48 protein-coding genes and 1 pseudogene (2 of these 49 running past the window's edge) are annotated in these 57,671 nt (G+C 60.1%); 18 read left to right on the forward strand and 31 right to left on the reverse strand.

The window, feature by feature from the left end:
- Positions 1-424: the 3' portion of a redoxin domain-containing protein gene (locus NMG46_RS17485; RefSeq protein ID WP_254818884.1), read on the forward strand. 257 nt of this gene lie to the left of the window's left edge; 424 of the gene's 681 nt are visible here — the last part of the coding sequence; its start codon lies off the left edge, out of view; the stop codon is at positions 422-424.
- An 87-nt stretch (positions 425-511) separates the two neighbouring features.
- Here the strand turns inward: NMG46_RS17485 and NMG46_RS17490 are convergent, their stop codons facing one another.
- A complete protein-coding gene (locus tag NMG46_RS17490; protein ID WP_254818885.1) occupies positions 512-3,367 on the reverse strand; it encodes a trifunctional glycosyltransferase/class I SAM-dependent methyltransferase/polysaccharide deacetylase in 2,856 nt (951 codons plus the stop codon).
- Between the two features lie 280 nt (positions 3,368-3,647).
- On the opposite strand from NMG46_RS17490, the gene NMG46_RS17495 reads away from it, so the two are divergent.
- The 6 genes from NMG46_RS17495 to NMG46_RS17520 all read left to right on the forward strand — a co-directional run bounded on the left by NMG46_RS17495 (position 3,648) and on the right by NMG46_RS17520 (position 11,478).
- Positions 3,648-3,866, forward strand: coding sequence for a hypothetical protein (locus NMG46_RS17495; RefSeq protein WP_254818886.1), 219 nt, complete (start codon positions 3,648-3,650; stop codon positions 3,864-3,866).
- A gap of 37 nt (positions 3,867-3,903) precedes the next feature.
- Complete coding sequence (locus NMG46_RS17500; protein WP_254818887.1) at positions 3,904-4,569, forward strand: hypothetical protein; 666 nt, start codon at positions 3,904-3,906, stop codon at positions 4,567-4,569.
- 94 nt (positions 4,570-4,663) lie between these two features.
- Entirely contained in the window at positions 4,664-7,234 is a 2,571-nt protein-coding gene (locus tag NMG46_RS17505; RefSeq protein WP_254818888.1) for an OmpA family protein, read from the forward strand.
- A gap of 15 nt (positions 7,235-7,249) precedes the next feature.
- The gene (locus NMG46_RS17510; protein WP_254818889.1) at positions 7,250-7,741 is read left to right on the forward strand and encodes a Rab family GTPase; all 492 of its coding nucleotides are present in this window, start codon (positions 7,250-7,252) and stop codon (positions 7,739-7,741) included.
- A gap of 3 nt (positions 7,742-7,744) precedes the next feature.
- On the forward strand, positions 7,745-8,815 hold the full coding sequence (locus NMG46_RS17515) for an adenylate/guanylate cyclase domain-containing protein (protein WP_254818890.1): 1,071 nt from the start codon (positions 7,745-7,747) through the stop codon (positions 8,813-8,815).
- Positions 8,816-9,252: 437 nt separating this feature from the next.
- Positions 9,253-11,478 carry a mechanosensitive ion channel family protein gene (locus NMG46_RS17520; protein ID WP_254818891.1) on the forward strand — a complete coding sequence of 742 codons (2,226 nt, stop codon included), beginning with the start codon at positions 9,253-9,255 and terminating at the stop codon, positions 11,476-11,478.
- A 264-nt stretch (positions 11,479-11,742) separates the two neighbouring features.
- On the opposite strand, the gene NMG46_RS17525 is transcribed toward NMG46_RS17520, so the two are convergent.
- On the reverse strand, positions 11,743-12,639 hold the full coding sequence (locus NMG46_RS17525; protein WP_254818892.1) for a LysR family transcriptional regulator: 897 nt from the start codon (positions 12,637-12,639) through the stop codon (positions 11,743-11,745).
- A gap of 261 nt (positions 12,640-12,900) precedes the next feature.
- On the opposite strand from NMG46_RS17525, the gene NMG46_RS17530 reads away from it, so the two are divergent.
- Together NMG46_RS17530 and NMG46_RS17535 are read left to right on the forward strand one after the other, a co-directional pair.
- Positions 12,901-13,635: an SDR family NAD(P)-dependent oxidoreductase gene (locus tag NMG46_RS17530; RefSeq protein ID WP_254818893.1), complete on the forward strand. Its 735-nt coding sequence runs from the start codon at positions 12,901-12,903 to the stop codon at positions 13,633-13,635.
- 41 nt (positions 13,636-13,676) lie between these two features.
- A complete protein-coding gene (locus NMG46_RS17535) occupies positions 13,677-14,273 on the forward strand; it encodes an NADPH-dependent F420 reductase (RefSeq protein WP_254818894.1) in 597 nt (198 codons plus the stop codon).
- A gap of 196 nt (positions 14,274-14,469) precedes the next feature.
- On the opposite strand, the gene NMG46_RS17540 is transcribed toward NMG46_RS17535, so the two are convergent.
- Positions 14,470-15,681 carry a carboxymuconolactone decarboxylase family protein gene (locus tag NMG46_RS17540; RefSeq protein ID WP_254818895.1) on the reverse strand — a complete coding sequence of 404 codons (1,212 nt, stop codon included), beginning with the start codon at positions 15,679-15,681 and terminating at the stop codon, positions 14,470-14,472.
- A 570-nt stretch (positions 15,682-16,251) separates the two neighbouring features.
- Here NMG46_RS17540 and NMG46_RS17545 point away from each other — a divergent pair.
- Together NMG46_RS17545 and NMG46_RS17550 are read left to right on the forward strand one after the other, a co-directional pair.
- Positions 16,252-16,611: a helix-turn-helix transcriptional regulator gene (locus tag NMG46_RS17545; RefSeq protein WP_254818913.1), complete on the forward strand. Its 360-nt coding sequence runs from the start codon at positions 16,252-16,254 to the stop codon at positions 16,609-16,611.
- A gap of 16 nt (positions 16,612-16,627) precedes the next feature.
- Complete coding sequence (locus NMG46_RS17550) at positions 16,628-17,107, forward strand: SRPBCC domain-containing protein (protein WP_254818896.1); 480 nt, start codon at positions 16,628-16,630, stop codon at positions 17,105-17,107.
- 601 nt (positions 17,108-17,708) lie between these two features.
- On the opposite strand, the gene NMG46_RS17555 is transcribed toward NMG46_RS17550, so the two are convergent.
- Positions 17,709-18,602 (reverse strand): NAD(P)/FAD-dependent oxidoreductase, encoded by an 894-nt coding sequence (locus NMG46_RS17555; protein WP_254818897.1) that lies wholly within the window; start codon positions 18,600-18,602, stop codon positions 17,709-17,711.
- 286 nt (positions 18,603-18,888) lie between these two features.
- On the opposite strand from NMG46_RS17555, the gene NMG46_RS17560 reads away from it, so the two are divergent.
- Together NMG46_RS17560 and NMG46_RS17565 are read left to right on the forward strand one after the other, a co-directional pair.
- Positions 18,889-19,536: a TetR/AcrR family transcriptional regulator gene (locus NMG46_RS17560; protein ID WP_254818898.1), complete on the forward strand. Its 648-nt coding sequence runs from the start codon at positions 18,889-18,891 to the stop codon at positions 19,534-19,536.
- Positions 19,535-19,760, forward strand: a pseudogene (locus NMG46_RS17565) (hypothetical protein); the annotation flags it as partial. The gene NMG46_RS17560 and the pseudogene NMG46_RS17565, both read left to right, overlap by 2 nt.
- A gap of 136 nt (positions 19,761-19,896) precedes the next feature.
- Here NMG46_RS17565 and NMG46_RS17570 read toward each other — a convergent pair.
- The 14 genes from NMG46_RS17570 to NMG46_RS17635 all read right to left on the reverse strand — a co-directional run bounded on the left by NMG46_RS17570 (position 19,897) and on the right by NMG46_RS17635 (position 36,625).
- On the reverse strand, positions 19,897-20,844 hold the full coding sequence (locus tag NMG46_RS17570; RefSeq protein ID WP_254818899.1) for a sigma-70 family RNA polymerase sigma factor: 948 nt from the start codon (positions 20,842-20,844) through the stop codon (positions 19,897-19,899).
- 7 nt (positions 20,845-20,851) lie between these two features.
- Positions 20,852-21,796 (reverse strand): alpha/beta hydrolase, encoded by a 945-nt coding sequence (locus NMG46_RS17575; RefSeq protein ID WP_254818900.1) that lies wholly within the window; start codon positions 21,794-21,796, stop codon positions 20,852-20,854.
- Positions 21,797-22,738: 942 nt separating this feature from the next.
- A complete protein-coding gene (locus NMG46_RS17580) occupies positions 22,739-23,221 on the reverse strand; it encodes a transposase (RefSeq protein ID WP_329609615.1) in 483 nt (160 codons plus the stop codon).
- On the reverse strand, positions 23,127-24,947 hold the full coding sequence (locus tag NMG46_RS17585; RefSeq protein WP_236387765.1) for a bifunctional diguanylate cyclase/phosphodiesterase: 1,821 nt from the start codon (positions 24,945-24,947) through the stop codon (positions 23,127-23,129). The genes NMG46_RS17580 and NMG46_RS17585 overlap by 95 nt, the downstream gene beginning before the upstream one ends.
- Positions 24,948-25,203: 256 nt before the next feature.
- Complete coding sequence (gene ubiM / locus NMG46_RS17590; RefSeq protein ID WP_189350574.1) at positions 25,204-26,385, reverse strand: 5-demethoxyubiquinol-8 5-hydroxylase UbiM; 1,182 nt, start codon at positions 26,383-26,385, stop codon at positions 25,204-25,206.
- Between the two features lie 962 nt (positions 26,386-27,347).
- Positions 27,348-27,503, reverse strand: coding sequence for a cbb3-type cytochrome oxidase assembly protein CcoS (ccoS, locus tag NMG46_RS17595; protein ID WP_084831491.1), 156 nt, complete (start codon positions 27,501-27,503; stop codon positions 27,348-27,350).
- Positions 27,500-29,788 carry a cation-translocating P-type ATPase gene (locus NMG46_RS17600; protein WP_091595777.1) on the reverse strand — a complete coding sequence of 763 codons (2,289 nt, stop codon included), beginning with the start codon at positions 29,786-29,788 and terminating at the stop codon, positions 27,500-27,502. Before NMG46_RS17600 ends, ccoS begins: the two co-directional genes overlap by 4 nt.
- A complete protein-coding gene (locus NMG46_RS17605) occupies positions 29,785-30,282 on the reverse strand; it encodes a FixH family protein (RefSeq protein WP_091595779.1) in 498 nt (165 codons plus the stop codon). The genes NMG46_RS17600 and NMG46_RS17605 overlap by 4 nt, the downstream gene beginning before the upstream one ends.
- Entirely contained in the window at positions 30,279-31,838 is a 1,560-nt protein-coding gene (gene ccoG, locus NMG46_RS17610; protein ID WP_029354962.1) for a cytochrome c oxidase accessory protein CcoG, read from the reverse strand. Before ccoG ends, NMG46_RS17605 begins: the two co-directional genes overlap by 4 nt.
- A 166-nt stretch (positions 31,839-32,004) precedes the next feature.
- Entirely contained in the window at positions 32,005-32,868 is an 864-nt protein-coding gene (ccoP, locus tag NMG46_RS17615; protein ID WP_029354960.1) for a cytochrome-c oxidase, cbb3-type subunit III, read from the reverse strand.
- A 2-nt stretch (positions 32,869-32,870) separates the two neighbouring features.
- Positions 32,871-33,020, reverse strand: a complete 150-nt coding sequence (locus NMG46_RS17620; RefSeq protein ID WP_024502864.1) for a cbb3-type cytochrome c oxidase subunit 3 — start codon at positions 33,018-33,020, stop codon at positions 32,871-32,873.
- An 11-nt stretch (positions 33,021-33,031) separates the two neighbouring features.
- Positions 33,032-33,763 (reverse strand): cytochrome-c oxidase, cbb3-type subunit II, encoded by a 732-nt coding sequence (gene ccoO / locus NMG46_RS17625; protein WP_091595781.1) that lies wholly within the window; start codon positions 33,761-33,763, stop codon positions 33,032-33,034.
- Positions 33,763-35,382 carry a cytochrome-c oxidase, cbb3-type subunit I gene (gene ccoN / locus NMG46_RS17630; RefSeq protein ID WP_091595783.1) on the reverse strand — a complete coding sequence of 540 codons (1,620 nt, stop codon included), beginning with the start codon at positions 35,380-35,382 and terminating at the stop codon, positions 33,763-33,765. The genes ccoO and ccoN overlap by 1 nt, the downstream gene beginning before the upstream one ends.
- Before the next feature lie 499 nt (positions 35,383-35,881).
- Entirely contained in the window at positions 35,882-36,625 is a 744-nt protein-coding gene (locus tag NMG46_RS17635; RefSeq protein ID WP_091595785.1) for a Crp/Fnr family transcriptional regulator, read from the reverse strand.
- Positions 36,626-36,776: 151 nt separating this feature from the next.
- On the opposite strand from NMG46_RS17635, the gene hemN reads away from it, so the two are divergent.
- Complete coding sequence (gene hemN, locus NMG46_RS17640) at positions 36,777-38,126, forward strand: oxygen-independent coproporphyrinogen III oxidase (RefSeq protein ID WP_091595897.1); 1,350 nt, start codon at positions 36,777-36,779, stop codon at positions 38,124-38,126.
- Positions 38,127-38,362: 236 nt separating this feature from the next.
- Here the strand turns inward: hemN and NMG46_RS17645 are convergent, their stop codons facing one another.
- The 13 genes from NMG46_RS17645 to NMG46_RS17705 form a co-directional block, all read right to left on the reverse strand.
- On the reverse strand, positions 38,363-38,605 hold the full coding sequence (locus tag NMG46_RS17645; RefSeq protein ID WP_029354949.1) for a DUF2274 domain-containing protein: 243 nt from the start codon (positions 38,603-38,605) through the stop codon (positions 38,363-38,365).
- Between the two features lie 12 nt (positions 38,606-38,617).
- The gene (locus NMG46_RS17650; RefSeq protein WP_091595787.1) at positions 38,618-39,832 is read right to left on the reverse strand and encodes a TrbI/VirB10 family protein; all 1,215 of its coding nucleotides are present in this window, start codon (positions 39,830-39,832) and stop codon (positions 38,618-38,620) included.
- A gap of 11 nt (positions 39,833-39,843) precedes the next feature.
- Positions 39,844-40,869, reverse strand: coding sequence for a P-type conjugative transfer protein TrbG (gene trbG / locus NMG46_RS17655; RefSeq protein WP_254818901.1), 1,026 nt, complete (start codon positions 40,867-40,869; stop codon positions 39,844-39,846).
- Positions 40,859-41,590, reverse strand: coding sequence for a conjugal transfer protein TrbF (gene trbF / locus NMG46_RS17660; protein ID WP_095520370.1), 732 nt, complete (start codon positions 41,588-41,590; stop codon positions 40,859-40,861). The genes trbG and trbF overlap by 11 nt, the downstream gene beginning before the upstream one ends.
- A complete protein-coding gene (gene trbL, locus NMG46_RS17665; protein ID WP_091595791.1) occupies positions 41,591-42,913 on the reverse strand; it encodes a P-type conjugative transfer protein TrbL in 1,323 nt (440 codons plus the stop codon).
- Between the two features lie 33 nt (positions 42,914-42,946).
- Positions 42,947-43,672, reverse strand: a complete 726-nt coding sequence (gene trbJ / locus NMG46_RS17670) for a P-type conjugative transfer protein TrbJ (protein ID WP_091595793.1) — start codon at positions 43,670-43,672, stop codon at positions 42,947-42,949.
- Positions 43,669-46,119, reverse strand: a complete 2,451-nt coding sequence (gene trbE, locus NMG46_RS17675) for a conjugal transfer protein TrbE (protein WP_029354937.1) — start codon at positions 46,117-46,119, stop codon at positions 43,669-43,671. Before trbE ends, trbJ begins: the two co-directional genes overlap by 4 nt.
- A complete protein-coding gene (locus NMG46_RS17680) occupies positions 46,113-46,385 on the reverse strand; it encodes a VirB3 family type IV secretion system protein (RefSeq protein ID WP_024502852.1) in 273 nt (90 codons plus the stop codon). The genes trbE and NMG46_RS17680 overlap by 7 nt, the downstream gene beginning before the upstream one ends.
- Positions 46,385-46,693 (reverse strand): TrbC/VirB2 family protein, encoded by a 309-nt coding sequence (locus tag NMG46_RS17685; protein WP_024502851.1) that lies wholly within the window; start codon positions 46,691-46,693, stop codon positions 46,385-46,387. The genes NMG46_RS17680 and NMG46_RS17685 overlap by 1 nt, the downstream gene beginning before the upstream one ends.
- 12 nt (positions 46,694-46,705) lie before the next feature.
- Positions 46,706-47,674 carry a P-type conjugative transfer ATPase TrbB gene (gene trbB, locus NMG46_RS17690; RefSeq protein ID WP_091595797.1) on the reverse strand — a complete coding sequence of 323 codons (969 nt, stop codon included), beginning with the start codon at positions 47,672-47,674 and terminating at the stop codon, positions 46,706-46,708.
- Positions 47,671-48,084: a CopG family transcriptional regulator gene (locus NMG46_RS17695; RefSeq protein ID WP_029354930.1), complete on the reverse strand. Its 414-nt coding sequence runs from the start codon at positions 48,082-48,084 to the stop codon at positions 47,671-47,673. Before NMG46_RS17695 ends, trbB begins: the two co-directional genes overlap by 4 nt.
- Before the next feature lie 116 nt (positions 48,085-48,200).
- Complete coding sequence (locus NMG46_RS17700; protein ID WP_254818902.1) at positions 48,201-50,231, reverse strand: conjugal transfer protein TraG; 2,031 nt, start codon at positions 50,229-50,231, stop codon at positions 48,201-48,203.
- A 218-nt stretch (positions 50,232-50,449) separates the two neighbouring features.
- Entirely contained in the window at positions 50,450-53,914 is a 3,465-nt protein-coding gene (locus NMG46_RS17705; protein WP_236370632.1) for a Ulp1 family isopeptidase, read from the reverse strand.
- Positions 53,915-54,836: 922 nt separating this feature from the next.
- Here NMG46_RS17705 and NMG46_RS17710 point away from each other — a divergent pair.
- The 4 genes in view from NMG46_RS17710 to NMG46_RS17725 are tightly spaced (at most 3 nt apart) and all read left to right on the forward strand, a layout consistent with a single transcriptional unit that may run on beyond the window.
- Positions 54,837-55,133: a DUF2604 domain-containing protein gene (locus NMG46_RS17710; protein ID WP_024505654.1), complete on the forward strand. Its 297-nt coding sequence runs from the start codon at positions 54,837-54,839 to the stop codon at positions 55,131-55,133.
- Entirely contained in the window at positions 55,126-55,743 is a 618-nt protein-coding gene (locus NMG46_RS17715) for a putative metal-binding protein (RefSeq protein ID WP_091595799.1), read from the forward strand. The genes NMG46_RS17710 and NMG46_RS17715 overlap by 8 nt, the downstream gene beginning before the upstream one ends.
- A complete protein-coding gene (locus NMG46_RS17720) occupies positions 55,740-56,228 on the forward strand; it encodes a Mov34/MPN/PAD-1 family protein (protein ID WP_091595801.1) in 489 nt (162 codons plus the stop codon). Before NMG46_RS17715 ends, NMG46_RS17720 begins: the two co-directional genes overlap by 4 nt.
- 3 nt (positions 56,229-56,231) lie before the next feature.
- Positions 56,232-57,671, forward strand: the 5' portion of a protein-coding gene (locus tag NMG46_RS17725) for an E2 ligase fold family C protein (protein ID WP_091595803.1). The gene runs 120 nt beyond the window's last position; 1,440 of the gene's 1,560 nt are visible here — the first part of the coding sequence; its start codon is at positions 56,232-56,234; the stop codon falls past the right edge of the window.

Below are 57,671 nucleotides of genomic sequence, written 5' to 3' on the forward strand. Positions count from 1 at the left end.
GCGTCTCTATTTCCGCTACCATCCGATGCCGAATCTGCTTGCGGCCTCCGACCCTGAACGCGCTTCACATCGTGCTTTTGGACTGCCCAATCTCGAATTCACCCAAAACGAGACGAACTGGCCGTACAAGGTCTCGATGGCAGCGGCAAAGGATATGCGGGTCGACATACCAGGCGAGTTGCCCGGTCCTATGGATCCTCTTGAGGCCAGCGAAATCCTCAACAAGAAGGACCATTACGAACTGACCGAAGCCGACGAGCAGATGATAGCAACGGGACACGGACAATTGATCGGTCAGTTCCTGCTGGACCGGCAGGGGATCGTCCGCTGGAGCTTCACGGAGGTTCCAGAGGGCGGGCGATACATGTTTGGGGCGCCAAGCCCGCAGGAGCTGATGTCAGCCGTGTCCCAAGTCGCCCAATAGACTTGCGAACGAGGTAAGCGGAACGGGACGTTGAACAAAAACGCGGAACCAACTTGTTACAAATCTAGACACTGACAAGTTCACGGTTCATGCGAGCACGGCCTCGACAACCGCAACAAAGTCATCGAGCGAACGATCCCCACGAATTTCGATGCGCGGAAGGTCGATGGGATCGCAATCGAGGTCCGCCGGCCCGTGTCTGCCGCCGAAGCCGATTCGATAGCCGCACTCCTTGGCCAGCCTGCCAAGCCGTCGGTCGGTGACTGAGAAGGGTGCCGCGAACGCCGCGGTTGGCCGACCGGTCCAGCGTTCGATGAACATACGAGAGCGCAGAAGCTCGGCGGCCAAGTCAGAGCTCGACAGACCATCGATCGCGCGATGCGTCGCCAGATGGCTTCCGAAGAAGGCGCCTTCGCCGGCGAGGCGTCGCACCGTCCCGGCGTCCATAAGCGGCGTCGGCGGGCCGCTGTAGGCGTCCCACTGTGCACTTTCACCCACCAAGTCCGTCACCAGGAACACTTCCGCGGTCAGGTCGTTCGCGCGCAGGGTCGGCCAGGCATGGTCGGCAAAGTTCTGGAAGCCGTCATCGAAGGTGATGAGCACCGGGCGGCCAACGAAAGGCTGACGGTTGGCGATGAACCATTCCAGCTGCTCGGAGCTAATCGCGTGAAAGCCATTGGCGCGCAGCCATGTCATTTGGCTGGCGAATGCGGCGGGCGTGAGCCGAAAACGGGCGAGCGCGGCCGGACCTTCATCGGAGACGCTGTGATACATGAGGACAGGGATACGCTGCCGCCGCTCGCTACGTGCGACGTCGCGGCGCAAGGCCCGCGCCCCGCCCCAGACGATTTTTCGCGCGACCCCCATATCGATGCGCGCGCGGATTGGCACATGATCAATGACTGGTTCCGTCGCCACGTCACCTGGTGACAGGCGGCGGAAGCGGTCTATGCGATAGAGCTCGGTCTGGATCGATTGCTCGAGGACAAGACCTTCGGTCCCTGCCAGCGTCTCCGAGATCGCTTGTGCACCGAATGTGTTCCAGTCGAAGCCCGTCCTCTCAGGATTGTCACGTAGCACGAATGCGTGTGCGCTGATGAAGCTGCCGCCAGGCGCCAATGCCTCAACGACTTTCTTGGCGAAGCGTTGCAACTCGGCGAGATCATCCAGGTAGTAGAGCACTTCCGAACAGAAGATCAGATCCATCTCACCCGGCAGCGTATCCGCCGTGAAATCCAGTACGCCGAACTCAACATTCGGCTGATCGCCGCATCGCGCGCGCGCCCGCTCGATGGCTGTGGCGGAGATGTCAGTTGCGGTCAAATGGCTCACGCGCGGCGCCAGTTGCCGCGTGAAGTGGCCTTCCGCACAGGCCAGCTCAAGCGCCCGTCCAATGGGACCGGCAGGCAGAATTTCGAGCTGCCGCTCATATTTCTCCTGCTCATAGGACGAACCGTAATTCCAGGGATCCTCGGTCGCGAAATAGCCATTCCAGAACGACGTGCGATCCTTGTCGTGCCTGGCCCGTGCGCGGCGCAGCGCCGGGGGAGGCTCCGCAGGTTCGGTGCTCGACCGAACCAGCTCCCGCGCTTCCTCGGCCAATTGGGCGAGTTTGCCGAAGTGACTGTCCGGATCGGACCGGCCTTCAAGCCGCTCAGGGGGCACGACATTCAGGATCAATTCGATCCAATAATCCCTTGTCACTGTCCCAAGTACGCCGAATTGCACGACAGCCTCGATCTGGCCATCCATCATCAGATAGGCATAGATTTGATCGATTCCTTCCGGCATTTCGATCGAGGTCGGATTTCGCGCGTCGACACGAATTCCAAGTGTCCGCGCCAGCCTGCGTGGCGCGGCGAGATCGTCGACGTCGAGCAGCATTTGCTCAAGATGATACTGGACGCGGCGAGCCGCGTCGGGATTGTTCCAGACCTTACCGAGTTCGATGATCAACTCGGTGAGGGAGCCGCCGAACCTGTCCCACCTGGCAGCCAATTGCGCTGGCACCGACAGGCTTCCGACCGCCAGGCCATCGAAGATCACCTTGGCGATCTCTCGCGCCCATTTGCGTCCTGGCGGCAGCGCGCGCAGGGACTGCGGGTTGATCGAGCGCGAGCCGCTGCCGCAATCCGACGCGGCGTTCCACAACGCGAACCACGCGAGTGCCTCGGAGGCGGTGCCGCCGTTCGCCTCGATCGCTCCATTGGCGTGAGCCGACGCCGGGTGTTTGACCCTGGGATCGGCGGAAAAGCCGCGGGCGATCACGATTTCAGCATCTGCCAGCATCTGCGCCGAATTGCGGCCGAGCGCGTTGGGGCTGGTCCGATAGAAAGCGAGCGGCTCATCGACCATCACCCAATTTTTGCCCAGACGTGCGAGGCGCTGCCACAGGTCCCAGTCCTCGCAGGTGCGCAGCGACACATCGAAACCGCCCAACTCGACAATTGTCTCCCGGTCGACCAGCAGCGCGTGAATGGCGATGGCACGTCTGCGGGCGAATGTCTCGAAGGGCTGAATCGCAACCTCCGTTGCGATGCTCGACGGGGTGAGTTCGCCATCGGGCATCTCGCGCCGGGAACCGCAATAGGCGGCCACTGCATCGGGAACGGATTTCAGTGCGGCCAGCATTTTTGCGAGGAAGCTGGCATCCACCCAATCGTCGGCATCCAGAAACATGAGCCAGCGGCCGCGCGCTGTCGAAATCCCGCTATTGCGCGCGCCGGCGGGGCTATGCGCGCAAGAGCTCAACATCCGAAAACGGGCATCGTGCTCTACATAACCGGCGATGATTGCGGGGGTGCGGTCCATGGAGGCGTCGTCGACGATGATCGCCTCCCAATCCACTATTTCCTGATCGAGAAGGCAATCGAGTGCGCGCGCCAGCGTTACCTCCGCGTTGTGCGCAGCAACCACGATTGAAACCAAGGGATCATGCGCCACGCCGTCCTACCCGCGCCCGGTTCGAAGGCAGAACAAGATGCGTTGATCTTTCTTGGCCTGCCGGCAAGCGTTGCGCCGACGGTTTGCTCGGCATTGAAAATCGGTACCATACCGCCTTGCGGTAGCATTGTCCTGGATCATCGAGCTTTCGTTTTCTTCGGCAAGAGTCGGCGAATGTCAAAACCGGATGGCGGCATCGGATGGCAGCACTGCCCTGTCAAGATCGGGGCGAATTAGAGACAGGCAAAAGACTTGAAGACAGGCTGAATAGCAAGCGCGCATGCCTGACGGCTTGGAGCTGAGGTCGATGCGCCGGGGCATTTCCTTTCGCGCATTTCGTCTGCAAAAAGATGATCGCGGGCGAAGACACGAGCGCAAGCTGATCCGGATCGAGCCGCATGTCGAAATCTATCCGAATGGGGACGCACGAACCGACTTGAGCCGAGAAAATTCCGGCTTGCGGGCCGGCTATTTTGCTGACATGTTTATCAGTTTCTAAATTAGCGCTGTGGCAATGTCAAAAGAAGGGGCATGGGATGGCCAAGGAATCTTCGAGTACCGCTTCTTCGGCAAATAAAGCGGACGCAAATCTGACAAGTAATGCAGACGGAAGCGGGCTGAACTTCATGGCGGGCCAGGCTCGCGAGAGCGGGCCTCCCGGCGACGCCGTAGGTGTCGACAAGATACGTGATCTGCTGTTCGGCAACCAGATGCAGGACTATGACCGCCGCTTCTCCAAGCTTGAAGAACGGGTCTTGCAGCGCTTCAAGGATGTCGAATCCGAGGCCAAGCGCAATCTTGAAATGTACGAGTCAAATGCAAAGAAGCAGGTCGACTCGCTTGCGGCGCAATTGCGGAACGAAAAAGACGCGCGAGCCGACGCCGATAAGGAGATTGATCGGAATCTTCGCGAGCAAAATCAGGCGCTCGAAAAGCAGGTGCGCGCGTTGTCGGATCAGTTGAGCGAGCTTGAGCGGGAAGTCGCGGACCGGATAAATCGAAACGATCATTTGCTGCGTGAGGAAATCAAGCAAAAGAATGAAAGCATTCAGATGCTGATGGAGAAAATGTTTTCCGATCTTGGCAATGTCAAGACCGACCGAAATCTTTTGGCTGGCCTGTTTGTCGAGGTTGCAAAATGTCTAAATCAGGATCCCGCCGGCAGCAAGAACAACTCGGAGCGTACCTGGAAAGTGAGTTGATGGGACCTTGACGTCGACTGTCGACCCAATCAGCCTCCCTAAAAGAGCAGCTTCGAACGATACAGAGATTGATCGCGAGGCTCTGGCTCGCCTTTTGATCGAAATTGCCCGGAACGTTGATCCGGACTATCGTGCGCGTCTCGACGGAATCCCAACCGCCGATCCTCGCATGGAAACGCTTCGCCAGTTGCTGGTCGGCCGCGAAATTTCGGAGCTTTCACGAGTTACCCACCTGCTCGACGAACCTGAGCAGCTTGCGGCGGCAGTGGGGGGCGTCCTCTCCAGTGCAGCCGCACGGGCGTCTCACGCGCAACTCGGCGAGGCCCTTGCGCCAGTTGTCGAGAGGGCTGTGCAACGGTCCATCCAGAAAAGCCCGCGCACGCTGACGGATATATTATACCCGGTGTTTCTGCCGGCTATTCGCAAGTCGATCGGCGAAAAGATCGACCAAACCTTTCAGTCGCTGAATGAAACCTTAAGACACATATTTACTTGGCATGGGCTCAAGTGGAGATTTGAAGCTTGGAGAACGGGGGCAAGCTTCTCAGAAGTTGTTCTTAGGCATTCTCTTGTCTATCGTGTAGAACATGTCTTTCTCATTCACCGCAATTCCGGGCTTTTGATCAAGCATGTAACTGCCGAAAACGCAACCAGCGAAGATCCTCAACTGATTTCCTCGATGCTTAGTGCAATTCAGGATTTTGTAAAAGACTCATTTAACGAGAAAGAACAGAGCGGCCTGGACACTATCCGTTTCGGGGAGCTTCGTCTCTGGTCGGAAGTTGGGCCGTTTGCGACCTTGGTTGCGGTGATCCGGGGAAATCCGCCGGAGGAATTACATGAAATAATTCGCGATGTATTGCTTCGCATCCATGATGAATGCTCACAGGCCCTGGAGCAGTTTGACGGCGACAGTTCGCAGTTGGCCGGCGTCGAGACGCAGTTGCAGACCTGCGTTGATCTGAAGCAGGAGGAATCAAACCAGGGATTTCCGTGGCTGGTCCTGGCTGCAGTCCTGCTGGTTTTGATTCCCGCAGGCGGTTGGTTCTTTCTTTCTTGGCAATCCGGGCAGCGCTGGCAGGCGTATGTGTCGCGACTGGGGATCCAGCCGGGCATCATCGTTGCCGAACAAAAGGTGCACGATGGCCAATTCTATATTACCGGCCTGAGAGACCCGCTTGCCGCCGACCCGCAGTCGCTGTTGGCCGGAACGCAGGTCGATCCCGCCCGCGTTCATTCACACTGGCAATTCTATCAGAGTCTTGATCCGGAGTTCGTGTTGAAGCGGCTAGCGGCGTCGCTGGTTCCGCCGGATTCAGTACGACTTTCGATCGTCAATGATCGCATCGTTGCCGAGGGGGAGGCTCCCGACACCTGGATAGATCGGGCGCGCGCAGCAGCCCAACAACTTTCGGCAGGCGGACCGGAATTCGATATCTCCAGGGTTCGTGATGTGAGCCCCGAAGCACGCGCGGCGGAGCGCTGGCAGACTTATGTGTCGCGACTGGAGGCCCAGCCGGGTATTATCGTTGCCGAACAAAAGGTGCGCGATGGCCAATTCTATATTGCCGGCCTGAGAGACCCTCTTGCCGCCGACCCGCAGTCGCTGTTGGCCGGTACGCAGGTCGATCCCGCCCGCGTTCATTCACACTGGCAATTCTATCAGAGCTTTGAGCCGGAGTTCGTGCTGAAGCGGCTGACAGCGTCGCTCACCCCGCCGAAATCGGTTCGGCTTTCGATCGTCGATGATCGCATCGTTGCCGAGGGTGAGGCTCCCGACACCTGGATAGATCGGGCGCGCGCAGCGGCTCGACAGCTTTCGGCAGGCGGACCGGAATTCGACATCTCCAAAGTTCGTGATGTGAGCCCCGAAGCACGCGCGGCGGAGCACTGGCAGACCTATGTGTCACGACTGGAGGCCCAAGCGGGAATCATCGTCGCCCAGCAAACGGCGAGGGGCGGACATTTCTATATTTCCGGCCTGAGAGACCCGCAGGCCGCCGACCCGCAGGTTCTGCTGTCCGGAACAGGGGTCGATCCTGCCCGCGTTCATTCGCAGTGGCAATTCTATCAAAGCCTTCATCCGAAGTTCGTGGTGAAGCGGCTGATGGCGTCGCTGACTCCGCCGGATTCAGTACGGCTTTCGATCATCAAGGATCGCATCGTTGCCCAGGGTGAGGCTCCTGCCGCCTGGATAGATCGGGCGCGGGTCGCCGCCCAACAGCTGTCCGCGGACGGACTCTCTCTAGAACTCTCCGAGCTGCGTGAGTTGACCCCTCCGGAACTGACTCATTTGAGGGAGGCTATTCAAGCGGTCAACATTTTCTTCGATTCTGGCAAGGCTGTACCGGGACCAGAGCAACTGCCGGTTCTCGACAAATTGGCGAATCAGTTGAAGGAATTGGCCACGGACGCCCGCAAGGCAGGGGTAACAGCACAGTTCATGTTGACCGGCCATTCGGACGAGACGGGCCGTGAAACGGCCAAGTTGTCGATCAGCGCCGCGCGCGCGGAAACAGTTCGTGCGCTTCTCAAGAAGCGCGGCGTCGATCCGGAATTGCTCTTGGTTCGCGGCGCGGGCACCTTTGAGCCAGCGGAGACTGAAAATAGCCGAACCGGGAGCTCCGCGAACCGCAGAGTTTCGGTTACGGTAAACTTCCACTAGGCGGAGCCCAGGATATTGCAAAAGAAGATCTGCATGTTGGGCGGGTTCGCTGTCGGAAAGACGAGTCTGGTTCGCAGGTTTGTGCAAAGCATCTTTTCAGAAACCTACTTGACCACGGTGGGAGTGAAAATCGACAAGAAGAGTGTCGCATTCCCGGACAAAACCGTGGATCTGATTTTGTGGGACTTGGCCGGCGAAGACGATATCGGCTCATTCCGCGTCAGCTATGTGCGAGGTGCGAGTGGGCTCGTGCTTGTCGTCGATGGAACACGCGCTGCTACTCTTGCCGTGGCGCTCACGTTGCGCGAGCGGGCCGAGGCTGAATTCGGCGCTATGCCGTTTGTATTGCTGTTCAACAAATCCGATCTGGCCGATCGGTGGGCAATATCGGATAGTGAAATTGACGAACTGAGGCAACTTGGATGGCAAATCTATCTAACAAGTGCGCTTTCGGGTGAACATGTTGATGATGCGTTTCGTCAACTTGCTTCGATGGTCAGCAAATAAACCATGCATGTCTTGCCAAGAGAAGTTAGAAGCTGGATTTACGATTTCTTCTACAACGAGCGCTCGGTCGCATATCTAAAAATCGACGCCCAGCTTTGCGTAGCTGCGAAGGGCGGTAACGTTAAACATTACGGACTCTCGTCAGTTCGCATAGGTAAGCCTGTTGCCGAGCAGCTTGAATTCATGGAAGGTTTGTTGCCCTGCCCGGAGCTTCCATTTGATATGGACATGGTCGAACTGCCCGGCGGGCGTGTCGCGGACCTCCATCTTTTTGCTGACAATGCCTGCGTGTGGCTGCTCTTTCTTGACGCCGCTGCCGAACGCGACAATAGGCAGCGGCTTCAACAGAAGGCTTATGAAATGACGCTTCTGCAAGAGAGGGAGCGTCAACTCAACGAGAAATTACAATCGATGAACGAGGCGTTGAGGGCGAGCCAAGAGGGATTGTCGCGTGAATACCAACGCGCCGAAGCCCTACTCCTCAACATTCTTCCGGCGTCGATCGCGGAGCGCTTAAAAGCGGACGAACAAATTGCAGACAACCATGCTGACGTGAGTGTGCTTTTTGCCGACATCGTCGGTTTTACGGAAAGAGCGCGGAGCGTCGGAGCCGTAACGACGCTCGCTATTTTAAATTACTTCTTCAAGGCGGCGGATCTGCTCTCGGAGCAATACGGCTGCGAAAAGATCAAGACAATCGGCGATTGTGTGATGGTGGTCGCTGGCCTGCCCGCCGCGCGATCCGATCATGCGGAAGCCCTTGCGCACTATGCACTTGAACTGCGCAACGAGGTCAAGCGCGAACGCTTCGCAGGAGAACCGATAAGACTCAGAATTGGAATTCACTCGGGACCAATCGTGGCGGGCGTCATAGGCAAAAGGCGGTTTGCCTATGACCTATGGGGCGACACCGTTAATCTCGCCGCACGTATCCAAACGTCCGCGGAGCCCGATGAAATCCGTATTTCGGATGCAACTCATCAACTGCTTGGACCAAATTTTGCTTGCGACCCACTCGAGGAAACGGAATTGCGTGGTACAGGTCGTGTGCGAATGTGGCGGCTCCCGGCCTGATTTGCCGCATGGCAGCCCCGACTCGGAAGCGCATTGCATCTCAAGCAACATCATGGTTTCCAATGTCCGCAGCGGTGCGCGAAGCAGTTGACCACCGAGCGACCGCCAAAGGTCTGTCCTGGTCAGCTCAGGAAATCAGTTCCTGAGGTTTAACGTCGATGCCCAGTTCATAGAACGGCCGGAGACCTGGGCCGAGGTCGGAATGCCCTGCCCCCGCGGCTAAATAAACACCGCCAAGTACCCGGCGCAAGGTCCGGCTCGGAACGATGACGTCTTGCACCGCAACATCGGTTTCTTCAAGGTAGGGCAACAACCGACATAGATGTCGTTGCTTGCCGATTTGACCGGAAGGTTACAGCACGATGCCACGCATCACTCGACGATTGGGGGCCAGGAATCTGGCGCGCCCGGCACGGCGTCTCGGAGACCTGACTGCGATGCTTGCCTTGATTGCCAGGCCGCTCGTCTTTGGGATCGCCCTTTTGTTGGCTGGTCAGGCACAGGCGCAGGCGCCGGCGACGGTCCCGCCTGAAAGGGTCAAACAGCTGTTCGAGCTTCTCGACGATCCGTCAGTGAAGGCCTGGGTGGCCGAACAGCGAAATCAGGACGCCGGGTCAACGAGAGCGCCTGCCGAGCCAGGGGCTTCGCCGACCGACGCATCGTCCGGCGCCGTAGCCGCACCAGGCCCGATGAATACGATGGCATCCTCGACGCTCGATGGGATCAGGCATCATATCGAAAGAATCGTGCGAACTTTGCCCTTGCTGCCAAGCCAGTTCGCGCGCGTTCGGGCAGAGACAATGGAGGATATGTCCAGCAAGGGGCCTGCCGGCGTATTTGTGCTGATTGCGATGTTCATCGCTGCCGGCCTGGCGCTCACTTGGGCAACGTACAAGCTCACCCGCCCATTTCGTCTCTGGATTATCGCGCAACCGAAGGATACGCCGGTTGGGCGAGCCAAGAAGATTGGTGGCCGCCTGCTTTATTCCAGCATGCTGATAGTCTCTTTCGCACTGGGCAGCGCCGGCGCATTCATGTTGTTCGACTGGCCGATGCTTATCCGCGAGATTGTACTGACATTTCTGATGGCGGCAGTCGTTACATGGGGTGTGCGCATGTACGTCATGGCCACGCTCGTCCCTTCCTTCATGAACGTCGAGAACGCCGTCGAGGTTCGTGCTTTGCCGATCACCAACGAAGCGGCTGACCATTGGTCCTTTTGGCTGCCCCGGATCGTCGGCGTCTTCGCCTTCTTCGGGGCCGCGTTTATCCTCTTGCCAGGTCTCGGCATCGATCAGGACGGAATGATGGTCCTGTCACTGGGCGCCGATTTCGTGCTGCTGTTGCTCCTGCTGCTTGCCATTTGGCGTCGGCCAAGAACGCAGCGAGACGGTGCGCGCCACATCGGTCACACGGAAGCGACATGGCTATTGACTGCTTATTTCGTCGTCCTGTTCCTGCAACGTATCGCCGGCCTTAATACATACTTCTGGTTCACCTTCGCCGCGTTCTTCCTGCCTTTGGCAATCGTGGTGACGCAGCGCGGGGTTAATTTCGTTCTTCGGCCAGGTTCGGAAGATGTCGGCCGGCCCACGATCCCAGCGGTGACGATCGCTGTCATCGATCGCGGAATCCGAATGATTTTCATCCTGGTGGCGGCTTACCTTCTCGCACGTGTCTGGGGTCTGGACATGCAATCCATGCGGGACAGCGATACGACGACGACGTTCATATTGCGCGGCTTGATCAATGTCGTGGTGATTGCCCTCGCCGCCGACTTCGGCTGGTCGATCATCAAAGCTTTGATTGAACGAAAGCTGGGCATCGAAACACCGCACCCTGTGATCAGCGACGAGGACGTTCCGGTCCTCGATCCGCAACAGGCGCGGCTGCACACGCTCTTGCCGATCCTCCAGAACATTCTGCTCGCGTCGATCATCGTGATGGCGGTGCTTATGATGCTCGCCTCGCTGGGTATCCAGATCGGCCCATTGATCGCCGGCGCCGGCGTCGTCGGCGTCGCCGTGGGCTTTGGCGCACAAACCATCGTCAAGGACGTCATTTCAGGTGTGTTTTTTCTGCTCGATGATGCGTTTCGTGTTGGCGAATACATTTCATCGGGCAATTACAAGGGTACTGTGGAAAGCTTTTCGCTTCGCTCAGTGAAGCTGCGCCACCATCGTGGTCCGCTGTTCACGATACCTTTCGGTGAACTCGGGGCAGTCCAGAACCAGAGCCGTGACTGGGTTATCGACAAATTCAACATCACCGTTGGTTATGACACGGATATCGACTTCGCTCGCAAGCTGATCAAGCGGATCGGCCTCGAACTGGCGGAAGATCCAGAGTTCAAAAACTGGGTGCTCGATCCGATCAAGATGCAGGGCGTACAGGAGTTCGGCGAATACGGCATCGTGTTGAGGGTCAAGGCCACAACCAGACCGGGAGGCGCCTTCGGTATGAAACGCAAGTTCTATGTACGCCTCCGACAAGTCTTCAAGGAGCAGGGCATCGAACTCCCATTTCCGACCGTCCAGGTCCAGGGGCTACAGAACCCACATGGGGCGGAGAATGCGCCGTTGGAGCTCACACCCGAGTTGAAAATGGCCGTCGCGCAGTCGCATACCAATCGGCGCAGAAAAAAAGCTAGCACAACGGAATAGGGAAGCTGTGACACCTGCCGGTCACAGCGCCGCTTTCACGACGAAGAACGTCTTGCCGATCCGTCAGAAATTTGCGCTCTTGATTTCAAACACCATTTCGACGGTCCGCGATTGCTCGGTTTCAGCGACTATCGGTATCAATCAATCGATTTCTTTCTGACGACCGCCGGCCGAGCCGTACCGGCAGTTCCCAAAAAGACCGTCGCGAGATTTACATCGGGCTGCGGTACGCTTGAGACCGCGCCATCGGCTACCTGCCGGACGTCAGTCGCGCGAAATGGACAGTCCCGCGAGAAGCGGCGCGTACGCCGCGAGCCTGCGGGATACGAACTCCGTGAAGAGCCGCACGCGCTTCGTCTTGCGTGTCTCCCCCTGCGTGAGAAGCCAGAGCGTTCCATGCATGTGTAGGTCGGCGCCCGGCACCCTCACCAGTAGGGGGTCGGCATCCCCGACGAAGCACGGCAGTGTCGTCATCCCCAGCCCTTGCCGTACTGCAACGATCTGCGCCTCGCCGTCCGTGGTCCTGAACGGAACCCCCGTGGTGCGAACCTCACCCTCGCGGGCCCAGTCCGGGATGCCATGAATGCTTATGACGATCCACCGGATGGGATCAGACGAACCCGCACGCCATGCGGTTAGTCGATCCCGAGACATGTAGACGCCGCCGAACAGCTCCGGTCCCTTCAGGCCGTGAAGATTGAGCGGCAGGGTTTTGCGGTCGTAAACGACGCGGATCGCGACATCGGCCTCTCGGTTGGTCAGATTTGCCAGCTCGCCGGACGACAAGATTTCCATCTCGATGTCCGGATGCAGGCGCGCGAAATCGGCGAAGTCCGGCATGAGCAGGTGTGTCGCGAGGGGCGGTGCCAGCGTCACCCGCAAGAGTCCGCGTACGCCCTGGTCGCGCCCGAAGATTCGCGTCTCCAGCCGGTTCGACGACGCCTCCATCTGCTCCGCGAACTCGAGGACCTCCTCGCCCGCAGCCGTCAGGCGGTAGCCCGATGGCAGCTTCTCGAACATCTGCGCCCCCAGCCGCTCCTCCAGTTGGGCAAGGCGCCGCAGCACTGTGGTGTGGTTAACCCCGAGGCGCTCGGCGGCAGCCCGCACCGAGCCTCCGCGCGCGACGGCAAGAAAGTAGCGAACGTCGTCCCAGTCAATCATGGTGCAATCCCGCACCGCGGGGTGCGCCTTCCAAAGCCCGTATCTAACACATCGAACAGCAATATGGGCGGCCATCATAGCCTATGTCGGCGAGCGCGGCCCAATTCCGAACGGCGGACACCGGTCATAGCGCCAGTCGTCCAGCCGGATCGATTTCGCACCACCGATGTGCGCGCTTCCGCACTCAATAACTGACGCCGGCGGACCCATTTCGAGGTTCTCGGAGGCAGATGCTGTCCCGACACCACGAAAGGAGAAGTCATGGGAAAGCTTGAGGGTAAGGTTGCAGTCATCACGGGCGGATCGAGCGGCATGGCGCTGGCGAGCGCCAAGCGGTTCGTTGAAGAAGGCGCCTATGTTTTCATCACGGGCCGGAGACAGGAGGCGCTGGACGAGGCCGTCAAGCTGATCGGCCGAAACGTGACCGGCGTGCGCGGCGACGCGGCCAATCTCGACGACCTCGACCGCCTGTTCGATACAGTCAAGCGGGAAAAGGGCAGGATCGACGTCCTGTATGCGAGCGCCGGCACGGGCGAAGCTGTCCCACTGGGCGAGATTACCGAGCAGCACTTCGATGCGGCCTTCGGCCTGAATACGCGCGGCACGCTGTTTACGGTGCAGAAGGCGTTGCCGCTGTTCAACGATGGCGGATCGATCTTCATGACCGGGTCAGTTGCTTCGGTAAAGGGTTTTCCTGGTTACAGCGTGTATGCGGGGAGCAAGGCGGCGCTGCACGCATTCGCACGCGGGTGGCTCAACGAACTCAAGGGCAGGAATATCCGGGTCAACGTGCTGCACCCGGGGCCGATCGCCACACCGATGCAGGACCAGGTTCTCACCGAGGAGGCGAAGCAGATGTTCGAATCCCTGATCCCGCGGGGAAAGATGGGGCGTCCTGAGGAAATTGCGACGGCCGCGCTGTTTCTTGCTTCCGACGATTCGAGCTTCGTGAATGGGGTGGAGTTGTCTGTTGATGGCGGCTTCTCGGCCATCTGAAGGCCGGGGGAATCAATACCAACACGGATTGGAGAAGTATTATGAGCTACGCGATTGTAGGATTCGGTAAGATAGGCCAGGCCCTCGCCCACGCCTTCGCCCGTAAAAACATCGACGTGACCGTCGCGAGCCGCCGGCCGCCCGAGGCGTTGGCGCCGCAGGCTCGGGCGATCGGCCCCACGGTCGTCGCCAAGTCGCTGCGGGAGGCACTCGAGGCCGACACGATCATCTTGGCAATCCCGTTCTGGGAGCACCGCGAGGTTGCGAAGGCCCTGCCGAGCTGGGAAGGCAAGACAGTCATCGACGCGACGAACGTGTTTCCAGTCCCTGAAGAGCTGGACGGTCTCCCGTCCTCCGTCGTCATCGCGAAGGCGTTCATCGGCGCTAAGCTCGTCAAAGCTTTCAATCACCTGATTGCGGCCACCCTGGCTGCGGATCCGGTCGTTGACGGCGGCCACCGGGTCGTCTTTCTGTCGAGCGACGACGAGGACGCAACCGCTCCCGTGGCGGCCTTGGCCAAACAACTCGGGTTCGCACCCATCAAGCTGGGAGAGCTCAACGAGGGTGGCGCGCTGGTGCACGCGCGCGGCCGTACTTGGGGCCCGCTCATCTTCCAGGATTTGTTCAAGAAGGAGTGACTATCGACATCAATCGGTCGATTTTCCGCTTCGCAGGCACGCGCACATTCGGCATAGCGCCTGATAAAAGACCGTCAGCAGTAAAGCGCATGGGCGAGAGAGACCGTTTCGCGACGGCCTCTCCTACGTCCGCTCCGCCGTTATCGGCTGTCGTCAGCCGTTTTGAAAGCCCCTGAGGTGATCTGCCCTTTTGGGACTAACCGCGCTTAGAGAATTCCTCGGCTGCGATACGAACCGCCTGCTGTGTCGCGGGATAGCCGCTGTAAGGAGTGAGGTTTATGAGCGTTTCCAGGATTTCTTCCCGCGTCGCGCCAACGTTCAACGCGGCGTTGATGTGCACGCGAAGCGGAATCTCTGCCGTGGCAGACCCAACGGCTGCTAGAGCAGCGCAGGCGCTGAGTTCCCGAGACTTCATGTCGATTCCGCTCCGCGAGAACACTTCACCATAAGAATGCTCGACGATCATTCGACCGAGATCAGGTGCGACATCATCGAAACTGCGGACCACGGCATCGCCCGATGAACCGGACGTCTTTGCAAGCGTAGCACGCCCGCGTTCCAACCGGTCTGCGCGGCTCTCGACCACGGCGGGTGGGGGCACGTTTGCCGCAATCGTTGGCGACCCGGCAGCGAAGATATCCTTGGCGACGGCGAAAGCGTTGAGCGCTGCCGGAAAACCCCGATAGACGCTGAGCTGGATCAGCACCTCGATGATTTCCTCTCGCGTCACGCCATGGGCAAGCGCGCCGGCGAGATGAAGACGGAGCGCCGCCGCACGATTGCCGCTGGCAGCAAGCATCGAGATGATTGCTAACAGTTTGGCTTTTTGGTCGAGGCCGTCGCGCGCCAGCATTTCACCAAAGGCGAACTCGATGGAGAGTTGCGCGAGGTCAGGCGAACCGGCAGCAAAGCCATCGAAATATGCCTGCACATCGCCTCCAGAGAGCCGGTCGAGCGCCTCCAACCCGGCCTGTCGGCGTGTCGATCCATCGCCTGCGGAGGGCTCGATGGGTTCAAAAGCGAGCTTGCGCTCAGCGAACACCGCACGAATAAGGCCGATCGCATTTACCGTTGGCGGGAAGCCGAGGAGCGCTACAGATATAAACATGAGTTCGATGAGCGCCTTCGGCTCGCCGCCGGCGTTGAGGAAGCCCGCCATATGAAACTTCAACTGCGGCTGGGCGCTTCCGTCGGCAAGTAGCATTGAAATAGTGCACAGCTGACGCAATGGGAGGTCGAGACCTGGCCGCGATAGAACGTCTCCGTATGGGTATTCTACGGTGAAACGAGAAAGGTCGACGGATGTCTCGGCAAGACTATTAATCGGCGCGTCGAAATTCTCTCCGCCAATCTGCCGTAAGATTTCAAGACCGCGCGAATAACGACTAGCTTGAGATGTTGTTGTCATTGCATATGCCTTCTGATTGACCGTGGCGAGAGTCCCGCCCACGGCGACAAGGGCAGCTCCAAAGAACTCTGGCCGGGTGCGGTGCGCTGTGCTCGGTTATTGCCGCGTTAGGGCGACACGACATCGGCGATCTCTTTCACGAAGCGTCCCGGACTTGGCCGCGAAACCAAAGAAGGCATCGCGGAACTAGCCATAGTCGAAGGCGCTCGACAAGGAATGCTGGTCGCGCCCGCCCCACACCAGGCACAGCCGGATTTGATACAAACCCTCGGAACGTGACCTCTGCAGTCGAGGGTTTGTATCGTCGGAGCCGACGCTAATGCCGGCTGATCCCAGTCATCGCGAATTGAGAACTCTCGGCTACTTTTGCTGTGCTGGTATCGCCTACAGCGCGATATCCTATCCTACTTTACTCCACAGCACGCCCCTCACTCCCACTCGATTGTTCTTGAGTATGGCAACGCCCTGATCTAACGGCGCAATTTTTTCTACACTCAATGGAGAACCAACGCAGCGCGCGCTCGGCCTCCCCTTGAATGCCGCTAATCCGTGTGTTACATACTGAACCACATGGTTAAGTATGGTCGGATCCGCTTCGATGCCTCGTTCGCCGCGCTCTCGGACGCCACCCGACGCGGCGTTCTGGAGCATCTCGGACGTGCAGACGCTTCGATCACGGACCTTGCCGAAAAGTTCCACATGACCCTCACGGGCATGAAAAAGCATGTCGGCGTCTTGGAGCAGGCGGGGCTCGTGACCACGGAGAAGGTCGGACGCGTGCGGACCTGCAAGCTCGGCCTGCGCCGACTAGAGGAAGAGGCGGCATGGATCGAGAGGTACAACCAGCTCTGGGACGCACGCTTCGACGAGTTGGATAAGGTTATCGAGGAACTGAAACAGAAGGAGAAGGTCGATGGACGCAGGAACTGAGAGTGAGCCTACCCCCATGAAGAACCGCACGACGGTGGAACGGAAGTCCGAGCGTGAGCTAGTCGTTACGCGAACCTTTGACGCCCCGGCGCGCATCGTGTTCGAGGCGTGGACCAAGCCCGAGCTGTTCAAGCTGTGGTGGGTGCCGAAGTCGATGGGCATGCTCCTGCGTTCCTGCGAAATGGATGTTCGTGTCGGGGGCAAGTACCGTCTCGAGTTCGAACCCGATGCTATGGTGTTCTTCGGCACGTACCTCGAAGTGACAGCGCACTCGCGCCTCGTCTGGACCAATGAGGAAGATGGTGAGGGTGGGCCCGTGACCACGGTGACCTTCGAGGAAAAAGGTGGCAAGACGCTGCTGGTCCTGCACGAGCTCTATCCCTCGAAGGAAGTTCTCGACGCTGCCGGCACCGGGGCGGCGGATGCAATGGTCGAGACGTTCGAGCAACTGGACGAGCTTCTTATCACCCTGGGCGCGAGCGTGGGACGGTCATGAAGTCGTCGATCTCGCGGGTCGGCCGCTTGGCTCTTCACTACGCGGAAGAGAACCCCGACGAGGTCGTCGCCGCCCTCTGCGGACCTACGAGACCATCATCAACCTCATTGGCAACACGACCAACCGAGGTGGTCTCGTCGTGCGCGTCCGCCTCAACCACCTTTTTGCGCGCCATTCTACGCTGGAGCACTACCGCATTCGGAAACGCATTCTGAGGCCGACGTGCGCGGTGGGCCGCAATCAAATGTCCTCGTCGAGGATAGTTCGGCCGCTCAGTCGGAACGGTGGTAGCGCCAGAAGCCTGACCGCCATGCTGATTGCAAAGCTGGCATCGCTTAGTAGATGGTGCTCTACCGGCGCTGCGAGTCCAAGACGCGTCGCGATAGATTTACCGGATCATTGATGTTCCGATAGTGCGAAAGTGGATTTCGAAGAGCCATGAGGCGTCGAAGGTTAGCGGCATCCTCTTTCGTCATGATCTGACGCAGCTGACCGGCCAAAGACGCCCCTCAGGGGAGAGGGGCCCCGCGTTTCCGTGGCACCGGCCCGCAACCTTCATAATATGATGGCCCGCGGCAACCGGAGAAGGGCATCTGTGCTCTCAAACCAGCATCGACTGCTGGGCGAAGATGCCCGCCATCGCGCCGTGCGATGATGCCGTGGTGACCGAGGCCATGAGGGGGTTGGCGAGGTCGCCGGCGGCGTAGATGCCGGGCATGCTGGTTTCGCGGCGCTCGTCGACCTTGAGGGCGATGCCGAGGGGCGTATCCACCGTGGCGAGGCCCAGTGATTCATGCAGGCTTGCGGACGGCTTGTTGCGCGGATGGGCGAACAGGATGTCGACTGCGACATTGCGGCCGGTATCGAGATTGACGGTGGCAATATGGCCCCCGTGATGGGCGATCTCGGTGATCCGGCCATCGACGACAGGTATGTTGCGGCGCGCCAGATCGGCCCGGATATCGGGTGGAATGTCGTGACCATCGGCGAAGAGCGTCAACGTGTCGGTCCAATCGTGGTACAGCCTGACATAATTGTGCGACTGCGGGCCGGACCAGACGAGGCCCCAATGCTGGCCGGCGACTTCAAAGCCGTCGCAATAGGGACAGGGCACGATGGACGTGCCCCAGCCTTCGGCAAAGCCCCGAACATCAGGCATCTGGTCGGCGACGCCATAGCTCAGGATCAGGCGGCGCGCCCCAAGGCTTTCGCCATCGCCAGTGAGGACGGAGAAATCGTCGATGGCGCCGGAGACGCTGTCGGCACGGGCACTGACCAGCCTGATCGTGGGATAACGCGCCAGCTGCTGCCGCGCCTCGGCCAGGATGTCCAGAGGTGGCTTGTGATCGTGACCGAGCAGGCCATGCGAGTGGCCGGCGAAGCGATTGCGCGGCAGGCCGGTATCGAGAACGGTGACCTTGCGGCGGGCACGGCCGAGCTGCAGGGCGCCGGCGAGACCGGCAAAGCTGCCGCCGATGATGATGACGTCATCCATGGTGATAAACTCCGTGTTGTGGATGGAGGGGGGTTGGGCTGGGCCTGGCGCGAATATCGTCCAGCGATACGCGCTCGAGACCGGCAGCGAGCAGGGCTTCGGCATCGACGAGAAAGTCGCCCATCACTGTGTTGACCGGCCGGACAATGCCGCATTCGATATCGCCGGGCGCCCGGGAAACTTGATTTGGAGGACAGGTTGAAACCTACCCATTGGCTTGCACATTTCAGATACTACATGGTATCGTAATGCAAGAATTAGGATACTGTCAAGTACGGGAATTGTCGTGACTGTAAACAGCCAGGGCCGGCGCGGCCGGCCCGCCAACGAGGCGCTTGGCCAAACGATAGTCGACGCCGCGTGCGAACTCTTTGTGGAATTGGGTTTTCAAGCGACGACATTGGACAAGGTCGCCCAGCGGGCGAAGATATCCAAGCTTAGCATCTATCGGCACTTCGAGAACAAGGAGGCGCTGTTCAGCGCGGCCATCGCGACCCGCTGCCATCAGTTTGCACCACAGGCTCTTTTTGAAGGCGTCGACGGTTCGGCCGAAGATCAGCTCATGGCGGTGGGATTACTCCTGCTTCGCACGCTGTTGAGCCCGGACGTCCGCAGTGTCGAAGCCATGATCATGGCCGACAAGACGAATCAAAAGTCGTTAAGCAAGCTCCATTACGAAGCCGGTCCCGCCCATGTCATCGCCCAAATCGAGGCCCTGTTGCGTCAGTTGCACGCGAAGGCGGTTCTGAACGTGCCCGATCCTCTCCGGTCCGCCCGCTTGTTTGCTGCGCTTTTCAAAGGATCCGATCTCCTGATTATCGCACGCTTCGATGAGGCGAGAGCAGAGGACGACAACGAAATCGAATCCTATTGCCGGTCGGCCGTCGCCATGTTCATCGCCGCGCACGGTGGCAACGACCACGCGGCCGGATAAGCATTTGATTGCTCCGGGCAGCTTGGCCGGGACCGTCGTCCAGGCGCTTCGTCATATTGGGCCGGCGCGCGCAGCCGACCTTGCACAGATCGCGGCACCTCATCTTTCTCTCAAACGATTAAAAGACGCTCGCATCTACCGCGGTCCAAGCTCCCGGCTGGATGCGGTCGACGCTTCTCTCCATCGCAGATCCGGCAGCAGTCGGGACAACATTTGATAGGTGATGCGACGGTGCCATCCGACGATATGCGATCAGGTCCGGAACACCGATCGGTACCGCAGCCAAAGCTGCACGCCACGATTTTTCGTTGAGGACGCACCATCGTAACTCCGCCAGGCCAGAAGTGAGAAATCGTCGCCTTATGCTCTTCCCAAAATGGCTGGCCCAGTCATGAGTTTCAGGTCGGATTCCGCGGCGTTTTCCAACATCCATGGACAGGCATAATAATCTTCGATGCGATCGATGACGCGACCGGCGACATGGACACGAACCGGCCACGCGACCTGCCACCGGTCGCCTCGCTGGAAGAGCACGATCAGGACAGGCTCTCCGTCGATCGCCCCCAACTCCATGGTCCACGTCTCCGGGTTCCGCTCGTATTCGACGAAATAGGGAGAACTTCTGAGCAGGCCGTCGAAGCAGTCGGCGACCCGCAACCGAGCATCGGCGCTGGTGAGGCTCCGCACGCCATCCCAGTCATGGCGGTTGAAGAGGTCAACATAGCGCTGCAAGAGCCCCGCGGTGTCGGGATCAAGCGGACGGTTCGGTTCACCGGCAGGTTCAGGGGGCAAGTCGGCGAGCTTCGCCCGTCCGCGGGAGAGCGCGGATTTGACGCCCCCAACCGTCGAGTCCACGAGTTCTGCGGTCTCTTCCAGCGAATAGTCGAACACGTCCTTCAGGAGGATGCAGGCGCGCTCCTTGGGCGGCAAGTGGCCAACCAGCCGTTCGATGGCGCGGCGTGCATCGGTCGCCGCCGGCTCTGCAGAGACAACGCCGATGTCGCCCGAATAGGCGTGCTCCGCGCGCTCGCGCACATCGCGTCGCCTCAGAAAGTCGATGCAGCGATTGTGAGCGATGCGAAACAGCCAGGGCTTCAGCCGGCGGGCATCGTCGAGGGTCTCAATGTTCGTATAGGCCTCGAACAGCGTCTCCTGCACGAGATCCTCACCGTCGAGGCGTGAGGCCGTCATGCGGGCGCAGTAGCGATGCAGTTGGGCGCGGACGCCTGACACCGTCTCGAGGAAGGCGCGATATCGCGCATCGAACAGGCCGGTCGGTCGCTCGGGCATGTCCTTCAGCTGCCACATCTGGGTTTCAATTTGCCAGCCATGCGACCTCCTGACCTTCCGGGCGTGTTTCCGCGGTTGCGGCCAGACCAAGCTTGGGGCGAACCCATTGTGCCAACCGCGCGATCGCGTCGTCGGCTTCGGGAGCGCGGCCGGCCATCATCTGGAACGAGTGCAGCATCCCCGGAAATACGTCTATGCGCACCGCGACGCCGGCGGCTTTCGCGCGGTCGGCGAGCGCTCGGCTGTCGTCGAGCAGGGTTTCGTCTCCGCCCACTTGCAGATAGATCGGCGGCAGGCCCTTCAGATCGGCAAAGATCGGGCTGGCGAGTGGATGCCGGGGATCGGTCCCTGCAAGGACTTGCGATACCAGCATATCCACGACCGGCTTCTGGAAGAAGGCGTCCTTCTCGCGGTTGCTTTCATAGGAGTGCCCGCTCGCCGACAGATCATACCAGCCAGAGATGCTGAGGATCGCAGCCGGCAGCGGCCGTCCCGCATCACGGAGTTTCATCGTCGCCGCAACGATCAGGCCAGCACCAGCGGAATCGCCTGCAGCTATGGTGTGCTTCGGCGCGACACCCTGCTCGGCGAGCCATTCGAACGCGGTCACGGCCTGCTCGATTTGGCGCGGAAACTTGCTCTGGAAAACGTAGTCGTACGTAGCGAGCAGAGCGTAACAGCCGATCGCCTTAGCAAGGTGTCCGACCATCTTGCGATGGGTCCAGATCGATCCGCCGACATAGCCACCGCCGTGCAGGTAAAGCATGACCCGGTCTTTGGCTGCCGTTTTTGGCTGAACCCACAGCGCGGTCTTGTCGCCGACGTTCGTCTCGACGTAATCGACGCCGCCCGGTTCTGCCGTCAAAACGGACCACTCGGATGCTTCCTGTGGCGATTCTCGACCGCTGCGGAAAGCCTCCGCGAGCGTTTCGTAGTGTATCTTGTTCGCTAGGCTCTGCTTGCTGTTCATTTGTCACGCTCCAATTCGTCCAGGAGGGCGATGTCAAGGATGACCGTGCCCATGAACAGCTAAGACGGATGAACCCAGCGAAAGGATACGTGGCCGGCAGATGCAACGCCTCGCCGGTGGCAGTTGCCGCGGACCCCGGGTGTCAAACCCAGCAAGGCTAGGCTGCTCCACCCTTCTCTGTGGGACGTTCGTTCCAGACATTCGTCGATCGGCCAGACGCTTCGTCTATGCCGTCGCCGGGTGGCCGGGGGCTGGGACTATTGACTATTATGGCCGAGCCAACATCGCGTTAAACTCCTCGTCACTCCCACTCAATCATCAATTAAGGCCGTACCTGATTGTTTCAATTACTTAATTTAAGTCACACAACCAGTGAGTACCGTCAAAAATACCGTCAGATTCTTACGCTGTTGAAAAGACTGAAACAATGTGGTCGCTGCCGCGGTATGCACACTTTTGATTGCATCATTTGCGAGCTGCCATTCGGCGAGGTAAAGCTGGAGTTCTCAGAACACAACAAGGACGGTGTTTGCTCATGCTCGACAGCTCTAGGTTCGAGTAGACGCGCGGCTGTATCGGGGGGAATGGGCTGGTAGGAAATGGATGTCGTGCCGCATCACTCTGTCGATCGACCAAGCTTCGCATTGCCTCATCTGCTGCTCGTGGCGATGGCCCCCGATCGGAGATGCGCTATAGGAACACGCGAATTTCGATTCTGCCCTCAACTCTCGGGACCACTCACTCTGAGTAACAACGTCACGCCGATCCCACCTTCCGACGCTATTTTGCGGCAATGCGGCCAGTAAGCGCCGCGCCCGTTCGCGATTTCCTAGTGGTGAAAGTCTGACATTTGGTACCCCACGCGTGGAGCAGCTTAGGCTGAAAGAGCACGTTGCACGACAAATAAACCGCCTATCAGCTAACCACGGACCAGATGGAAGGTCAGCCCCGCAAGGCGGTTTTGGATTTCCCCGAGACCTTGCCCAGTTCCGCTTCCCATAGATCGAAGGGGCTCGCGACAATGGCCACGGACTTTTCCTGACGCAGCGCGGCGCGGCTTCCAGCATCCTTGCCACGAACCTTGTCTCGACCTTCCACAATTCGGTCATGGCGGTGATCGAACCCGTCGCGGCCCTGCGAGATCCCGCTGATGTGCAGGTCGTAGAATTTGCGCCGCAGGTGAGCCCAGCACCCGGCGAGCCGGATTGTTTCATTGCTGCCGGCTTTGTCCCGTGCCTTGACCAGGTTGGTATAGGCCGAGTAGCCATCCACTTGCAGGATACCGCTGAACCCGGCGAGGTGGCGCGCGTGAGCGAATGGCGGATGCCGGTCACAACTCCTGGCGCTCTTTAACTGCCAAACCAAGCGCTTGGCTGAGTGGCACCGCCTTGGAGAACAGGAAGCCCTGAGCGGTTTTGCAGCCAAGCTTGTGCAGAGTTTGCCGATCCGCCTCTGTCTCGACGCCCTCGGCCATGACCTCGATCCCGAGCGTCCGACCAAGATCGATCACGGTTTTGACAAGCAGCCGATCCTCCCGCGATTTGGCTAAACCGCGAATGAAGCCCTGGTCTATTTTCACCTTCCTTATCCGACTGTCCTTGAGCGATGCCAACGTGGAAAAGCCGGTGCCGAAGACATCGAGCGCGATGGAAATGCCGGCATGTGAAAGCCGTCCGAGCTTTTCATCGACCCTGTCCGGGTCCACGGGCGATTCTTCTGTTATCTCAATTTCGAACATCGTTGCAGGGAGGTCCTTTGCCGCCAGACCATTCAGAACCATTTCGTCGATATCGCCGGCCTCCAATTCGCGCGGTGAAACGTTCATCGTCACACGAACATCACGACAGTCAGCTTTCACCAAGGCGTCGATAAAAGCGCAACATTCGGAAAATACAGCTTGAGTTAGCAGCTGGAGCATTCCGGTTTCGCGTGCCGCTGTCATGATTTCGGGCGGAGAGATGGAACCGTGAATCGGATGGGACCACCTTAGCAACCCTTCAAAACCGATCACAGCTTCGGTGTCGAGTCTTACGATTGGCTGGAACCAAGGGCCCAAGCTTCTCGTCTTTATCGCCGAATGAAGATCGCGTTCGATTGACTGGCGGCGTTGCAGTTCCCGGTCGAGCTCGGCATCGAACAGGCAAAATTCGTTCCTGCCACGGCGCTTAGCTGTGTAAAGGGCGATGTCCGCCCGCAACAACATTTCCGTCAGCCCCGGGTTTTTAGCCGAGTATATTCCTATGGATGCCCCGATCCGGACGGAGGCGACGCCAGGATAGGGGCGAGCAAGCTTGGATATGAGATTGGATGCGAGATTGCTGGGAGAAGGCGAATTTCTAAGCGAGGAAAAAACCAGCACGAATTCATCGCCACCGATGCGGGCGAGCGTTGAGCCCTCCGGTGCTTCTTCCTCTATTCGGCGGGCGATCCTGGCAAGCAGCTCGTCACCCGTTCTGTGACCGTAGGTATCGTTGACAGATTTGAACCCATCCAGATCAATCAGCATGGCCACAAAGGGCCCATCAGTGTTCTCAAACTGATCGATTGCATGTTCGAGGCCGCGCCTGTTGAGGAGCGCGGTAAGATGGTCCTCCCTGGAATTGCGCTCCATTTCCGCGGCAAGCCGCTCGGCTTGATGTCTCAGGCGGCTCGCGTCACGGAAGCGCGCTTGTCCAACGAACGAGGCTCGAGCCAGGCCGCCCTCGAAAAGCAGGACGGCAAAAGCCAGAATGTAGTTTTCCAGGGTTCCCTTCGTCAGCAAGCATGCGGCGGCAATGAGGAGTGGCGGTGTGATGAAGTATATCGCTGCCGCAGCATATGAGCTGCCGTACGTGACCGCGCCAGCTGAAATGCCCGCCAGAATTATTAGATGCAGCGATGCTTGAGACGTCGTGTACCCAGCCGTTAGGACGGCAAGGAATGACCAGGTGAATCCCGCCAGAAGAGCAAGCCTGCCAAACCAGCGAAGCCGCAGCCAAACCCGTGTCAGATCATCCTGGACTCCGGGTTCCTTCAGCTGATGACGGGCGAGTGCAAGGCGGGCGGCATTTATCGCATTAACGACCGAAAACCAGGCCGCGCCAGCAAGACCGTTCCCGGAAAGGGCCTGCACGGTCAAAATCAGCCCGGACAGCACAATGCTTATCGGCATTGAGACGAAAAGGCCTGCCCTCAGATCAGCGAGCTGGTCCTGAAGGATTCTCGCCTCCAGCGGATCTTCTTTTTCCAGGGCTGGACGGGTCAGCTTGCTTACTCCTGCTTGTCCGCAGCCTATGCAGCCCCCCTGAAGGACGGGTTAATTCTTCAATCGGAGATCAGCGTCGGGAGCAGGATTACTCCGGCGCATGATGCACTCTCTCCCATCGCTCGCCCAGCACATCGCGCAAAATGCAACTGCTGGTGCAGTATCACCGCTGGAGCTCCGCCGAAATCCCATGCCGGACAAGGGGAACATGTTGGGCAAAGCGAAGCCCCAGATGCCTTGCAAGCCGTGCCGCCAGGTGGTCTCTGGAGTAGAGTCCAACCAGTATGTTCGTTGCATGGTAGAGCGGCGCCGCCGACAGGCGCAGCCGCCTTTCGTATATGTGCAGCATGTCGGGGTCGCCAACATTGCGGCCGTCGCGGCACGCAGTCATGATTCCACGGGCGAGTTGCTTCTGGCTGCTGAGACCGATGTTGAATCCGTGAGCGGTCACCGGGTGCATGCCGATGGCAGCGTCGCCGATGAGTGCGGCGCTCGGGGCCCGGAATTTGTGCGCCCAGGTCGTGACCAGCGGATAGGTATGGCGCTTGCTTGCCAAGGTCATTTTTCCAAGGCGCCCTCGACACAGTTTCGTCAACTCCGACAGGAACAAATCGTCATCGAAGGCAAGCAGTCTATAGGCCTCGTTTGAGCGCAATGTGAGCAGCAGCGACGACACGCCCTCCGCGAGGGGCAATATCGCTATCGTCTGATGGTGATCGAACCATTCGATGGCGATCTGGTGGTGGGCGCGCTCGTGCCTCACTCGGCAAATCAGCATCGAGTGGCCAAGCCGGTTGATATCGGCGCCGATGCCCAGCAGATCACGCGTGGCGGACAAACGCGAATCCGCGGCAACAACAAGCCGAGCAGTTAAACGCGCGCCATTAGAGAGCGTTACGACTGCTCCTTCTTGGCTGTTTGTTGCATCGACGACCGAGTGGCCGCACAACAGCCGGGCGCGATCCTGCAAGCGGACGATTTTGAACAGCGCCTCGCGGATCCGGCAATTTGGAACCAAAACCCCCAGCGGTTCTCCAGAGTTGCTGGGAGGATCGAAACGAAGAGCGAATGCGCTCGAGCCGTTGAGCACGCGCGCGCCTTGAATTGCTGATTTGTCCGAAGCCGGGATGACATCCCAGGCGCCGAGCTCGCGAAGGGTTCTGATCGAAGCGTTGGTCAGCGCGATTTCGCGACCATCGAAAGCCGGATTCGCCAGACTATCGAATGTGTTCTGTTCAACAACTGCCACCTTGAGTTCGCTTTGGGCAAGCGACGCAGCGAACGAAAGGCCGACCGGCCCGGCTCCAACGACAACGATGTCAAAATTGTCGTCAGAGCCCATCAGCGTGCCGCCATCCCGTCGGCTATCCTCGTGTAACGGTGGAACTGAGCCGACTGACATCCGCTGAGCTCCGTGCCCGCCGCCAACGCGTATGATGCTCCGCAGCACATTGACATCACGAGGATCTTCGGCGCTGGATCCGAGCCTTGGAACATTTCTACGAAGTCAGCCCAAAGAAGGCTACCTCGCCCACTGGACGAAGCGATCCCGTCTCCATTGCCGTGCCCAGCGATGTGAAGCACGTCGCACTTCGCCTTGTTCGCTTGGACTACAGCCTCACGAAAATGCTTTCGGTCCAAAGCAATGTGGAGCTCCGCGCGGATGTTGACAGTCTTTAGCATCTTCTGTGTGATCGGTCCGTCCGCCCTGTCGGCGAAGTAGTCATTCGCGTTGTGGCAGTCGATGATGTGAACGGCGCTCATGGGATTCTGCCTATTATTATCGTCGTGACGAGTGGATACCACGTGCGGAACACCGTGATCTGCGCTGAGTTTCGGTGACCGCATTGCTGCAAGGCGCAGGGCCGGAAATTGGCATGGATCGGCAATGAAGCATGCAACCCATCAGAGGTGGACGCGTCTGGCCGCGATACATAAGTCATGCATTCTCCTTCGAAGACTGGCCTATAAAGCACCACTGATGCGAATATGACCCTGATCTGGATCAGCCAGGGCACGATCAACCGGCACTGGTAGTTCACGCTCGGGTGATCGATCGCGACGCTCAACTTGTTACCCGTGCGCACAGTGCGAAGCTCGTCCGGCCGCGCGAGGTACTCTCGCGGCATCAGCCGCCTCATACTGGGTGCATGGGAAGGCAGTCCTTCGCACGACAGTGGATTTTCACAAATCAATGTAGTGCCCAGCTTAGGTCAAGCTGGTCATGGAGCATGGACAGCTTGTTCCCGACCGAGCCGGCTCGACTGACGAGCGGGATCCGCGCATCTTATGCACAGCGGATTGAAATCAGCGTCCCGGTTTGTCGTCCCGATCAATTAGTATCCGCTCGGCGGCTCCGTCGAGATCTTCGTATTGACCGCTTCGCAATGCCCAGACGAAGCCGGACAGGCCCAGTGCACCCAGAAAAAGGGCCACTGGTATGAGATAGAGCAAGGTCGTCACGAGGATTGTGCCGAATAGCCGACTGCGGAGCGTCTGACTTTTTGAATAACTTGCACCGTCGCATTCGCCATGAAGCCGTGCAAGCGCAATGCGTTTCCAATAACAAGCAGCGATGAGGCAGACATGGCAATCGCCGCTATCAAAGGCGTGACGTGCCCGAGGATGGCGATTGGTACTGCCACCGCATTGTAGACGATTGCGATTGCGATGTTCTGCCGGATCAGGTTTCCTGCCTTGCGCGAGACGCCCAGGGCGAGCGGCACCGCCAGGAGGCTTTCGCGCAGGAAGACGAAGTCTGCCGCGTTGCGGCCAATGTCGACGGCGGTGGCCGGTGCGATCGAGACATGCGCCGCGCTCAGGGCCGGCGTATCGTTGAGGCCGTCGCCAACCATCAGAACCTTGTGCCCAACTTTCGCGAGGGTTTCGATGCGTTCGAGCTTGCCCGATGGCAGCAGGCACGGAACGAAGTCGTCGATATCCAGCAGCTTTGCCACTTCGGCGCAGGCTGCGGCGGTATCGCCCGACAGCATTTGCATCGACACCCCGGCATCGTTCAATCGCTTGATCGCCGCCGCCGCGTCGGCGCGCAGCGCATTCTCGAAATCGAAGGTCGCGACAATGAACCCGTCTTTTGTCAGGGCCGTTCCACCATAGCCATGTTTGCCTTCACCTCCGGTCCGGGCCTTCCATCCAGCCCATCCGCGTCGACCCAGCCGCCAGGTGCTTCCGGCGACAGTGGCTTCGATCCCGAACCCCGGATGCTCTGTGACGGCATCGAATTTGTGTTGCCCGCCAGGAGCGGCAAAGCCGGTCATGGCCTTTGAAAACGGGTGACGCGAATGCGCGGCCATGTCGGCGGCGATTGCCAGCATGCCCGGATCAATCGAGTCCGCATTGACCAGCCGGGGCTGGCCGAGCGTGAGCGTGCCGGTCTTGTCGAACACGGCAGTATCGATCGCCGCGAGGCGCTCCATGGCCGAACCGTCCTTGACCATGATACCGCTCTCGAAAAGCCGCCGCGCCGCGACCACTTGGACGATCGGCACGGCGAGGCCGAGCGCGCAGGGGCATGTGATGATGAGAACAGCGATGGCGATCGTCATCGCCCGGTGCCAGTCGCCGGTCGCCGCCATCCAGCCCAGGAATGTCACGAAGGCGGTGAGATGAACCAGGGGCGCGTAGAGTGCCGACACGCGATCAGCGATGCGGCGATAGTGCGCGCGACCGCCCTCGGCGGATTCCATCAGCCGAACCATCTCCGCCAGGAACGAATCCTTTGCGGCGGCTGTCGCCTGGATCGTCAGCGGGCCGGTAAGATTGAGCACGCCGGCCTGTACTGCTTCGCCCGGCGCCACGTTTTTCGGCGTGCTTTCGCCTGAGGCCAGCGAGCAGTCGAGATCCGACGTTCCCTGGATGATCTTGCCGTCGACGGGGATCCTCTCACCGGCCGCGATCAACAACCGCATGCCTGGTTCGATCTCGCCGACCGGCAGATAGTCGCGCGCGCCGTCGCCGCGCATCACCATTGCGCCACGCGCGGCCATCTGAGACAGGCCCTTCACGGCAGTCCGGGCACGCTCCCGCATCACATGATCCAGCGTGCGCCCGATCAAAAGGAAGAACAGCAGCGATACCGACGCGTCGAAATAGGCGTGGTCGCCATGATTGATCGTCTCATAGAGGCTCATGGCATAGGCGAGCGAAACACCGACCGCGATGGGCACGTCCATATTCATGCGACCATGGCGCAAAGCATTCCAGGCCGAACGGAAGAAGATTCCGCCGGCGAAGGCGAGGGCAGGAATGGCGATCAGCGCCGAGACCCAGTGAAACAGGTCGCGGGTAGCACCTTCGGCGCCGGACCAGACAGAGACCGAAAGCAGCATGATGTTCCCCGCCGCAAAGCCGGCAACAGCGACAGCGCGGATCAGTTCGGCAAGCGTCTTGTCCTTGTCATCGACCTCGGGTGTGAACAGATGCGCCTCGTAGCCCAGCCTGCCAAGCGCGGCGACGAAGGGTGGCACCTCGTCTCCTCGCCACCGGACCGCGACCCGCTTCGTCGACAGGTTGACGCGCGCGCTTTCGACGTGATCGAGCTTTCCAAGTGCCGCCTCGATCGTCTGGATACAGGCGGCGCAATGAACCGTCGGCACTGAAAGATCGGTCTGCCGAAGATCATCGCCAAGCGATCGGCTCGCCAACCTGATCTCCTGGCTGGATGGCAGGACCGACGTGGCGCCGTTCAGATCCAGCGCCATTTCAGCGCCCGGTGCACAACAGCTCATTGCAGCGCTCCATGAGAAATCATAATCCTGCGGACGTCGCGATAGGGTCGTGTCAGGCCGGCATCGGTGTCGACTTCGACGATCCAGACGCCGTCCTTCGGCATATGCTGGGCGGCGAACTCCTGGCCGGAGGCGAGGGCGAGCGTGACGGACTTGTCCTCTTTCTCGTAGGCGGGATGACGAAACAGCACCTTGACGCCGTGCAGAGGAACCGGCTTGCCTGCAGCGTCGGAGAGGCTGTAGCGGACTTCGCCCCATGCGATGGTCAGCTTGCCGGTCCAACCGAGCGCTGCTTGAGCGCGGCCGGCCTCGGCCTCCTTGTTGAATTGCTGGCTGGCCACATAGGTGTTCTCGACGACGAGGCCGGTCCAACTCGTATTGGCGAGCGTGGCCATGGTCAGGTTGACCGCGATGACCACCCCGAAGAAGGTGAGAATGATGGCCAGCATGTGCCTGCCGGTGAATTCGCGAGGCTTTTGGGCATTGGCGGTCATTTGGCAGCCTCTGGCGCGTTGAATGTGGCGGCGTACTCGTTCGACTCGAAGCTCGCCTTATCCTCGACACGGAACTTGAAGGTCTGTGCCGGGGCGTGGATCTGGTCCGCCGGTTGGCGAACGAAGACCTTCAACGTTTTCAGGCGGTCGGGTTCGACCGGGATGGCGAAAGACCGGCCGGCCGGGATGTCGTCGCCGACGACGACCATGTCGGCACCCTCCAGACCCTGCATGGTGACGACGATTGTCCTTGGCTCAGGGATCATGTTGAGCAGCTTGACGCTATAGCCATTGCGGATGGAGCCATCGGATAGTGTGACGAATTGCGGATTGCGGTCATGCAGCACGTTCAGTTCGAGCCGATCGCGCGTCAGCAGCGAATAGAGCAGGCCCAGCCCGATCAGCGACCACAAGCCCATGTAGACGTAGGTGCGCGGCCGGAAGATCTTGCGAATGTGAAAATGCGCCACCTGATCGGAGAAGGTGCCGACAGCAGTCCTGACCAGCGACGGATTGATTGAACTGGAGCCGCCTGCGGTCGCCAGCATCATGTTGGCGTTGTAGTCGGAGAGCGTCGCGTAGGAGATCAGCCCGCGCTCCTTGCCGAGCTTGTCCATGACGCCGTCGCAGGCGTCGATACACAGCGCGCAGGTAATGCATTCGAGCTGCTGGCCGTCGCGAATGTCGATTCCCATTGGGCAGACCGCGACGCAGGCATTGCAGTCGACGCAGTCGCCGACGGACTGCCCCGAGGCTTGCACCTTCTTGGCGTGGCGCGATCGCGGCTCGCCGCGCCAGTCATTGTAGGTGACGGTGAGCGAATTCTCATCGAGCATGGCTGCCTGGATGCGCGGCCATGGGCACATATAGGTGCAGACCTGTTCGCGCATCAGGCCGCCGAAGGTGTAGGTCGTCGCCGTCAGCACGGCGATGGTGATGTAGGCGACAGGTGCGGCGGTACCGGTGAAAAGCTCGCCCACAAGTGTTGGTGCATCAGCGAAATAGAAAATCCAGGCGCCACCGGTCGCCGCCCCTATGACAAGCCAGATGGCGTGTTTCGAGACCCGCAGCATCAGCTTGCGGGCGGTCCAGGGGCCGGCATCGAGTTTCATGCGGGCGTTGCGGTCCCCCTCAATCGCACGCTCGACGACAAGGAACAGATCGACCCACACGGTCTGCGGACATGCATAGCCGCACCAGGCACGGCCGACAGCAGAGGTAATCAGGAAAAGTCCAACACCGGCCATGACCAGGAGGCCGGCCACATAGAAGAATTCCTGCGGCCAGATCTCGATGAAGAAAAAGTAGAAGCGCCGATTGGTGAGATCGAGCAGCACGGCCTGGTCCGGGGCAAATGGGCCACGATCCCAATGCAGCCACGCAGTCAGGTAATAGATGCCAAGTGTGATCGTCATCACCAGCCATTTGAAGCGGCGAAAGTTGCCCGAGGCGCGCTTCGGAAAGATCTTTTGACGCGCGGCATAAAGGGGCTTGCGGGTTTTGGCGGCATTGACAGTTTCTGTTTCGAGCCGTGTCAACTGCGTCTTGTCACGCACGTGCAACTCCACTTTCCCAGCCAATGTCAGGGGCACCTGTCGAAAAGCCTCGCGGTAGGACAGCCTTGCCGGGTTGTGCAGATCGCATTAGGAATGGTGTCGAGGCCCGGCTCGCGCCGGGCCTCGTCCGCTTGGCAGGGGTGACCGAAGAATAGGGCTTCCATTCCTATTCTCCGCCGCCAAGCGAATGGACATAAACTGCAAGTTCCTTGACCTTGATCTCGCCGAGACGGCCAACCCAGGCCGGCATGACGCCCTGCTTTGGCGCACGAACCTGGGCGGCGATGGCCGTCTCGCCGGACCCGTAAAGCCAGATCGCGTCAGTCAGGTCGGGGGCGCCGAATTCCCTGTTGCCTTTTGCATTGTCGCCGTGACAAGCGACGCAGTTCTCGGCAAAGACCTTGGCGCCGGGTTGGATCAGACTTGCATCGCGGACCTTGCCGGAAAGGCTGGCCACGTAGGCGCTGACTTGTGCGATCTGGTCGGCGGTGATGATGTCGCCGAAGGCCGGCATTTCTGACAGTCGCGTGTCCGGATCGGAAGCAAAGCGGAGGCCGTGCGTGATCGTCTGCTTGATCTGGTCGGGGCTGCCGCCCCAGAGCCAGTCATCGTCATTCAGGTTGGGAAAGCCCTTCGACCCCTGAGCGCCGGAGCCGTGGCATTGCGTACAGTTGACCTTGAACGCGGCAGCCCCGGCAGCGACCGCGAATTCGCGCAAGGCATCGTCGGTCAAGATCTCCGAGACGCTCTTTGCCTGGATGGCTGCAACATACTTGCCCTTGGCGGCCTCGGCCGCGGCAAGGTCGTTCTTGACGTCCTTACGGCTTGAATAGCCGAGCATGCCCTTGGTTGCCGAGGTCAGCATCGGCCATGCCGGGTATGCGGTCGTATAGACGAGCGCCCACGCTATGGTGACGTAGAAGGTAATCACCCACCATCGCGGCAGAGGATTGTTGAGCTCCCTGATGCCGTCCCATTCATGGCCGGTGGTTGAGACGCCGGAGACCTCATCGATGTGCTCGTCGCTCATGATCACTCGTCCTCGAGCGGAATGCGGGCAGCTTCGTCGGCCAGCCTTCGGCTGCCGGGGCGTAGGGCAAAGGCGATGCACCCGACGAAGAACAGCGCCATCGCAACCAGGCCCCAGCTGTCGGCAAACGCCCGCATCAAATTGTAGGTCATCAGCGTTCTCCTCAGCGGTAGCCGGCGGCTTCGTCGTAATTTTTGAAGTCGACCAGTGTGCCAAGCATCTGCAGGTAGGCGAGCAGGGCATCCATTTCGGTGACCTGTTGCGGGTTGCCGTCGAAGTCGCCGATCTTGACTTTGGGGTAACGCGCCTCAAGGCCTGATGTGTCGGCATTGGGATCGGCCTGCGCCGCCAGATCCGCATTGGCGTGCGCGATCATGTCATCGGTGTAAGGGACGGCTACACGCCTGTTGGCGACCAGATGCGTCGAGAAATCCTTCACGTCGATCGGCGTGTCTTTCAGGAACCCATAGCTCGGCATGATCGATTCCGGCACCACCGAGCGCGGGTCGGTAAGATGCGCGACATGCCATGCATTCGAGTAGCGGTCGCCAACTCTGGCGAGATCCGGCCCGGTGCGCTTCGATCCCCACTGGAAGGGGTGATCGTACATGGACTCGGCAGCCAGGCTGTAGTGGCCATAGCGCTCAACTTCGTCGCGGAACGGCCTGATCATCTGGCTATGGCAGAGAAAGCAGCCCTCGCGCATATAGATGTTGCGCCCGACAAGTTCGAGCGGCGAATAGGGGCGCATGCCTTCCACCTTCTCGATCGTATTGTCGAGATAGAAGAGAGGCGCTATCTCGACGATACCGCCGACCGTCACCACGAGCAGCGAGCCAACGAGAAGAAGCGTGGCGTTCTTCTCGATGATTGCGTGTTTGTCCATCAAGCCCATTACCTGGCTCCTGATCGCGCAGGTCGGATGGCGACGGGGCTCGGCATCGGCTCCTCCTCGCGCTGGTGGCCGAGGATGGTCATGGTGATGTTCCAGGCCATGATAAGGGCGCCGGAGAGGTACATGGCCCCACCGATGGCGCGCATGACGTAGTATGGGTGCATGGCAGCGACGGTTTCGGCGAAGGAATAGACCAGGAAGCCCTGCTGGTCGTATTCACGCCACATCAGGCCCTGCATGATGCCTGACACCCACATGACCGAGGCGTAGACGACGATCCCGAGTGTCGCCAGCCAGAAGTGCCAAGTGACGAGCCGCAGCGAGTAGAGCCGGTGACGGTTCCAGAGCTTCGGCACCATGTAGTAGATTGCGCCGAACGAGATCATGCCAACCCAGCCGAGCGCGCCCGAATGGACGTGGCCGATGGTCCAGTCGGTATAATGCGACAGCGAATTGACCGCCCTGATCGCCATGATCGGGCCTTCGAAGGTCGACATGCCATAGAAGGCGACGGCCATCACCATCATGCGGATGATCGGATCGGTGCGCAGCTTGTCCCAGGCGCCGGACAGCGTCATCAGGCCGTTGATCATGCCGCCCCAGGACGGCATCCACAGCATGATCGAGAACGCCATGCCGAGCGTCTGCGCCCAATCTGGCAAGGCGGTGTAGTGCAGGTGATGCGGGCCAGCCCAGATGTAGAGAAAGATGATCGCCCAGAAATGGACGATCGACAGCCGGTACGAATAGACTGGCCGGTTCGCCTGCTTGGGCACGAAATAATACATCATGCCAAGGAAGCCGGCGGTGAGAAAGAAGCCGACCGCGTTGTGGCCGTACCACCATTGGGTCAGCGCGTCCTGGACCCCGGAAAAGGCGGAGTAGCTCTTGGAGCCCAGGAACGAGACTGGCATCGACAGGTTGTTGACCACATGCAGCATCGCGATGGTCACGATGAACGACAGGTAGAACCAGTTGGCGACGTAGATATGCGGTTCCTTGCGCTTCAGGATCGTGCCAAGGAACAGAATGAGGTAGGCGACCCAGACGATGGTCAGCCAGACATCCACATACCATTCGGGTTCGGCGTACTCGCGGCCCTCGGTGATGCCGAGCAGATAGCCGGTCGCGGCCATGACGATGAACAGCTGGTAGCCCCAGAAGACGAACCAGGCGAGATCACCGCCGAAGAGGCGGGCGCGGCAGGTGCGCTGCACGACATACAGAGACGTGCAAAGCAGCGCGTTGCCACCGAAGGCGAAGACGACACCGGATGTATGCAGCGGCCGCAAACGGCCGAAATTGAACCAGGGCTGGATGTTGAGATCGGGATAGGCGAGCTGAAGCGCGATCACCACGCCGACCAGCATCCCGACGACACCCCAGAACACGGTGGCGATCGCGCCGTAGCGGATCGGACCATCCATGTAAGCGGATGGGTCAATCGGAGCTGCTGGCTTGAACTCCGTGTTGCGCAACAGGATCGCAGTGAAACCAGCCACTGCGAAGAACAACACCCACATATGTCGGCGGAAAGGTTCATCCACGCCGAAGCCGGCGGCCACCAGGGCCGCAAAAGCGAACACGCTTAGAAGGACGATCTCTGTGCCGAATTTCATTGCAGATCCCGATCTCGAATCTGGTGGATGCCAAATCCGCAGCGCACTAATTGCGCAGCCGCCGCCCCCTCGCCCTGATCTATGTCAGGCCGCACGATTTTGTGTCGGCGGCGCAATCAGCAGGTGGCGAATGAACGAGGAACGCAGCGCGGGCTCACCCCCTCATGGAAGGCGTTCCCTGGGTTGGGCGGGCGCAGACGCGATCGATTGAGGCGAAAGCTGAGGCTCTGCGACGCGTTGGATGCTATTGCCGATGCCCTGCCAAACGTTGTTCGGATCCCATTGGAAACGAACGCGATCGTTCGGCCGAGCCGTGGCAGCTTAAGGACCGTGCTTCGCCGGTATGTGCCGAAACACACCTGGCGATTGGTCGTCGTCCCTATCAAAGCCCGAAAGCTGTCTGTCTCGACCGTGACGCCGCTTCTTCGAAGGCGCGGCGACATCGCATTAGAAGGCAAGCACGGCCCGCCCCGGAGCCATGCGACATGGGCCTCGCCGCTTAGGGCCGCTCGCGTCCGCCGCCACAGCGCTTCTCCAGACGGCTTATGCTGTCCACCGTCACATGGCGTGCGTTCTCAATCCGAATCACCCCGTCAGCCCGCAATCGCGTCAGTTGGCGGCTCACGGTTTCGTTGGTAATTCCAAGGAAATCAGAGATTTCGGCACGCGTCAGCGGCAGATCGAAGGACGCAGACCTGGAAGCCGCGTCGAGACTGGAATCGATATTCCGGGCCATCATGAGGAGAAAACTCGCCACCTTTTCCGGAGCTGTCTTGCGCCCCAGCGTCACCATCCACTCGCGCGCCTCATCGAGTTCATTCAGCGTCTGTTTGAGCAGGCGATGCTCGAATTCCCGTGACGCCTTCATCATCCGTTCGACGGCCGCTCGCGGAAACGAGCACAGCGTGACTGCTGTTGCCGCTTCCGCATTGATCGAGCTTTCCACCTTGAAAGGACGTCCCAGAAAATTCGGTGCAAACTGGAGACCGACGATCTGCTGGCGCCCATCCGACAGGCTCTTTGATAGCTTTACCACGCCTGAAAGCACGTTCGAGTAGCTGTCGACGTTCTGTGCCTCGCCGGTCAACTCCATTCCTGACTCGATCCGGCGACGCGAGCAAGTCTTGGCGAGCCCAACCAAATTGTCTGGATCGAGCGCACCGCAGACACCGCGACGCCGTGCCTCGCAAGGGAGGCAAAGAACAGGAATGCCGGAAGTATGAATGTCTTGCCGAAAGGTCATGCGTTCGCTTTACCCGATCCTAACTGCCGGCAGGATACCCATCCAGGGTAGAGAAGTCCTGCGGCGGTTTGTCCATGCGCGCGGCTGATCGAGATCAGGGTCTGCTTCAGCGATGCGTGCAGTGTTCGGCGGGCAACACGGTGAACGCGAGATGCAATCGGAAATAGCTGTCAAACTCAGCGAGAACGTCCCACGCTACACAAGCTATCCGACGGCGCCGCATTTCCATTCCGGGGTCGATGCTGCCATTTACCGTGGCTGGTTGGAGGCGCTGGAAAGTGGCGACGAAATCTCGCTGTATTTGCACATTCCTTACTGCGACAAGCTCTGCTGGTTCTGCGCCTGTCACACCAAGCAGACGCACCAATATGAGCCGGTGGCCGCTTATCTGCGCTCGCTGAATGCCGAAATCGTCACGATTGCCGGTCTGGTGAGCGGCAAGGCACATGTCCGTGCAATCCACTTCGGTGGCGGTTCGCCAACGATGCTGAGGCCCGATGACATGGTTGCTCTTGGAGCGGCCTTGCGGGACAGCTTCGACCTTCTCCCGGATGCTACGGTCAGCATCGAAATCGGAACCAACGACATGGACAAGGCGCGCCTTGATGCGCTTGCTCAAATCGGCGTAACGCGGGCGAGCCTCGGCGTGCAGGATTTCGATCCGCAAGTGCAAAAAGCAATTAATCGTGAGCAAAGTTTTTTGCAGACCAAGGCAGTCGTCGACGGGGTTCGTTCGCGGGGCGTTGAATCGGTCAATCTGGACCTGCTCTACGGGCTCCCGAATCAGACACGCGAGACGATCTGTTCCACGGTGGCGCAGGCACTGACCTTGGAACCAGACCGGATGGCTCTGTTCGGCTACGCACATGTGCCCTGGTTCAAGAAGCATCAGACGATGATCGACGAGGCATGGCTGCCGAGTCCCACCGAGCGTTTCGCCCAATCTCAACTCGCGGCGCGGGCAATTGTCGCCAAGGGATATGAGGCAATAGGACTCGATCATTTCGCGAAGCCCGACGATGCGCTGGCCATAGCGGCCCGCGCAGGGGTTTTGCATCGCAATTTTCAGGGCTACACCGAGGATCGCTGCCCGACACTGATCGGACTTGGCCCTTCGTCCATCGGTCGTTTTCGCCAAGGCTACGTGCAGAACATGGCTTCGACTGCCGGGTACGGGCGCATGGTTGCGGATGGCGGGTTGGCTGCCGTCCGGGGCGTTGCCCTTTCCGACGACGATCGCGTCCGTGGCTGGATAATCGAGCGGCTGATGTGTGATTTTGCCTTCTCGGCAGTCGATCTGGTGGAGCGGTTCGGCAAAGCCGGCGAGAAGCTCCTTCATCGCTCGAGGTCCATCGCCCTCCACGATCCTGCCCGAGCGCTTGAATTCGATGGCGACAGTTTCGTCGTACGGGCTGAAAGTCGCCCCTTCGTTCGAACCATCGCGGCCAAGTTCGATACATATTTCAAAGGGGGAACGGCGAGGCACTCGGTGGCGGTCTGAGCAAAGCACAGTGCGCTCGCCGTTTGGTCGATCGCGAACCAGCTGCGTTTCATTTTGACCGCTCATAGGCGACTACCGCATCCAATCGAAAATGCAAACTTAGGCTGTTGCGCGGTATTTCCTTCCACATCCTCTCTTACGCATACCTGCATTCCAAGGTGTTTGATCCTATGCTTCGCGAGGAGCAGGTAGGCCGCGACAGCTAGGCAATGTTCCAGCTGCCTCTAGCGGAGGAGTCACGATTTTTCGGCAAGCTCCGTCGGCAGACCTTCTTTTCGGGCCTTGGCAAAGGCTCGGTCGCCTTCCAGAAACGCCGCCAGCATGAAAGGGATGAGTTCTGCCACGGTTTCAGACTGACGATAGGTCTGACGGTAAAGTGCAGCATACTCCTTGAGTGTTTGGCCCAGCTCCGCGCTGACGGTAATGGTGATCTTCGAAGCTGTTCGGTCTGGAAGCTTTCCAAGTTTCAGGTCAGCCATGGTAACTCCTGCTCAACTCGCGTATGGCCGCAGCACGATGTCCTTGTGCACGATGACGCGCAGTGGCCAACCTGGGCGGACGATGATGGTGGGCTGGATATTGAGGTTTTTTTCGGTGATGCGCTGGCCGGCTCGACTGGCGTTCTGCTGGGCTGATTCCCGGATCGCCTTGACCAGATCGCTCTCGTTTTCGCCGAGGCTGAATTCCGTGCCGACACCGAGCAATGTGGCAAGCGCCACCCCCTTGATCAGCTGCCAGGTGTGGAAATCGACTTTGTCTTCCAGCCCTGCGTAGCCGGCGGTGTCGCTCGCGGGCAGATTGTCGATTTCGACCGACGAGCCGTCGGGCAGCAGAATGCGCTGCCAGACCAGCAGCGCTCGCTTTTGCCCGAACGCGACGACGCTGTCGTAGACGCCGATAAGACGTGAGCCCTGCGGAATCAGCAATATGTTGCCCGTGACCGTGTCGTGCACATTCTCGGTGACTTGCGCGACGACAAGGCCCGGCAAATCGGAATTGATGCCGGTGATCAGGCTGGCGGCAATCACGCTGCCAGCCATCAGTTGATACGGCGAGATCGGCGTCTGCAGCGCATGCGGATTGTAGATCCCGCCAGTGCTCCGCTGGCTGAGGAAATCAAGCTTTCGCTGCTGATTGTTCTGGTCGCCTTCCGCCGGCGCCACCGAGGCTGACGCGCGTGCTGCTTCGGATTGGGGAAGTGCCTCAAATGGATGCTGAGCAGTTTGCACGCTCTCACCGACATCTGTCTGTTGAGCTCGATTTTCGACGCGGAAAAGCACCTGCGATTCACGCGCTTCGATCGCCTGCTGCGCTAGACGCTGCTCCTCGGCCGAGATGTCTTGACCCGGCACGATGCCGAGCTGGCGCTGCCGCTCGAGGATGGGGCGACCGAGGTCGCCCGGCAAAGGTGGCCCAAGGACGGGAGGCTTCGGCTTCATGCCGGAATAGTCATGGGGAAGCGTATCGAGTCCCTCGACGGTTGGTTTGCGCTCAGTGCTGTAGGGATCTTCCGCCTGATCCCTGATGCGAAGGGCCGGCCCCTGGAGCGCCATCATGGCAACGCCGAACACAGCGCCGGATCCGAGCGCTGCGATCGCGATGATCACACCGCGCCTGAACCGCACCACGCGGCGGGGAGAGGCCCGAAGCTGCAGTTCCTCGGGATCCAGTTTCGGCGGGATGCCAGAGCGGGAATTTTCGATCATGAGCCCTCACCTCACCGGCTGGAACGCGAAAAGAGCGAGATCCGCCGTAGCGGTTGCCTGTCGTCAATCCTGCTGATGCGGATCACCTGCTGCTGCTTGGTGCCGAGGCGAAGTTCGGCCGCGGCGAAGAGCCGATCGACGATGTAATAGTTGCCGCGCACGCGATAGTTGACGAGCTCGCTGCTCCCATCTGCGCCGACGATGAAGAGTGGTGGCGCCTCGCCCTGATCTATGCGACGAGGGAACTCAATATAGACCTTGCTGCCGTCGTCGAAGGCTCGCGTCGGTCTCCAGGGCGGTGTGTCGCCACTGATCGAGTAGCGAAAGCGAAGGTTTTCGAGCGCGATATTCGACGCGACCGGTGTAACTGCCTCGGCTTGAGCATTGCGCTGGCGAAGCGCGATGATCTGGTCTTGGCTGTAGGTCCAGGAGATTGCCGCCATTGCTGTCTTCTCGGTGCTTTGAAGCTGCAAATGATAGGTCCGCCGGTCCGTCGTAATGACGACATTGGTGGCAAGACCCGGCGCGAAGGGTTTCACCAGAACATGGGTGCGCTGATTGTCACCGGTGCCGCTTGCGGTATCGCCTATGACCCAGCGCACGGTGTCGCCAGCCGACACGGCGGTTAGTTTCTCGCCCGGCTGCAGAGCGATGTCGGTCACGCGCTCCGGCGCGGCATAGAGCTGATAAAGCGCGCCATCGGTGAAGGGGTAGACTTGCACGGCATTAACATACCCGTACTTGGTGGGTTGCTGGGTCGCGGCTTTGTTGGCATCAGCGACGCGTTCTTCAGGGGGGCGCTTGTCCTCGGCCTTGCCGGACTCGGGCTGCAATTGGCCAGGCAGCGGCAGTGGTTTTGGCACCTCGACAATTCTAATCGGCCTCTCCGGCGCCTTCTCGGTCGCGGCCGGTTTGAAGTCAGCAGCGTCATAGGAAATCTCAGGCGGCGGCACCTTCTTCGATGCACAAGCGGAAACGACCGCTGCCGACACCGATAGGATCAGCACGGCACGAATCGGTGACATTTTATCTTTCATTGGTGGACTCCGTCGGAGAAAGGGGGGGTGGGACGGCGCTGTCGAGCTCGCGTGACCAGTCAATGGCGTTGATGAAGACGCCGAGCGGATTCTTGCGCAGCTGATCCGTATTGCTTGGCGAGCGGATCACGATCGTGAGGATCGCAGTCCAGCGCATCGTGCTGGCAAGGCTTCCGCGCTCAAACACCTGCTCGGTCCATTTGACCTGGAATGAACTTTCGGAGGCCCTGACCACGCTGGTGACCTGTACCGAGACACTGCGCGTTCCGATCTGACCGAAGGGGTCGTTCGCCTTGGCGTATTCGTTGAGGAAGAGCGCTGCGCGATCGCTAGCAAAGTCGTAAGCTGCGAACCAGTTCTGCCGTACCAAAACCGGATCGGTGGAAACGGAACGGACATTCTGGATGAAGCGGCCGAGATGCCAGGCGATCTGAGCATCCGAGGGCTCATAATTCCGGATTGCCGGCGCGACGGCGCGCGTCTCGCCGAAGCCATCGACCTCGACGACGTAAGGCACGACACGGCTTTGCATCGACTGCCATACGAGTCCGCCGGAAAGTCCGGTCGCCAAGGCCAGGCACCCAAGGGCCATGAGCCGCCAGTTCCTGGCCTGCAGTCGAGATGAGCCGATGCGCTCGTCCCACAGCTGGGCGGCTTTTTGATACGGCGTGACCGGTTCGGGTGTTTTGCCGTAACGGTGCACGGGTCGCTTGAAGAGCATCTAGTCATCCTTGTCGTTGAGAGAGGGGTTGGCGCTGCCTCCCGGCCGGTCTCCGTCTCGGACAGCTTGCATGGCAGCGTGGCGATGTGCACGGGCGGTCTGTTCAGAACGTAGGCGCCTTGCCCACGTCGGCGCCGAAACAGTGGCCGAACCGGCAGAGCGCTCGGTCATTGACGCGGTCGGCGTGCCGCCGGTCGCGGTCCACGCGGCATCGCGCCCGGCATCGGCGTTGCGCCCAACACTTGCAGTGGCGGATCGCGCTACGCGTATAGCGGCGCCGCCAGCGGCACTGGTTACACCATGCATTCCAGCAGCCACACCGGAGAGGCCAACGTCGGGCGAGGTTGCGCGCCCGATCTGCCAGGACGTGGAAGCAGCCGATCCCATTGTTGTGCCGGCGCGGATGGCGGCGAGACCGCCGCTGGTTGCCATACGCGCGCCAGAAAATGCCGTGCCTCCAGCAACGAGTGATACACCCGCTGCCGCCGCGGTCGTGCCGAGGGCGGCGCCCGCGCCAAGCTGCGGTGCGCCTGAGACAAGACCCGACGCGATCCCCGGCCCAAAAATGCCAAGGCCAAGCAGTGCCAGTGCGCCCAGTACCTGGGACATGGCAGCGGCCAGATCCGGCTCCTTGCCTTGCAATGCGGAAGCGAACTCCCCGAAGAGCGTGGAGCCGATGCCGACAATGACGGCGAGCACCATCACCTTGATGCCTGACGAGATAACATGGCCGAGCACGCGTTCGGCCAGGAACGCTGAACGGTTCCAAAGTGCGAATGGAACCAAAACAAAACCTGCCAGCGTGGTGAGCTTGAACTCAAGGATGGTGATGAAAAGCTGGATGGAAAGGATGAAGAAGGCGATGATGACCAGGAACCAGGCCATCAGCAGCACGAAGATGGTCAGTGCGTTGCCGAAGATTTCCGGGAAGCCCAGGAGCTGACTGGCTTGGTCAAGCATTGGCCAAGCACCTTCGAAACCGGTCGCGGCAATGCGGCCCGGGCGCAGGAGATTGTCTGCCGACAGATTGCCGGCCGACGCATTAATCCCGAGACCGGCAAAAGAACGATAAATGATATCGGCGAGGTTCTTGAAATTGTTCAGGATGAAGGCGAAGACGCCAACATAGAGCACCTTGCGGACAAGCCGGCCGAGAACGCTGGTCTCCTCGCCGAGCGCCCACGCCAGGCCGGCAAGTGTGATGTCAATGCCGATCAGAATGGTAGTGAGGAAGGCGACGTCGCCCGAGAGCAGACCGAACCCGCTGTCGATGTAGCGGATGAAGGTCTCCATGAAGCGATCGATGACGCCAAGGTCGTTCATGCCGCTGCCTTCCTCGTCGTGATGAACTCGTGATTAATTGCCGGGATAAGCCGAGCCGGTACCCAAGAATCGCTTCGTCATCTCGCGGGCGGCTTCCTCTGACTGGGCCTTGCGGGCGGCATCCTCGGCCTCAGCTCGAAACTGCGTTGCGAGCAGCGTCTGGATCTGCATCTGCTGCTTTGTCGAAAGCGCTATCAGCTGGTTGGTGGCCTGGCTTGCCTGAAGCGCACCGGCCGCCCCTTGGCTGCGGTTGACGAGATCGGCGAGCAGATCGCCGTCGGCGCGGACGTTCTCGACGATTTGCGACTGGACCCCCATGGTCTGGCGGAACGCCTGCATGGCGCTTTGCCAACGCTCGCGCGCAGCACTCGCCACATCGCTGACCTTGATCGTGGCGTCGTAGCTTTCCGGATATTGGCTGCGCCACTGGTCTTGAAGCTTGCCCAGATCAAAGCTGAGGCCACTCGCCTGGTCCATCAAGCCGTCGATGCGATGGAGCGAACCGGTGAGTTGGCCAACGGAAGAGAAATCCAGACGCTGAAGATTGCGCGCCATGTTCTGCAGCATGGTCGCCTGATTCTGCAGCGACTGGATCTGGTTGTTGATCTGCTCCAGGGCGCGCGCGGCCGTCAGCACGTTCTGCGCATAATTGGACGGATCGAACACGATAAGGGCGTAGGCGGGCTGCACATAGTCGGCCATAGGCTTGGCGATCAGGGAAACGGTGATCAGGCCGGAGAGAAGGCGTCGCCGCATCATGCTAATTGCTCCTTGTCTGGTTGAGGGAATTGCTTGAGAAGTTCGCCGGCCCAATCGAGGCCGCGCGCGATCAGGAACTGCGAGGCAAAGCTGCCTTGCCCGTCTTCGGACAGGATCCTGTCGATCAGAGTCTGCGTGGCCGGATCGGAAGCACCGCAAAGCGCAAGAGCGATGGGGCCAAGCCCGAGCTCGAACAGACGGTTGCCGCGGCGCGATTGCAGATAATACTGACGCTTCGGCGTGGCGCGGGCGATCAATTCGATCTGCCGCTCGCTTAAACCGAAGCGTTCGTAGGCTGTGCGCGCCTGGGGTTCCACGGCACGATCATTGGGAAGGAAAATGCGCTGCGGGCAGCTTTCGATGATTGCCGGCGCTATGGCAGAGCCCGCGATATCAGCCAGCGACTGCGTAGCGAAGACAACCGACACGTTCTTCTTTCGCAGCACCTTCAGCCATTCGCGGATGCGGGCGGCGAACAGCGGATTGTCGAGATAGACCCACGCCTCGTCGAGCATGATCAGCGTGGGCCGTCCGTCGAACCGTTCCTCAAGTCGCTGGAACAGATAGGTAAGCACCGGCAGCAAAGCGCCTTGGCTGTGCATCAGCTCCTCGGTCTCGAAACACTGCACATCCGACAAGGCCAGCCCATCATGATCGGCATCGAGCAGGCGGCCGAAGGGACCGTCGAGCGTGTAGGGCATCAATGCGGACTTCAGCGCATTGGATTGAAGCAGGACCGAAAGGCCGGTCAGTGTGCGTTCCTGCGCCGGCGCGGTGGCAAGGCTGGCCAGCGCTGACCAGATAGCCTCCTTCACCTCCGGCGTGACGGTGACGTTCTCGTGGGCAATAAGGCTGGCGATCCATTCGGCCGCCCAGCTTCGGCTAGCCTGGTCGTTGATGCTGCGCAGTGGCTGAAAGGCAAGGGAACCGTCCGCTCCTAGCGCGTGGTGTTCTCCACCCATGGCAAGTGTTGCAGCACGGGCCGAATTGCCTTTGTCGAAGACATAAACCTGGGCGCCGGCATAGCGCCTGAACTGCAGAGCAATCAGAGCAAGCAGAACCGACTTGCCGGCGCCGGTCGGACCAACAGCCAGCATGTGGCCGACATCTTCGACGTGGGTGGAAAGCCGAAACGGTGTCGACCCGCTGGTCTCGGCAACGAGAAGCGGTGGCGCTTCGGTTTGGGTGACTTTCGCGAGATACTCGTTTGTCGCAGGACCGGCCCAAACCGACGACAGCGGCATGAGATGGGCAAGGTTCAAAGTATGAACGAGCGGTTGGCGAACGTTAGCGTAGACATGGCCAGGCAATGAGCCGAGCCAAGCCTCGACCGCATTGACGCCTTCTCGGATCGTGGTGAAACCGATCCCATTGATGATGCGCTCGACCGCGCGAAGCTTCTCTGCAGCGGCTTGGCGATCCTCGCCCCACACCGTCACGGTCGTGGTGAGATAGCCGAAGCTCACATGATCGCCGCCCAATGCCTGAAGGGCTTCGTCGGCATCGAGCGCCTTGTTGTCGGCATCGCTGTCGACAAGCGGGACCGGCTCGTTGGTAATGACCTCGCGTAGGATTGCCACGATCGATTTGCGCTTGGCAAACCACTGCCGGCGCAACCGCGTCAGCGTCTTCGTGGCTTCCGTTTTCTCGAGCGGAATGAAGCGCGTCATCCAGCGATAGGCGAAATCCTGATGATTGAGGGCATCGAGAATCCCGGGCCGGGTGAGGTTCGGAAAGCCGAGGATGGTCAGTGTGCGAAGATGCTGCTCACCCAGCATCGGCTCCAGGCCACCGGCAAGCGGCGCATCGACCAGGATGGCATCCAGATATATCGGCGTTTCCGGGACCATGATAGGATGGCGTCGAGGCGAAATCGTGCCGTGGAGATAGGTCAACGTCTGAGCATCATCGAGGACGCGTACTTCGGGCATGAAGCCCGAGAAGAGATCGAGCACGCGGTTGGTCTCGTCACGGAACCTCGCCAGATCCTGGCGCCAGTCTCTTTCTCCTTGGGAATAATGAGAGTCGACGAGCGCGCTTTCCGCGCGCGCCTGGGCGTCGGGCGGTGGCATAAACACTAAGGTCACATGATAGCGGCTCTCGTAGTGCGCTACCTTCCCCTCGAAAGCAGCGCGGCGTTCTTCGTCGACCAGCCACGACGCGGCGTCAGGAAAATGCGAGTTCGGATAGCCCAGCGCTTCTATGCGCTCGGCCTCAAAGAACAATGCCCAGCCAGAGCCAAGGCGTCTGAGAGCATTGTTCGCCCGGCCGCAAATGCCGACGAGTTCAGCCTCCGTCGCACTTTCGAGATCCGGGCCGCGGAACCGCAACGTCCGCTGAAAGCTGCCGTCCTTGTTGAGCACGATGCCGGGCGCCACCAAGGCAGCCCAGGGTAGATGGTCGGCAAGCCGGTCGGCTTTGCTTCGATATTCCGAAAGGTTCAGCATGCAAGCCACCCCTTCAGACGAAGGTGGCGCACAAGCACGCTGGCGAAGTCCGGATCGCGTCTTGCGGCAAAGACCGCTAACGAGTGGCCCGCGATCCAAAGCACCAGACCAGCAATCCATTGCTGCAAGCCGAAGCCAATGGCCGCGGCCACTGTACCGTTGAGGATCGCCACCGCGCGCGGAGCCCCGCCGAGCAGGATCGGCTCGGTCAGCGCCCGGTGGACCGGTACTGCGAAGCCCTCGATATGCTGCTCCCCGGCGGCCATCAGACGAGCGCCCCACCACCGAAGGAGAAGAAGGAGAGGAAGAAGCTCGATGCCGCGAAGGCGATCGACAGACCGAAGACGATCTGAATCAGGCGCCGAAAACCACCGGCGGTGTCGCCGAAGGCAAGCGTCAGGCCGGTGGTGATAATGATGATCACCGCAACGATCTTGGCGACCGGTCCCTGCACCGACTCCAGGATCTGCTGCAGCGGCTGCTCCCACGGCATGCCGGAGCCGGCCGCATAAACGGGGGCCGTGATAAGAAACGCGAGCGCTGTGGACGAAAGAAAGCGAAGCTTCTTGCGCATGAGGAAGGCCTTTCAAAGCTGCTGGAGTTGCGAAAGCGTGAGCGGGGCAACGGCGTAATCGCCGCTGCCGTCGAGACCGGTGACCTCGGCGATTGCGTCGATGTGGCGCGACGAGCCGCGGCCGGCGATGAAGACGAGCAGGTCGACGGCATCGGCGATGAGGCGGCGGGGAACGGTGACGACTGCTTCCTGTGCGAGCTGCTCGATACGGTAGAGTGCGGAGCGCGCCGAATTGGCGTGAACCGTGGCGATGCCGCCGGGGTGCCCGGTGTTCCATGCCTTCAGCATGTCGAGTGCTTCCGCACCTCTTACTTCGCCGACGATGATGCGGTCGGGCCTGAGCCGCAGCGTTGAGCGCACGAGATCGGCAAGGGTGACCGAGCCCCGCCTCGTTCTCAGGGCAACGCAGTCCCTGGCCGCGCACTGCAGTTCGCGCGTGTCCTCGATGAGGATCACCCGCTCGTCGCATTCTGCGACCTCCGCCAGCAGCGCATTGGCAAGGGTTGTCTTGCCCGAAGACGTGCCGCCGGCGACCAGGATGTTGCGCCGCTCGCGGACTGCCCTCTTGAGCACATCGACCTGCAGCGGCAGCATGATCCGGTCCGCGACATAGTCGGCCAGCGTGTAGAGCTTTGCCGCTGGTTTACGGATGGCAAAGCATGGCGCGAGCACGACCGGCGGCAGCAGACCCTCGAAGCGCTCGCCCGACGGCAGTTCGGCACTGACAATCGGATTGTCCGCGTGCGCCTCGACCCGCACATGGGAGGCGACCAGGCGGATGATGCGTTCCGCCTCGGACGGGTGCAGATGCACGCCCGTATTGACTCGGCCCTCGCCCAGCCGGTCGAGCCGCAGCGCACCGTCGGGATTGACCATCACCTCGATGACGGACGGATCGGCAAGGGCTTCGGTGATTGCCGGACCCAGGGCGGTGCGCAGCATGACACGCCGCCGGTGGTCGGCCTCGGGATGAGAGCTCATCCTTCCCCTCCCCCACCATTGTCTTTGCTAAGCGACCTTTTGCCGGAAGCGATCTGGCGGCCGACCTGCTCAACGAATTTGTCAAAACGCTCCTGGGCAATCGCCTGGGTCGCCCTGTCCGGCACAGGCGTGTGGGCATGAAGCGTGATCGAAAAGCGGATGAAGAGCGCCAGACTCTCCAGGATCACCTCGGCATCGCGCCTGACGTGGGCAAGGTCGCGGGAGAGCCGGTCAAGCCTTACGCCGTAGCGCCGATCGAACTCGTTCTCGCCACGCCGCTCGATGAACGCCTCGACCGCCTTCGCCACGATCGCTGATTTGGTCGTTGACGGATCGCGACTGAGGTTGTCCAGTTTCTCGCTGAGCTCCGGCTCAAGCAGAAACTGATGGCGAATGCGGTGGGGCTTCATGCGGCTCGTTCCGACGGCCCGGCGTTGCGCCGGCGACGGGAGAAGGATCGGCCAGACGCTCAAAATTGCTTATGGCCGTTATCTACGCTGAGATGCGCTCTGCAACTCAGCGGACTTCAGAAGCCGGGAATGACATCCTTGTCGTCGCCCCTGCCCTCGTTGATACCGTAGGCGCGGGCCGCAGTGGAAATCCGATCCATGACACGCTTGTCCGCGAGCGCTTCGCTGTCATCGTCTGCGGGCTTCAACAGATCGGCCTGATCGGGCTCTTGAGAGACAACAACGTCTTCTACGGGCAGGCTTGGATGGCGTTGCTGCTGAACGCCTCCCTCGTCTTCAACTGGCGCGTCGGCGCTTTCGTCGTCCGCAGCAAGTCGGCTATCGACGCTGCACACTTGTCCAGTCCAGCCGTCCGGGCGTGATGCAGGGCAGTCCGCATAGGGACCGTCGCGCAGCACCGGCGCAGGCAGCACCCGGTCTGTGAAATTCTGATCCTGATAATAGCGCAGCTTCTTGGCGCGGATCGGCGGCAACCCAGAAACCAGGACCAATTCGTCTGACGGCGGCAATTGCATCACCTCGCCTGGCGTCAGGAGCGGGCGCGCGGTTTCCTGGCGGCTCACCATGACATGCGAAAGCCAGGGCGCAAGCCGATGGCCCGCATAGTTGCGCATCGACCTAAGTTCGGTTGCGGTGCCGAGGGCATCCGAGATGCGCTTGGCCGTGCGTTCGTCATTGGAGGAAAAGGCAATTCGCACGTGGCAATTGTCGAGAATAGCATTGTTCTCGCCATAGGCCTTTGAAACCTGGTTCAAAGATTGTGCGATCAGATAGGAGCGAATGCCATAACCTGCCATGAAGGCGAGCGCCGTCTCGAAGAAGTTGAGGCGACCGAGCGCCGGAAACTCGTCCAGCATCATGAGCAGTTGATGCTTACGGCTCTTCTTCGGGTCCCCCTCCAGGCGCTCCGTCAACCGCCTGCCGATCTGGTTCAAGATCAGTCGCACCAAAGGCTTGGTGCGCGAGATATCCGAAGGCGGCACGACCAGATAGAGCGACAGCGGTCGCTCTCCATCCACTAGGTCAGCGATGCGCCAGTCGCAGGACGAAGTGGCCGTCGCGACCGTTGGATCACGATAAAGCCCGAGAAAGGACATGGCGGTCGAGAGGACGCCTGAGCGCTCGTTCTCCGACTTGTTCAGGAGTTCGCGAGCCGCCGAGGCCACTACGGGATGGACCTGAGGGTTATGCCCCGTCCCGAGATGGTTTGTCGTCATCATCCGCTGTAGCGTTGCGGCAAACGAGCGTTGCGGGTCCGACAGGAAGGTGGCGACGCGGGCCAGCGTCTTTTCCTCTTCAGCGTAGAGCACGTGCAAAATGGCGCCAACTAGGAGTGAATGGCTGGTCTTCTCCCAGTGGTTCCGTCGCTCCAGCGCGCCCTCGGGATCGACGAGGATGTCGGCGATGTTTTGAACGTCTCGGATCTCATCTGGGCCTTTGCGTACCTCCAGCAGCGGGTTGTAGCGTGCCGATCTCGGGTCGGTCGGATTGAACAGAAGGCAGTACGAGAATTTCGACCGCCAGCCGGAGGTCAACTGCCAATTTTCGCCTTTTATATCATGAATGATGGCAGACCCGGTCCAGGAAAGTAGCGTTGGAACAACCAGCCCCACGCCCTTGCCCGAACGCGTCGGCGCAAATGCCATGACGTGCTCCGGGCCGTCATGGCGCAGATAGCGATCGTTCAGCCTACCGAGGAAAACGCCCGCCGGCCGTAACAACCCTGCCGTCTCGACCTCATGAGTCGTGGCCCACCGTGAAGACCCATAGGTCGTAACCGACCCGCGCTGTCGCGCGCGCAAAAGCGAGCCAGCGATTGCGGCGGCACAGCCCAGGAATCCGCTGGCGCCTGCAAGCGTACCGGCTTTGTCGAAGACCTCCGGCGCATAAGCATCGAAGTGGAACCACCATTCAAACAGCTTCCACGGCTTGTAGATTGGCCAGCCGGCGAAGAGAAACCATGGTGCGCCGAGAGGCGTCTGGTAGGTCAGCATTTGAGCGCACCATTGGGTTGCCGTCCATACGCCGATAATGACAATTGCGCACACAACGGCGATCTGCCCGATCAGTAGCTTCGTAGGTGTCATCGGCTTGGCCCGCTGAACAACGCGACCTAGCATCGCGCGGCGCAGCCGGGACAGGAATGTTCCTCACATACGATTTGGGAGCAATGAACGACTTCCTACGTATCAGGTCGGTCAGCACGCGTGTTGCGCCTTCACGCGACACCATCCGCCACTCCATCCTTTCCATTCACCCTGAGGCCCGGCGCCGCCGACAGTTGCGTGACCGCTCCTCCGCAAAGTTATCTTCTGCGTTCAGGGAGCCACGGCGCCTGGGCTGGCTGATGAACACCGTCCGCTCGCGCATGTGGGGTCGAATTGATTTGTGCCCAAGTGGAGGCAGGCTCGTCTTCCAACAGTTGCCGCAGTTCCCCTGGCTCGAACGCCATCATCGGTGGGGAAGCGGGTTCATCCTCCAACAGTTGCCGCAGTTCCCCTGGCTCGAACGCCATCATCGGTGGGGAAGCGGGTTCATCCTCCAACAGCTGCCGCAGTTCCCCTGGCTCGAACGCCATCATTGGTGGGGAGGCAGGCTCGTCCTCCAACAGTTGCCGCAGTTCCCCTGGCTCGAACGCCATCATTGGTGGGGAGGCAGGTTCGTCCTCCAACAGTTGCCGCAGTTCCCCTGGCTCGAACGCCATCATTGGTGGGGAGGCAGGCTCGTCTTCCAACAGTTGCCGCAGTTCCCCTGGCTCGAATGCCATCATCGGTGGGGAGGCGGGTTCATCCTCCAGCAGCTGCCGCGGCTCTTCCTCGTGCGGCAAGCGCCTCCTTAGCCGGTCTTGCAGCGCCTGCCGATCGGCAACGAGGTTGTCGAGGGGCAGCGGCTCGTGGTCTGGCCGCTGCCCTTTCACCAATCGTTCAACCAGCGCCCACGTGCCCTCCAGGACAAACACGCCGCAATCATAATGGTTCGTCTGTCTGGCCATGGGGGCTGGCGCCAAGGTGGCATTCAGCAGTCCTGCGAGCTGTTTTGCAGGCACGTCGTTATATCCCTCTCGCTGGAGGGAGTCGTAGTGATAGGCGAACCGCCTTTCCGGGTCGCGGCGATCAACGAGCAGCAGCGACCAATGGGTGCCGGGGCTAGTAGCCGTGCCATTATTCACTGGCAAGAACAGGAAGTCGGCTGTGGCGTTGTTTTGATTATAGATGGACTGCAATATGCCTCGAGCGTCTTGCGGCGACGTGTGTCGCAGTAGATGGGATACGGAAGGATCCACCAGCCGAGTCCGGGCAGCGAGCGCCGGATTGATCCCCTGCAGTTGCCCCTCCAGCAAATTGTAATCTCTCTGGATATGGGCGTCGCTCAGCCATTCGGCGGCGCCGAGCACCCGCCCCGTTGCAACGTTGGACGGGGCTGTCGGATCGAGCGCCCCGATCTGAGCCCCAGAGGAACTGGTAGTCAGTGTGGTCACATCAACCAGTGGAAGGCCGCGGTAGGTGCCTGGCAGCCTAGCGGTTGCTGGCGAGGCGGGTTGGGGAGCTCTTGCCGGTGCCGCTGGCCCAGCTTCAGCAGCGGCCCCAACGCGCCTGGTGACTGCGTCTGCCGGATGAGCAGAAAGGACAGTTTCGCGCCCGAGCACAATGCGCGGCAGGATATCCCGGAGGTGAGCCAATGCAGAACTGATACTTAGCCTATTACCATAGGAGACAGCCTTGAAGCTCTCAACATCTTTATCCAGCGATTTGTCGTGAATCCGAGCCGCAATCCCAAGCTTGTTATTTTGACGCAGGTACTGACTAAAATGTCTAAGAAAATTTGTATAGCCGCCCACGGTATCTGGATTCCGTCCGGTCGCAGGCGCTGCCAGGTACTCCTTGGTCGAAGCGGCTCTGTAATTTCTAATGAGCTCGGCATCGTCAGGATAGGGGATCACGACAGGGCGAGCCATAATCTGGGCTCCGCCTGTCGACTTCTTGAGGTAACGCAGTGCGCCAGCCACGGTGGAGGAACCACCCGTACTCTCGTACTCCTTGAGATCCTGATCCAGCGACGAATGGTAAAGCCGAGCAGCAAACCCTGGCTTGTTGTTTTGAAGGAGCCACCGACTAAAGCCGAAAAGAGAATTTACATTGTAAGTGACCGTGTTCGCTTTGGCCTTACCCGCGTGGAATGCTGCCCTCAGCCCTTCGATAGCGGTCGCATCGTTGGAATAGACAGGACGCTTGTCGGCACCGTCGGGGACTACAATTGGACGATCCGGCTGCACTGTCGAGGGCATCGACCCACCACCTCCGGGATGCGGTGCTGGGGTGGATTCGTGCTCATCCCTCTGCCTGACGAGCTGCGCCTCACATTCCGGTGTAGCCACCTTATGAGGATCCTGCATCGGTTCGATCCCCTCCATCTCCTGCTGCAACCAAGCCAAAGCTTGGCGAGCGGCCTGCGCGGCTTCATCAACCGCGGAGGATGTCTCCACACCTCTGGCGGACGCCGGCAGAGCCTGCTCCGCCCGCCGTCGAAAGAGCTCTGGCGAGGCGGATTTCTCCGCCCACAATCTGGGCTGCGTAGCGAGTCCCCGTCCAGATTTATGTGGCACCGCCTCGCTTGGCAGCGGGCTGCTCCTGTCCCGTGCAGCTACCAGCTCCTCCGGGGCGCCCTGGTCGCCGTGGCGCCAGTTCAAGTGAGGGACGGCCTCTCCAAAGTCGGGCGCTTGGTGTTGGTGCGCGGTTGGGGCGAGAGACAATGGTAGATCGGTGCCCTCCTTATAACCTACCGGCAGGAGCTCCTCTGGCCAATCGAATCCCTGCTGTGGTGCGGTATGCTGAGCAGCGTCGCCACGGGGACGAGCCTCCATGCTGACCGCGTTTTCCAGATGATTCCCGAGTATAACGCGCGGCGGGTTCTTGCGGAGATAAACCAGCGCAGATTCGATCGGAGCTCCACCATTAGAGGAGGCGGCCTTGTAGCTCTCAACATCTTTATCCAGCGATTTATCGTAAATGCGACCCGCAATTCCGAGCTTGTCATTTTGACGTAGGTAATGACTGAAATGGTTAAGAGCAGTTGCGTAGCCGCTCGCGGATCTGAAATGTCTGGTGAGCGCGGCGTCGTCAGGATGGGGGTTCAGGACAGCGCGACCCACAATCGGGCCGGCTCCGCCCATCGACTTCATCAATTGACGCAGTGCGCCAGCCACGGTGGAGGAACCACCCCTACTCTCGTACTCCTCGAGATCCTGGCTCAGCGACGGATGGTAAAGCCGAGCAGCAAGCCCTGGCTTGTTGTTTTGAAAGAGCCAACGACTAAAGCCGAAAAGAGAATTTGTGCTGCGAGTGACCGTGTCCGGCCTGGCTTTACCCGCAAGGAGTGCTGACTTCAGCCCTTCGATGGCGGTGGCATCGTTGGAATAAACAGGACGCTTGTCGGCACCGTCGGGGACCACAATTGGACGATCCGGCTGCACTGTCGAGGGCATCGACCCGTCGAGATGCGGTGCTGGGGTGTATTCGTGCTCGTCCCCCTGCATCACAAGTTGCGCCTCCCGTTCCGATGTACCCACCTGATGGGTGGGGAGTTGCATCATCACGCGAGCGCCTGAGTTGCCAACCTCACCTGGTTGCCGCTCAGTGACAGCATGCTGCAGATTGCTTTGGATCCTCTGCCTCTTCGTTGGTCTCAACTCACCTTTACCATGCGAGCCATTGACGAGGACCTCCTCGCCTGGCGCACCCATCAACTCGTCCGCCGCCTGCAGTTCGCCCAAGTGCTGCTCAAAACCGGCTTGGCCGGCCTGTCCGCTTGCTCGTGCGGTACGGCGTGCTGCACCTGCAGCCAAGCTGCCACGATGAATGTCTAGTTTGTACGGGTGCACGCTATCCTCACTTCCACAGATCACATGAGCAACCTACTCAGGCAAGCTTTCGAGAGGCTGACGAGGTCCGCCGCCGCGGAAGGCGAAGGCTGGTTTTCTGCTCAGCGGTTGACGGCCTCGCGTGTTGCGGCCGCGCCGGGTATCACGCCAATCAATCTGAATAGTCGATGCGTCAAACGAACCAGGATGGGATTTTCGTAGCGGGGCTGCTCTACTCACTCTTGTCCTGAGGGCAGAATTCAACCATATCGCCGAGCAACTGGATGCCGATTGGATACCCGATCCGGAAAGCTTCAGCTCCTATGTGACGCGATGATGAGGCCTGGTCTCGCAGCGGCATGCGTTCCGAGAGATGCTGCACCAGGTACGAGGCGACCTTATCCAACAAGGCACCACTTGCGCTGTTTTGTGGAGACGAGCGTCGGCATGCATCCATGCGGGTGCTTGAGTGGTGAAGACTCTGAACGACGGTTCCTATGGCGCTGCCGGCGCAATCAGCTGCTTGGGGACGCGTGACGCAGATCAAAGCTCCCCTTGCCGAGCACGGAGCAGGCGAGTGAGAGAGCAGATGAATAGGCGTGTCGCCAATATTTTCGCATTGCTCTAATCGATTATAGTTGTGAGGAGCAATTTGAGACCATTTACTTGCGGCTCAAGTCACCCATAAAAGAAGGCAAGCACCGATTCGGTAGCTTATCCCCTGTCTTTCGCGTACTCGCGGCCGTGGCGCCGGGTGAACGATTGAAGACCGCCGGTCTCACTCGCAGGTGGGTGCCAGGGCGTGGGGCGGTTGGCAAGCCACAGGAGTAGGACAATGTCGAAGGATTCGGGTAAGGGCGATAATCACGGCGGCGGACCGGGCAAGATCGAGATCACGGTGGTGGTGAACGGCCAGCCCACGCAGGTCGAAGCCAATCCCAACCAGCCGCTTCACGTCATTCGTACCAAAGCCCTTGAGAACACGCAGAATGTCGCCCAACCAGCCGAGAATTGGGAATTCAAGGATGAGGCCGGCAACTTGCTCGACGTCGACAAGAAGCTTGGCGATTTCGGTTTCCCGAATACTGTGACCCTGTTCCTCAGCCTGAAGGCGGGCGTCGCAGGTGCCTAAACCCCAAAGTGTGGATCCGGAGGTCTCCCGAGCGAAGTTTGATCGGGAGATCGGCCGGTTCCGGCCATATGCTGATGTCTATCGGGCTCAGGGCTGCTTCTTGATCGAGGCGACTTTTCCGCGCGCTTTCTTCATTTTCGCCAGCCCCAAGTTAAAGCCACGGGTGGTCAGCGCAGCGAGCGAGGTCGACTTCACCGACTACGACCTAAGACCACCGTCCGTGGTCTTCGTCGATCCGTTTACGCGTGATCCGATTGCCCGGAAAGATCTATACCTGAAAATGCTTAGACGTCCGCCGCTGCCCGGAACGCCGCCGGAGATGATAGGAGCTCTCATCCAGCAGAACGCCGTGCCGCTGACGGACTTCATCCAGGCCAACAGTCCCGAGGACGAACCATTCCTGTGCATGGCGGGCGTCCGGGAATACCACGACAATCCAGCCCATTCAGGTGATCCATGGCTACTTCATCGGGGTTCTGGCGAAGGCTGTTTGGCCTTCATCCTGGACAAGATCATCAAGTACGGAATCGTTCCTATAGAGCAGTTGCAGATTCAACTCCAACCGACAATCGTAGGAATGGTGGTATCCCCTCAGGCGATACAAGAATGACTGGTTTGAGAGATGTAACGATCGTGACTCTCCCGCGCGGCTGCATCTCGACCACGCATGGGCATCTGCGCTCAGTTGGTCGCGAGGGCAATGAGGGGATGGCACTTTGGGTCGGCGTTCAGGAAGACCGGCACTTTGCCGTAACAGAGACGGTTATCCCGGCGCAGCGTCACATTCGAACAAACGATGGCGTTTGCGTGATCGTTGCGGCCGAAGAACTGCACCGGCTCAATGTCTGGCTCTACAAAAGCGGCCTGAAACTCTTGGCCCAGATTCACAGCCATCCGGGCCGCGCCTACCATTCGACGACGGACGACGCTTATGCGGTTGCTACCACGGTTGGGTGTCTGTCGCTGGTGGTGCCGAATTTCGCCCGCGAGCCTTTCGATTTTGCTCGGGTCGCCGCCTATCGGCTTGACGAAAAGGCCAAATGGAATGCGCTCCCTCCCGCGGCACTGTCGCGAATGATCATGATATCGAGTTGAACAATGGCATTCGCTAACTTCATCGATCGCGCCGCCACGGCGGCATCTCAGGTCCTGGCCGATTTTCATCTGGGAGACTTCAAAGCAGCTCTTGAAAAGCAGGTCGTGGCAGTCGCCTTCGACCATCAGGCCGCTTCCTGCGCCGAAGGCCAGGCGACATTAGATCTTGCGGTGAGATTGCTCGCTAGGCTCTACCCGGTTCTGGCGATACTCCCGCTGGACAGCGCGGCGAGCTCTCAAGCCCAAGCGCTGGAGCGCTTGGCAAAGTCGATCAATCCAAAAGTCGGCATCCGGCGTTCCGGCAAGTCTGCCACCGTCTGCGTCGTTGCAGGGGTAACGCGCCCATCACTCCGGTGCCCGATCTTTTTCGTGGGATCGGACGGTTGGGCGGCAAAGCTGTCGCGTACGGACCCGGTGGGCTCTGGCCCAAGTCTGCTGCCTTATGGAGCTGGCGCCGCCAGTTGCTTCGGCGCCGCCAACGTCTTTCGAACTATCTTCGCCGCCCAGTTGACCGGCGCCGAGTTGGACGAAACCATCGACCTCTCGCTATGCAGCTACGACAAGACCAAAGCCGGGGAGGCTGGCCCGATCGACTTTCCAGTCGACCTTGGCGAAACCCACCTCGTTGGGCTCGGTGCGATAGGCCATGGCTCGCTTTGGGCGCTAGCGAGACAACCCGATCTCAAGGGTCGTCTGCATGTAATCGATCACGAAGCGATCGAACTCTCAAACCTGCAGCGCTACGCATTGGCCGGCCAGGCGGAGATCGGTATGTCCAAGGCGGTTCTTGCAGCCACCGCCCTTAGATCGACTGCCCTTGAGGTCGAGGCGCACCCTCTGACGTGGGCAGAATATGTTGCGCGCCGGGGCAATTGGGTCTTCGACCAAGTGGGTGTGGCGCTTGACACCGCCGCCGACCGTCTGGCTGTCCAAGGTGCACTGCCGCGATGGATCGCAAACGCTTGGACGCAGGAGCACGATCTCGGTATCTCCCGGCATGGTTTCGATGACGGCCAGGCTTGCCTTTGTTGCATGTACCTGCCATCCGGAAAATCCAAGGACGAGCACCAGCTGATTGCCGAGGAACTCGGAATACCGGAAGCACACGAGCAGGTGAAAACGCTCCTGCAGACCAATGCCGGAGTTCCCAACGACTTTGTAGTTCGCGTGGCTACAGCGATGGCTGTGCCGTTTGAACCGCTAGCCCCGTTTGTCGGCCAGCCCCTGCGCTCCTTTTATCAGCAGGCTATCTGCGGCGGTCTGGTGTTCCAGCTTAGCGAAGGAAGTCGCCGCGTTCGAACTGTCGTTCCGATGGCCTTTCAGTCGGTGCTTGCCGGGATTATGCTTGCCGCGGATTTGGTCAAACATAGTGCGGGGTTTCCCATGAGCCCGACGACGAGCACTCGGGTGAATCTTCTGCGCCCCCTTGGCTCTCACTTGCAC

Origin of the sequence: Mesorhizobium sp. LMG 17147 (assembly GCF_024297145.1) — a bacterium.
Lineage (GTDB): Bacteria > Pseudomonadota > Alphaproteobacteria > Rhizobiales > Rhizobiaceae > Mesorhizobium.

Bases quoted from the DNA above. Each gene is read 5' to 3' on its own strand.
- NMG46_RS17495 (WP_254818886.1), top strand. From the start codon at position 3,648: ATGCCTGACGGCTTGGAGCTGAGGTCGATGCGCCGGGGCATTTCCTTT.
- NMG46_RS17500 (WP_254818887.1), top strand. From the start codon at position 3,904: ATGGCCAAGGAATCTTCGAGTACCGCTTCTTCGGCAAATAAAGCGGAC.
- NMG46_RS17515 (WP_254818890.1), top strand. From the start codon at position 7,745: ATGCATGTCTTGCCAAGAGAAGTTAGAAGCTGGATTTACGATTTCTTC.
- NMG46_RS17520 (WP_254818891.1), top strand. From the start codon at position 9,253: ATGCTTGCCTTGATTGCCAGGCCGCTCGTCTTTGGGATCGCCCTTTTG.
- NMG46_RS17525 (WP_254818892.1), bottom strand. From the start codon at position 12,639: ATGATTGACTGGGACGACGTTCGCTACTTTCTTGCCGTCGCGCGCGGA.
- NMG46_RS17530 (WP_254818893.1), top strand. From the start codon at position 12,901: ATGGGAAAGCTTGAGGGTAAGGTTGCAGTCATCACGGGCGGATCGAGC.
- NMG46_RS17535 (WP_254818894.1), top strand. From the start codon at position 13,677: ATGAGCTACGCGATTGTAGGATTCGGTAAGATAGGCCAGGCCCTCGCC.
- NMG46_RS17540 (WP_254818895.1), bottom strand. From the start codon at position 15,681: ATGACAACAACATCTCAAGCTAGTCGTTATTCGCGCGGTCTTGAAATC.
- NMG46_RS17545 (WP_254818913.1), top strand. From the start codon at position 16,252: ATGGTTAAGTATGGTCGGATCCGCTTCGATGCCTCGTTCGCCGCGCTC.
- NMG46_RS17550 (WP_254818896.1), top strand. From the start codon at position 16,628: ATGAAGAACCGCACGACGGTGGAACGGAAGTCCGAGCGTGAGCTAGTC.
- NMG46_RS17555 (WP_254818897.1), bottom strand. From the start codon at position 18,602: ATGGATGACGTCATCATCATCGGCGGCAGCTTTGCCGGTCTCGCCGGC.
- NMG46_RS17570 (WP_254818899.1), bottom strand. From the start codon at position 20,844: ATGTGGCAGCTGAAGGACATGCCCGAGCGACCGACCGGCCTGTTCGAT.
- NMG46_RS17575 (WP_254818900.1), bottom strand. From the start codon at position 21,796: ATGAACAGCAAGCAGAGCCTAGCGAACAAGATACACTACGAAACGCTC.
- NMG46_RS17585 (WP_236387765.1), bottom strand. From the start codon at position 24,947: ATGCCGATAAGCATTGTGCTGTCCGGGCTGATTTTGACCGTGCAGGCC.
- NMG46_RS17600 (WP_091595777.1), bottom strand. From the start codon at position 29,788: ATGAGCTGTTGTGCACCGGGCGCTGAAATGGCGCTGGATCTGAACGGC.
- NMG46_RS17605 (WP_091595779.1), bottom strand. From the start codon at position 30,282: ATGACCGCCAATGCCCAAAAGCCTCGCGAATTCACCGGCAGGCACATG.
- ccoP (WP_029354960.1), bottom strand. From the start codon at position 32,868: ATGAGCGACGAGCACATCGATGAGGTCTCCGGCGTCTCAACCACCGGC.
- NMG46_RS17620 (WP_024502864.1), bottom strand. From the start codon at position 33,020: ATGACCTACAATTTGATGCGGGCGTTTGCCGACAGCTGGGGCCTGGTT.
- ccoO (WP_091595781.1), bottom strand. From the start codon at position 33,763: ATGGGCTTGATGGACAAACACGCAATCATCGAGAAGAACGCCACGCTT.
- ccoN (WP_091595783.1), bottom strand. From the start codon at position 35,382: ATGAAATTCGGCACAGAGATCGTCCTTCTAAGCGTGTTCGCTTTTGCG.
- NMG46_RS17635 (WP_091595785.1), bottom strand. From the start codon at position 36,625: ATGACCTTTCGGCAAGACATTCATACTTCCGGCATTCCTGTTCTTTGC.
- hemN (WP_091595897.1), top strand. From the start codon at position 36,777: ATGCAATCGGAAATAGCTGTCAAACTCAGCGAGAACGTCCCACGCTAC.
- NMG46_RS17645 (WP_029354949.1), bottom strand. From the start codon at position 38,605: ATGGCTGACCTGAAACTTGGAAAGCTTCCAGACCGAACAGCTTCGAAG.
- NMG46_RS17650 (WP_091595787.1), bottom strand. From the start codon at position 39,832: ATGATCGAAAATTCCCGCTCTGGCATCCCGCCGAAACTGGATCCCGAG.
- trbG (WP_254818901.1), bottom strand. From the start codon at position 40,869: ATGAAAGATAAAATGTCACCGATTCGTGCCGTGCTGATCCTATCGGTG.
- trbF (WP_095520370.1), bottom strand. From the start codon at position 41,590: ATGCTCTTCAAGCGACCCGTGCACCGTTACGGCAAAACACCCGAACCG.
- trbL (WP_091595791.1), bottom strand. From the start codon at position 42,913: ATGAACGACCTTGGCGTCATCGATCGCTTCATGGAGACCTTCATCCGC.
- trbJ (WP_091595793.1), bottom strand. From the start codon at position 43,672: ATGATGCGGCGACGCCTTCTCTCCGGCCTGATCACCGTTTCCCTGATC.
- trbE (WP_029354937.1), bottom strand. From the start codon at position 46,119: ATGCTGAACCTTTCGGAATATCGAAGCAAAGCCGACCGGCTTGCCGAC.
- NMG46_RS17680 (WP_024502852.1), bottom strand. From the start codon at position 46,385: ATGGCCGCCGGGGAGCAGCATATCGAGGGCTTCGCAGTACCGGTCCAC.
- NMG46_RS17685 (WP_024502851.1), bottom strand. From the start codon at position 46,693: ATGCGCAAGAAGCTTCGCTTTCTTTCGTCCACAGCGCTCGCGTTTCTT.
- trbB (WP_091595797.1), bottom strand. From the start codon at position 47,674: ATGAGCTCTCATCCCGAGGCCGACCACCGGCGGCGTGTCATGCTGCGC.
- NMG46_RS17695 (WP_029354930.1), bottom strand. From the start codon at position 48,084: ATGAAGCCCCACCGCATTCGCCATCAGTTTCTGCTTGAGCCGGAGCTC.
- NMG46_RS17700 (WP_254818902.1), bottom strand. From the start codon at position 50,231: ATGACACCTACGAAGCTACTGATCGGGCAGATCGCCGTTGTGTGCGCA.
- NMG46_RS17710 (WP_024505654.1), top strand. From the start codon at position 54,837: ATGTCGAAGGATTCGGGTAAGGGCGATAATCACGGCGGCGGACCGGGC.
- NMG46_RS17720 (WP_091595801.1), top strand. From the start codon at position 55,740: ATGACTGGTTTGAGAGATGTAACGATCGTGACTCTCCCGCGCGGCTGC.